General features: G+C 67.6%; 45 protein-coding genes and 1 tRNA gene (2 of these 46 running past the window's edge). 18 read left to right on the top strand and 28 right to left on the bottom strand.

What is annotated here, in order from left to right; all coding sequences use genetic code 11:
* Positions 1-2,398, top strand: the 3' portion of a protein-coding gene (locus ACOGXD_RS01525; RefSeq protein WP_419916171.1) for an ABC transporter substrate-binding protein. The gene continues 1,775 nt to the left of window position 1, outside the view; 2,398 of the gene's 4,173 nt are visible here — the last part of the coding sequence; the start codon falls outside the window, past its left edge; its stop codon occupies positions 2,396-2,398.
* Positions 2,399-2,420: 22 nt separating this feature from the next.
* On the opposite strand, the gene ACOGXD_RS01520 is transcribed toward ACOGXD_RS01525, so the two are convergent.
* Positions 2,421-3,212, bottom strand: coding sequence for a tyrosine-protein phosphatase (locus tag ACOGXD_RS01520; RefSeq protein ID WP_419916170.1), 792 nt, complete (start codon positions 3,210-3,212; stop codon positions 2,421-2,423).
* 41 nt (positions 3,213-3,253) lie between these two features.
* Between ACOGXD_RS01520 and ACOGXD_RS01515 the strand changes: the two genes are divergently transcribed.
* On the top strand, positions 3,254-4,237 hold the full coding sequence (locus ACOGXD_RS01515) for an NAD(P)H-quinone oxidoreductase (protein ID WP_419916169.1): 984 nt from the start codon (positions 3,254-3,256) through the stop codon (positions 4,235-4,237).
* 39 nt (positions 4,238-4,276) lie between these two features.
* Here ACOGXD_RS01515 and ACOGXD_RS01510 read toward each other — a convergent pair whose 3' ends face one another.
* The 4 genes from ACOGXD_RS01510 to ACOGXD_RS01495 form a co-directional block, all read right to left on the bottom strand.
* Positions 4,277-5,548, bottom strand: a complete 1,272-nt coding sequence (locus ACOGXD_RS01510; RefSeq protein WP_419916168.1) for a citrate synthase — start codon at positions 5,546-5,548, stop codon at positions 4,277-4,279.
* A gap of 63 nt (positions 5,549-5,611) precedes the next feature.
* Positions 5,612-6,949 (bottom strand): acyl-CoA carboxylase subunit beta, encoded by a 1,338-nt coding sequence (locus tag ACOGXD_RS01505; RefSeq protein ID WP_419916167.1) that lies wholly within the window; start codon positions 6,947-6,949, stop codon positions 5,612-5,614.
* 10 nt (positions 6,950-6,959) lie between these two features.
* Positions 6,960-7,877, bottom strand: a complete 918-nt coding sequence (locus ACOGXD_RS01500) for a LysR family transcriptional regulator (RefSeq protein WP_419916166.1) — start codon at positions 7,875-7,877, stop codon at positions 6,960-6,962.
* A 277-nt stretch (positions 7,878-8,154) separates the two neighbouring features.
* A complete protein-coding gene (locus ACOGXD_RS01495) occupies positions 8,155-10,434 on the bottom strand; it encodes an aconitate hydratase (protein ID WP_419916165.1) in 2,280 nt (759 codons plus the stop codon).
* 38 nt (positions 10,435-10,472) lie between these two features.
* Between ACOGXD_RS01495 and ACOGXD_RS01490 the strand changes: the two genes are divergently transcribed.
* A complete protein-coding gene (locus ACOGXD_RS01490) occupies positions 10,473-12,410 on the top strand; it encodes a solute carrier family 23 protein (protein ID WP_419916164.1) in 1,938 nt (645 codons plus the stop codon).
* Here the strand turns inward: ACOGXD_RS01490 and ACOGXD_RS01485 are convergent.
* The 13 genes from ACOGXD_RS01485 to ACOGXD_RS01425 all read right to left on the bottom strand — a co-directional run bounded on the left by ACOGXD_RS01485 (position 12,392) and on the right by ACOGXD_RS01425 (position 31,799).
* Positions 12,392-13,477, bottom strand: coding sequence for a class I SAM-dependent methyltransferase (locus tag ACOGXD_RS01485; RefSeq protein WP_419916163.1), 1,086 nt, complete (start codon positions 13,475-13,477; stop codon positions 12,392-12,394). The genes ACOGXD_RS01490 and ACOGXD_RS01485 overlap by 19 nt on opposite strands.
* A 10-nt stretch (positions 13,478-13,487) precedes the next feature.
* The gene (locus tag ACOGXD_RS01480; protein WP_419916162.1) at positions 13,488-14,423 is read right to left on the bottom strand and encodes a M15 family metallopeptidase; all 936 of its coding nucleotides are present in this window, start codon (positions 14,421-14,423) and stop codon (positions 13,488-13,490) included.
* Positions 14,401-16,320, bottom strand: a complete 1,920-nt coding sequence (locus ACOGXD_RS01475; protein ID WP_419916161.1) for an ABC transporter ATP-binding protein — start codon at positions 16,318-16,320, stop codon at positions 14,401-14,403. The genes ACOGXD_RS01480 and ACOGXD_RS01475 overlap by 23 nt, the downstream gene beginning before the upstream one ends.
* A gap of 56 nt (positions 16,321-16,376) precedes the next feature.
* On the bottom strand, positions 16,377-17,357 hold the full coding sequence (locus tag ACOGXD_RS01470) for a lysophospholipid acyltransferase family protein (RefSeq protein WP_419916160.1): 981 nt from the start codon (positions 17,355-17,357) through the stop codon (positions 16,377-16,379).
* Positions 17,347-18,936: a lactate racemase domain-containing protein gene (locus ACOGXD_RS01465; protein ID WP_419916159.1), complete on the bottom strand. Its 1,590-nt coding sequence runs from the start codon at positions 18,934-18,936 to the stop codon at positions 17,347-17,349. Before ACOGXD_RS01465 ends, ACOGXD_RS01470 begins: the two co-directional genes overlap by 11 nt.
* Complete coding sequence (locus tag ACOGXD_RS01460) at positions 18,933-21,311, bottom strand: HAD-IB family hydrolase (RefSeq protein ID WP_419916158.1); 2,379 nt, start codon at positions 21,309-21,311, stop codon at positions 18,933-18,935. Before ACOGXD_RS01460 ends, ACOGXD_RS01465 begins: the two co-directional genes overlap by 4 nt.
* A gap of 63 nt (positions 21,312-21,374) precedes the next feature.
* A complete protein-coding gene (locus ACOGXD_RS01455; protein ID WP_419916157.1) occupies positions 21,375-22,415 on the bottom strand; it encodes a hypothetical protein in 1,041 nt (346 codons plus the stop codon).
* A 10-nt stretch (positions 22,416-22,425) separates the two neighbouring features.
* Positions 22,426-23,550, bottom strand: coding sequence for a D-alanine--D-alanine ligase family protein (locus ACOGXD_RS01450; RefSeq protein ID WP_419917432.1), 1,125 nt, complete (start codon positions 23,548-23,550; stop codon positions 22,426-22,428).
* Between the two features lie 65 nt (positions 23,551-23,615).
* The gene (locus ACOGXD_RS01445; RefSeq protein WP_419916156.1) at positions 23,616-25,247 is read right to left on the bottom strand and encodes a Mur ligase family protein; all 1,632 of its coding nucleotides are present in this window, start codon (positions 25,245-25,247) and stop codon (positions 23,616-23,618) included.
* 50 nt (positions 25,248-25,297) lie between these two features.
* Positions 25,298-25,996 (bottom strand): alpha/beta fold hydrolase, encoded by a 699-nt coding sequence (locus tag ACOGXD_RS01440; protein ID WP_419916155.1) that lies wholly within the window; start codon positions 25,994-25,996, stop codon positions 25,298-25,300.
* 65 nt (positions 25,997-26,061) lie between these two features.
* Positions 26,062-27,789: a 2-isopropylmalate synthase gene (gene leuA / locus ACOGXD_RS01435; RefSeq protein WP_419916154.1), complete on the bottom strand. Its 1,728-nt coding sequence runs from the start codon at positions 27,787-27,789 to the stop codon at positions 26,062-26,064.
* Positions 27,790-28,020: 231 nt separating this feature from the next.
* A complete protein-coding gene (gene ppk1 / locus ACOGXD_RS01430) occupies positions 28,021-30,123 on the bottom strand; it encodes a polyphosphate kinase 1 (RefSeq protein WP_419916153.1) in 2,103 nt (700 codons plus the stop codon).
* Between the two features lie 197 nt (positions 30,124-30,320).
* Positions 30,321-31,799, bottom strand: coding sequence for a hypothetical protein (locus ACOGXD_RS01425; RefSeq protein ID WP_419916152.1), 1,479 nt, complete (start codon positions 31,797-31,799; stop codon positions 30,321-30,323).
* A gap of 158 nt (positions 31,800-31,957) precedes the next feature.
* Here ACOGXD_RS01425 and ACOGXD_RS01420 point away from each other — a divergent pair, with 158 nt between their 5' ends.
* Positions 31,958-32,692: a J domain-containing protein gene (locus tag ACOGXD_RS01420; RefSeq protein ID WP_419916151.1), complete on the top strand. Its 735-nt coding sequence runs from the start codon at positions 31,958-31,960 to the stop codon at positions 32,690-32,692.
* A 6-nt stretch (positions 32,693-32,698) separates the two neighbouring features.
* On the opposite strand, the gene ACOGXD_RS01415 is transcribed toward ACOGXD_RS01420, so the two are convergent.
* The 4 genes from ACOGXD_RS01415 to ACOGXD_RS01400 all read right to left on the bottom strand — a co-directional run bounded on the left by ACOGXD_RS01415 (position 32,699) and on the right by ACOGXD_RS01400 (position 37,110).
* Positions 32,699-33,544, bottom strand: coding sequence for a VOC family protein (locus tag ACOGXD_RS01415; protein ID WP_419916150.1), 846 nt, complete (start codon positions 33,542-33,544; stop codon positions 32,699-32,701).
* A gap of 11 nt (positions 33,545-33,555) precedes the next feature.
* Complete coding sequence (locus tag ACOGXD_RS01410; RefSeq protein WP_419916149.1) at positions 33,556-35,181, bottom strand: sulfatase; 1,626 nt, start codon at positions 35,179-35,181, stop codon at positions 33,556-33,558.
* Positions 35,182-35,236: 55 nt separating this feature from the next.
* Positions 35,237-35,995, bottom strand: coding sequence for an SDR family NAD(P)-dependent oxidoreductase (locus tag ACOGXD_RS01405; RefSeq protein ID WP_419916148.1), 759 nt, complete (start codon positions 35,993-35,995; stop codon positions 35,237-35,239).
* Positions 35,996-36,057: 62 nt separating this feature from the next.
* Complete coding sequence (locus tag ACOGXD_RS01400; protein WP_419916147.1) at positions 36,058-37,110, bottom strand: LLM class F420-dependent oxidoreductase; 1,053 nt, start codon at positions 37,108-37,110, stop codon at positions 36,058-36,060.
* Positions 37,111-37,241: 131 nt separating this feature from the next.
* Here ACOGXD_RS01400 and ACOGXD_RS01395 point away from each other — a divergent pair, with 131 nt between their 5' ends.
* The gene (locus tag ACOGXD_RS01395) at positions 37,242-38,618 is read left to right on the top strand and encodes a TrpB-like pyridoxal phosphate-dependent enzyme (protein ID WP_419916146.1); all 1,377 of its coding nucleotides are present in this window, start codon (positions 37,242-37,244) and stop codon (positions 38,616-38,618) included.
* A gap of 75 nt (positions 38,619-38,693) precedes the next feature.
* Positions 38,694-39,842, top strand: coding sequence for a 4-oxalomesaconate tautomerase (locus ACOGXD_RS01390; RefSeq protein ID WP_419916145.1), 1,149 nt, complete (start codon positions 38,694-38,696; stop codon positions 39,840-39,842).
* A gap of 34 nt (positions 39,843-39,876) precedes the next feature.
* Here the strand turns inward: ACOGXD_RS01390 and ACOGXD_RS01385 are convergent, their stop codons facing one another.
* A complete protein-coding gene (locus ACOGXD_RS01385; RefSeq protein WP_419916144.1) occupies positions 39,877-41,187 on the bottom strand; it encodes a cytochrome P450 in 1,311 nt (436 codons plus the stop codon).
* Between the two features lie 79 nt (positions 41,188-41,266).
* Here ACOGXD_RS01385 and ACOGXD_RS01380 point away from each other — a divergent pair.
* Positions 41,267-41,340: transfer RNA gene (locus tag ACOGXD_RS01380), tRNA-Val, on the top strand.
* Here the strand turns inward: ACOGXD_RS01380 and ACOGXD_RS01375 are convergent.
* Positions 41,314-42,234: an alpha/beta fold hydrolase gene (locus tag ACOGXD_RS01375; protein ID WP_419916143.1), complete on the bottom strand. Its 921-nt coding sequence runs from the start codon at positions 42,232-42,234 to the stop codon at positions 41,314-41,316. The two genes, ACOGXD_RS01380 and ACOGXD_RS01375, sit on opposite strands and share 27 nt — an antisense overlap.
* A 124-nt stretch (positions 42,235-42,358) precedes the next feature.
* Between ACOGXD_RS01375 and ACOGXD_RS01370 the strand changes: the two genes are divergently transcribed.
* The 5 genes from ACOGXD_RS01370 (at position 42,359) to pobA (ending at position 47,372) form a co-directional block, all read left to right on the top strand.
* Positions 42,359-43,426 (top strand): amidohydrolase family protein, encoded by a 1,068-nt coding sequence (locus ACOGXD_RS01370; RefSeq protein WP_419916142.1) that lies wholly within the window; start codon positions 42,359-42,361, stop codon positions 43,424-43,426.
* Entirely contained in the window at positions 43,426-44,109 is a 684-nt protein-coding gene (locus ACOGXD_RS01365) for a 4-carboxy-4-hydroxy-2-oxoadipate aldolase/oxaloacetate decarboxylase (RefSeq protein ID WP_419916141.1), read from the top strand. The genes ACOGXD_RS01370 and ACOGXD_RS01365 overlap by 1 nt, the downstream gene beginning before the upstream one ends.
* A 41-nt stretch (positions 44,110-44,150) precedes the next feature.
* On the top strand, positions 44,151-45,236 hold the full coding sequence (locus tag ACOGXD_RS01360; protein WP_419917431.1) for a 4-oxalomesaconate tautomerase: 1,086 nt from the start codon (positions 44,151-44,153) through the stop codon (positions 45,234-45,236).
* Positions 45,233-46,108, top strand: a complete 876-nt coding sequence (locus ACOGXD_RS01355) for an amidohydrolase family protein (protein WP_419916140.1) — start codon at positions 45,233-45,235, stop codon at positions 46,106-46,108. Before ACOGXD_RS01360 ends, ACOGXD_RS01355 begins: the two co-directional genes overlap by 4 nt.
* A gap of 91 nt (positions 46,109-46,199) precedes the next feature.
* Positions 46,200-47,372 (top strand): 4-hydroxybenzoate 3-monooxygenase, encoded by a 1,173-nt coding sequence (pobA, locus tag ACOGXD_RS01350; RefSeq protein WP_419916139.1) that lies wholly within the window; start codon positions 46,200-46,202, stop codon positions 47,370-47,372.
* 8 nt (positions 47,373-47,380) lie between these two features.
* Here the strand turns inward: pobA and ACOGXD_RS01345 are convergent, their stop codons facing one another.
* Positions 47,381-48,235 (bottom strand): class III extradiol dioxygenase subunit beta, encoded by an 855-nt coding sequence (locus ACOGXD_RS01345; protein ID WP_419916138.1) that lies wholly within the window; start codon positions 48,233-48,235, stop codon positions 47,381-47,383.
* Positions 48,232-48,681, bottom strand: a complete 450-nt coding sequence (gene ligA, locus ACOGXD_RS01340; RefSeq protein WP_419916137.1) for a protocatechuate 4,5-dioxygenase subunit alpha — start codon at positions 48,679-48,681, stop codon at positions 48,232-48,234. The genes ACOGXD_RS01345 and ligA overlap by 4 nt, the downstream gene beginning before the upstream one ends.
* Positions 48,682-48,741: 60 nt before the next feature.
* Between ligA and ACOGXD_RS01335 the strand changes: the two genes are divergently transcribed.
* The 4 genes from ACOGXD_RS01335 to ACOGXD_RS01320 are packed head-to-tail and all read left to right on the top strand — an operon-like array spanning position 48,742 to position 53,280.
* The gene (locus ACOGXD_RS01335) at positions 48,742-49,686 is read left to right on the top strand and encodes a Gfo/Idh/MocA family oxidoreductase (protein WP_419916136.1); all 945 of its coding nucleotides are present in this window, start codon (positions 48,742-48,744) and stop codon (positions 49,684-49,686) included.
* 59 nt (positions 49,687-49,745) lie between these two features.
* Positions 49,746-51,206, top strand: coding sequence for a circularly permuted type 2 ATP-grasp protein (locus tag ACOGXD_RS01330; RefSeq protein WP_419916135.1), 1,461 nt, complete (start codon positions 49,746-49,748; stop codon positions 51,204-51,206).
* The gene (locus ACOGXD_RS01325; RefSeq protein ID WP_419916134.1) at positions 51,203-52,195 is read left to right on the top strand and encodes an alpha-E domain-containing protein; all 993 of its coding nucleotides are present in this window, start codon (positions 51,203-51,205) and stop codon (positions 52,193-52,195) included. The genes ACOGXD_RS01330 and ACOGXD_RS01325 overlap by 4 nt, the downstream gene beginning before the upstream one ends.
* Complete coding sequence (locus ACOGXD_RS01320; RefSeq protein ID WP_419916133.1) at positions 52,192-53,280, top strand: transglutaminase family protein; 1,089 nt, start codon at positions 52,192-52,194, stop codon at positions 53,278-53,280. The genes ACOGXD_RS01325 and ACOGXD_RS01320 overlap by 4 nt, the downstream gene beginning before the upstream one ends.
* Before the next feature lie 17 nt (positions 53,281-53,297).
* Here ACOGXD_RS01320 and ACOGXD_RS01315 read toward each other — a convergent pair whose 3' ends face one another.
* Positions 53,298-54,833 carry an acyl-CoA carboxylase subunit beta gene (locus ACOGXD_RS01315; RefSeq protein WP_419916132.1) on the bottom strand — a complete coding sequence of 512 codons (1,536 nt, stop codon included), beginning with the start codon at positions 54,831-54,833 and terminating at the stop codon, positions 53,298-53,300.
* 58 nt (positions 54,834-54,891) lie between these two features.
* Here ACOGXD_RS01315 and ACOGXD_RS01310 point away from each other — a divergent pair, with 58 nt between their 5' ends.
* Together ACOGXD_RS01310 and ACOGXD_RS01305 are read left to right on the top strand one after the other, a co-directional pair.
* A complete protein-coding gene (locus ACOGXD_RS01310) occupies positions 54,892-56,244 on the top strand; it encodes an aminopeptidase P N-terminal domain-containing protein (RefSeq protein WP_419916131.1) in 1,353 nt (450 codons plus the stop codon).
* A 5-nt stretch (positions 56,245-56,249) separates the two neighbouring features.
* The gene (locus tag ACOGXD_RS01305; protein ID WP_419916130.1) at positions 56,250-57,560 is read left to right on the top strand and encodes an NAD(P)/FAD-dependent oxidoreductase; all 1,311 of its coding nucleotides are present in this window, start codon (positions 56,250-56,252) and stop codon (positions 57,558-57,560) included.
* A gap of 31 nt (positions 57,561-57,591) precedes the next feature.
* Here ACOGXD_RS01305 and ACOGXD_RS01300 read toward each other — a convergent pair whose 3' ends face one another.
* Positions 57,592-57,671 carry the end of an NUDIX hydrolase gene (locus ACOGXD_RS01300; protein WP_419917430.1) on the bottom strand. Its footprint extends 679 nt past the window's final position, so 80 of the gene's 759 nt are visible here — the last part of the coding sequence; its start codon lies beyond the right edge, outside the window — the gene reads right to left on this strand; it ends in the stop codon at positions 57,592-57,594.

The raw sequence follows: 57,671 nt of genomic DNA, 5'->3' as shown, positions 1-57,671 counted from the left end.
CCGGAACGCGCTGACCGGCCACATCCCGCCCGAACTCGGCGGCATGGACAATCTCGAGCGCATCTCGCTCAGCTTCAACGAGCTCGACGGCCCCATTCCCACCGAGTTCGGCGACTTGGCGAATCTGCGGATCCTCTTCCTCCGCTATAACGCGCTGAGCGGTGAGATCCCGGCCGAACTCGGCAACCTCAGCTCGCTCACGCGGCTCAACCTGTGGCACAACGAGCTGACCGGCCCCATCCCCGCCGAACTCGGCAACCTGGTTCACCTCGCCCGGCTCGATCTCGACGACAACCAGCTGTCCGGCGAGATCCCGGCCGAGATCGGCAACCTCGTCGAGCTGACCGAAGTGTGGCTGCGGGGCAACGAATTGACCGGCCCCATCCCGGTCGAACTCGGCAACCTCACCAAGCTGCGACGGCTCTACCTCGACGGCAACCAGCTCACCGGGGCTATCCCCGACGAGTTCGGCAATCTCAGCAGCCTCAGGCGACTGTGGCTCCAGGGCAACCAGCTCAGCGGCCCCATCCCTGCAGGTCTCGCGGCGCTGGCCGATCTCGAACAGATCATGCTCGGCGGTACCAACACGCTCAGCGGCTGCATCCCCGCCGACTGGCGCTACGCCGAGTTCTTGGCCGACGATCTCGACAGCCTCGGGCTGTCCTTCTGCCCGTCCGAACAAGACCTGGCGACCCAGGGGATTGTGGACGAGCTGCGCCGCAATGCCGCCGACTTCTCCTACGAGATCGGCACCCATGGCGGCGCGCTCACGCTGGCGACGATCTCCGAGCCGCTGACCTTCAACCTGGCGCTGTCCAACGACGCCGGCTCGTCGAATGTCTTGGGCTACCTGTTCGAAGGCCTCACCGAGACATCGTGGCTGGACGACACGATCGAACCGGAGCTCGCCGAGTCGTGGGAGAGCTCTGACGACGGGCTGCGCTGGGTGTTCCACTTGCGTGACGATGTGAGGTGGAACGACGGCACGCCCTTCACAGCACACGACGTGGACTTCACGTTCAACCAAGTCATCTACAACGACGACTTCAACGCGTCGAGCCGTGGCACCTTCGAATTCCGCTATCTCAACGATGACGGAGAGTGGGAAGCGTCGAAGATGACGGTGGCGGCGCTCGACGATCACACGGTCGAGTTTGTGCTGCCGCAGCCGTTCGCACCGTTCCTGCGTTCGATGGGCACGTCCATCTACCCCAAGCACATCTTCGAGGGGCCCATCGAGGCGGGCACGTTCACCGAGTTCTGGAACATCGACACCGACCCAACCGAGATCGTCGGCACCGGCCCGTTCACCATCGGCGAGTACACGCCCGAGGAGCGCGTCGTCTTCAAGCGCAATCCGCACTACTGGAAGACCGATGCCAACGGCCAGCAGCTCCCGTACTTGGACCAGGTGGTGCATATGGTAGTGCCGGATCTGGAGTCCGAGCTGGCGCTGTTCCGTGACGGCACCGCGGACTTCCACGGCGTGCTGGGCGAGGAGTATGCGCTGCTGGAACCGCTGCAGGAAAACGAGAACTTCGCCCTGCACCGCCGGGGCCCCGGCTTCGGCACCACGTTCCTGACCTTTAACCAGAATCCGGGCTCGAACGACGCAGGTGAACCGTTCGTCGACCCGGCCAAGCTGCACTGGTTCGGCAACGTCAACTTCCGTCAGGCGGTGGCCCACACGCTCGACAAGGCGGCCATGATCGACGGCATCCAGCACGGGCTGGGCTACGAGCAGTGGTCATCAGTGAGCCCAGCCGCCGGCGATTTCCACAACCCCGATGTGCGTCGCTACCCGTACGACATCGACAGGGCGAACGATCTCCTGGATGACCTGGGGTGGATCGACACCGACGGCGACGGCATCCGCGAGGACGACTTGGGCAACCCGATCTCGTTCACACTGGTGACCAACACGGGCAACGCCGTGCGCCAGGCAGCCACGGAGATCATCCGGGACGGGATGGCCGAAGCGGGTCTCGACGTCACCTACGAGGCGATCGAATTCAGAGACCTGGTGTCGCAGCTCACCGCCACCTACGACTGGGAAGCCATGGTCATCGGCTTCACCGGGGGCCCCGATCCCTACAGCGGCATCGGCTTGTGGCACAGCTCCCAGTCGCTGCACCTGTGGCGTCCGTTCCAAGACGAACCCGCGACCGACTGGGAAGCCGAGATCGACCGGCTCTATATCGAGGCCAGCCGGGAACTCGATCACGACAAGCGAGTCCGGCTCTATCGCGAGGCGCAGGCCATCATCGCAGCGAACGTGCCGTTGATCTACACGACGCTCGGCGAACGGCTGGGCGCCGTGCGCAACGTGTTCGGCAACACCACGCCGACGCTGTACGGCTACTGGGACATCCGCTACCTGTACCGCACCGATCGGTAGGAGGCGCTCGTCGGCAGCAGCCTCAGATCAGCAGGTTCGCCCGCAGCATCTCCAGCACGGCGGGATCGAGCCCGTGGTTCAGCAGGTAGCCCTCCACACCCGTGCCCGTGCCGTTGGACTGCTGAGGCCCGTAGCGGCTGTCCAACTCGTCGAGCACGCTGGCCATCACCGCCCGTGGGGCGCTCAGAATGGCTCCCACGTCGTCGATGCTGATGCCGATCTTCGCGAACTCGGGTGCCAGTTCAGCCATGCGCTGATGGGATCGCAGCTCGTTGGTGAGGCAGTAGTCGTCCAGCACGGTCTCGCGGGCGACGCCGAGCGCTTCCAGCAGGAGCGCTGACGCGATGCCGCTACGGTCCTTGCCGGCCGTGCAGTGGAACAGCATCGGCAGATGGTCGACGTCGGCGGCAATGGCCACGAGCTGAGCGAACCGCTCGCCGTAGGAGCCGATCATCTGCAGGTACAGCCCGGCCATGTCGCTCTCGCTGACCGACCGCAGCCGACCCTCGAAGATCTGGTCCACCATGCTGATGTCGCCGTCCACGGTGTCACCCACCGGCAGCGAGATGTGCGACGTCACGCCTGGCCACAGCCGCGAGCGGTCGCGCTCGATCTCGGGTCCGGCACGGAAATCGACCACCGTGCGGATGCCGCGGCTGCCCAGTTCTTCGAGATCGTCGAGGGACAGTGCGCTCAGGCGATCGGAGCGAAACAGCGCCCCCATCCGCACATGACGCCCGCCCCCTGCGAGATAGCCGCCGATGTCACGGCAGTTGTTCGCGCCCTCGAGGGTGATGACAGCATCCCGACGCACGGGCTCGCAGGGTAATCACTTCCGAAGTACCGTCGCCGCCCATGCGTGCAGTGGTGATACCCGAATACGGCGGCGTCGACGTGCTCCAGGTACGGGAAGTGCCCGACCCGGCACCTGGGCCCGAAGAAGTGCTGGTGAATGTGGCGTGTTCGGCGATGAATCGGGCAGACCTGCTCCAGCGGATGGGCCTGTACCCCGCGCCGGGCCCCAAGCCCGAGTTCGAGATCCCGGGTCTCGAATTCGCAGGCACCATCGCCTCGCTCGGCGAGCGAGTCGCTGGCTGGGCGGTGGGCGACGAGGTGATGGGCATCGTGTCGGGCGGCGCGAAGGCCGAGCAGGTCGTCACCCACGAGCGCATGCTGCAGCGCATCCCCGCTTCGGTGGAGCTGCGCGATGCCGCAGCGATCCCGGAGGTGTTCATGACCGCGCACGATGCGCTCGTGACCCAGGGGGGTCTGGCCTCAGGCGGCACGGCGCTGGTGCATGCAGGTGCCTCGGGCGTGGGCACCGCCGCGATTCAGATCGCCAAGGCCATCGGCGCCCGCATCGCCGTCACCTGCTCGACGTCGAAAGTGGCGGCCTGCACCGACCTCGGCGCCGACCTCGTCATTGACTACACCGAGACCGACTTTGCTGATGCGATCAAGGAGTGGACCGGCCGCCAAGGCGTCGACGTGGTGCTCGACGTGATCGGCGGCGATTACCTGGCCCGCAACATCGCCTCAGCACGCGTCCAGGGGCGCATCATCCAAGTTGGCGTCATGGGCGAGCCGACGGCCACGTTCCCGCTCGGGGCGCTGCTGCCGAAGCGAGCGGCGCTGATCGGCACCGTGCTGCGATCACGGCCCATCGAGCAGAAGATCGACGCTAACCAGCGCTTCTGCGCCGAACTGCTGCCGCGCTTCGACGACGGCGCGCTGCGACCGGTCATCGACTCGCGCTTCGCACTCGACGACATCGCCGAGGCGCACGAATACATGGCCACCAACGCCAACGTCGGCAAGATCCTGCTGGACGTGAGCTAGCGCCTGCGGGCCGGCCATCGCCGGGCGGCGCAAAGACAGCTAGCGGTTCTCGATGGCGACGTAGTCGCGCTGGCCGGGGCCGGTGTACTTCTGGCGGGGGCGGTAGATCTTCTGCTCGGGATCGCCGAGCATCTCCACCCAGTGAGCAAGCCAACCCGGCGTCCGGCCGATGGCGAACAGCACCGTGAACATGTCGAGCGGGAAGCCCATCGCCTCATAGATGAGCCCTGAGTAGAAGTCGACGTTGGGGTACAGGCGCCGGTCCTTGAAGTAGGAGTCGCTGAGCGCCACCTCTTCCAGCTTCATGGCGATGTCGAGCAGCGGGTTCAGGCCGGTCACCTTGAACACCGCATCGGCGGTCTCCTTGATGATCTTGGCCCGCGGGTCGTAGTTCTTGTACACCCGGTGCCCGAAGCCCTGCAGCAGCACATCGCCGGACTTGGCCCGCTCGACGTACGCGGCCACATTGTCGAAGCTGCCGATCTCGTGCAGCATCCGGATGACCTGCTCGTTGGCGCCCCCGTGCAGCGGCCCATACAGCCCGCAGGTGGCCGCTGCCACCGCCGAGTACGGATCGGCCCGGCTGGATCCGACCGTGCGCATCGTGGTGGTGGAGCAGTTCTGCTCGTGGTCGGCGTGCAGGATGAACAGCACGTCGAGGGCCCGTGTCAGCGTGGGGTCGGGCACGTAATCGGGGTCGGCCACGCTCCACATCATCCGAAGGAAGTTGCCGGTGTAAGTGAGGTGGTTGACCGGGTACTCGTACGGCAGACCCATCCGATTGCGGTACGTGAACGCCGCCATCGTGGGCATCTTGGCCATCAGCCGGATGATCTGGACCAACCGCGTGTAGGGATCGTCGATGTCCTTGGCTTCTGGGTAGAAGGTGGACAGCGCGGCGATGGTGGAGACCAGCGTGCCCATCGGGTGGGCGTCGTAGCGGAAGCCCTTGATGAATCGCGTGATGTCTTCGTGCACGTAGGTGTGGAACGTGATGTGGTGGATCCACTCGGCCGCCTCGGCCTCGGTGGGCAGCTCGCCGTGGATCAGCAGGTAGGCCACCTCGAGGAAGCTGGACTGCTCGGCGAGCTGCTCGATGGGGTAGCCGCGATACCGCAGGACGCCCTCGTCGCCGTCGATCTCGGTGATCTTCGAATCGCAGTTGGCTGTTGAGAGGTAGGCGGGGTCGTAGAACCACAGGCCTCGGTCCAGCTCGCGCAGTGCGGCCGCGGAGATCGTGCCGTCGACCACGGGAACGGTCACCGACTCTCCTGAGCGGTTGTCGGTGATCGTGAAGCTGTCCTGCGCCATCAGTCCCCCTTGTTCGCGCCGCCGAATGTACCCAATATGTCGCTCCGCCGCGAATCCCAGGGCCTAGAGGGGGGCGTTGTCGTGGCGGCGCTGGCGCAGCCGTTCGCGCTTGGTGGCAAGCATGTCGAGCGTGTCGATGAGCTCCCGGCGCGTGTCGGCGGGGTCGATGACGCAGTCGACGTAGCCGCGCTCGGCGGCGACGTAGGGATTCAGGTACGTGTCCTCGTAGTCGGTGACGTAGTCGGCGATCTCGTCCTCGCCGGCGCCACGACGGAGGATCTGGGCCGCCTGGGATGCGCCCATCACCGCCAGCTCGGCGCTCGGCCACGCCAGGTACACGTCGTTGCCCATCGTCTTGGAGTCCATGACGATGTAGGCGCCGCCGTACGACTTGCGCAGCACCACGGCCACCCGCGGCACCGTGGCGCGGGCATAGGCAAAGGCCAGCTGGGCGCCGTGGCGGATCATGCCGCGCCATTCGAGGTCCTTGCCGGGATAGAAGCCGGGCGTGTCCACCAAGGTGACCAGCGGCAGGCCGAAGGCGTCGCAGAAGTTGACAAAACGGGCGCCCTTCTGGCTGGCGGCGATGTCGAGCGTGCCGGCGATGCTCATCGGCTGGTTCGCGAGCACGCCAACCGAGTAGCCGCCCAGCGTGGCGAAGCCCGTGACGAGATTCGGCGCCCATCCCGCCCGCAGCTCGGTCAGGCAGCCCTCGTCGACGAGCTCCATGATGATGTCGCGCACGTCGTAGGCACCCGTCGGCACCGATGGCAGCATCTCGCCCGCAGCAGGGGTCGGGCGCTCACGCGGATCGTCGGTCTCGATGCGTGGCGGCAGCTCGTCGCAGTGCGGCGGCAGGTAGCTCAGGATCTCGGTGAGCATGTCGAGCACGCCCTCGGTGGATGTCACGGCAGACGCAGTTCCCGAGGCGGTGGCATGAATCGGGGCGCCGCCCAGCTCGTCTGGCCCGATGGCCACGCCGGTCATCTCGCGCACCGGAACGGGGCCGCTCACGAAGGCATAGGCATCGTCGGACATCACGACGACGTCGGACAGCCCGATCAGCAGGGCAATGCCCGAGATGGCCTGCCCTGTCACCCCGGCCAGGACCGGGACCACTCCCGAGCACCGCACGAGCACCCGCGCGGCTTCGCCCCAGCCGTGCAGCGCGGCGACGCCGTAGTGCGCGTCGGCGCCGCTGGACGACAGCATGAGCACCACAGGCAGGCGCTTGGCGAGCGCCGTCTGCAGGCCCGCGACGATGGTCTCGCTGTCGGCGGGCGACAGTGCGCCGCGCCGGTGGGGACTGTCGGCGGAGATGAGCATGGCCGTTCGCTCGCCGAGAGTGGCGATGCCGGCCGTGACATGTCCACTCGCACCGGCGCGCAGCTGCAGGTCCACTGCCGTGAGGTTATGTGGCGGTGACGCCGGGGATGCGACGGGACACGCTGCGGATCACCGAGCGCAGCATGTCACGGGCTGCGGCCGCCGGCGCCGACAGCATCCCGCGGCGACGGATGGCCAGCGCGACCTGGCGAGGAGGCAGGTCCGCAACGGTCAGCACGCTCCAGTCGCCCCGGTCGGTCCAGACGGGGATGGAGGTGATGGGCACGATGGCTGGACCGTAACCCTGGAACGCGAGGGTGGCGGTGAGCCGGATGCCGTCGAGCTGTGCCATCGTCCGCAACGCCACGCCGCGCCGTGCCGCAGCCGAATCGATGAGCATGCGCATCACCGAGCCAGGCGGTCCGAGCAGCAGCTCGTGCTGCTCGAGTTCGGCAAAGCTCACCTCACGATCGCCGAGCGCCGCGAGCGCGTGCCCCGTGGGGGCGATGACCACGAATTCTTCGGCGAACAGTGGCGTGGCCATCAGCTCCTCGTGATCGAGCGGGGCGTTCACCACCGCAAGATCGAGTTCGCCGCCCTCGAGCAAGCGGGTGAGCGCCAGAGTCGTGGCGTCGACCACTGTGGCGTCGACATCTGGGTGGTGCCGGCGCAGTTCGTCGAGGAAGGGCGGCAGCAGCCAGCGTCCGGGGGTGCCGATGATGCCCAGATGCACGTCGCCGGTGACATGCGACGTCATCGACGCCACGTCGGCCCGCATAGCTGCGATCTCGCCGTTGATGCGCTTGGTGCGGGCCAGCACGACCTCACCCTCGGGCGTCAACGACCCCGCAGCGCGATCCACGAGCACGGCGCCGAGCTCATCTTCCAGTTTTGCTACGTGGCTGGACACGTTCGACTGCACGGTGTGCAGCGCTCGCGCCGCTGCTGAGAACCGGCCGTGTGCAGCAACCGCAGCCAAGGCGTCGAGGTATTTCAGGTCCATGCGGCCACGTTAGCGCCCGGTCGCAAACCATCTCCAAAAGAGATTGAAACTATCTGCGCTAACTGCTGGCCCGATAGCGAGACCCGCGGTAATTTGCTCGTGAGCGGTTACCCCACACCGCTCCACATATCGCACCGCCGCACGGTGTCCCCCCACCCAGGCGGGCGAGTGCCGGATCGGAAGCCCCCGCTCCGACCGGCAATAGGTCGAAAGCGTCCCCCACGCCCAGCGACCTCAGCGAAGAAGCCGGCCCTCCCCCCGGGCCGGCTTCCTCGCGTCAGAGCGAGGCTCGGATGATGTTGAGCGCCGAGCCTGCCTTGAACCACTCGACCTGGTCGTCGCTGAACGTGTGGTTGGCCTGGAATGAGAACGTGTCACCCGACGGTTTGCGCACCTCGACGGTGACCGGGCGGCCCGGTGCCAGATCGGCGAGCCCCACCACCGAGATCCGGTCGTCCTCGTCGATGCGGTCGTAGTCGGCGGGGTCCGCAAACGTGAGCGGCAGCATGCCCTGCTTCTTCAGGTTGGTCTCGTGGATGCGGGCGAAGCTTCGGCACAGCGCCACGAGGCCGCCCCGGAAGCGCGGCTCCATTGCGGCGTGTTCGCGGCTCGATCCCTCGCCCATGTTCTGGTCGCCGATCACCACCCAGTTCACGCCGGCGGCGTGGTACGCCTTCGCGATCTCCGGGTATTGCTGCGTCTCGCCGGTCAACTGGTTCTTGCCGTGCCCTACGTCGTAGCCGTCGAAGGCATTCACCGCACCGAGGTACAGATTTCCCGAGATGTTCTCGAGGTGGCCCCGGTAACGAAGCCACGGCCCGGCCATGGAGATGTGGTCGGTGGTGAACTTGCCCTTGGCCTTGACCAGCACCGGGAGATCTGCGTAGTCGTTGCCGTCCCACGCTTCGAACGGTTCGAGCACCTGCAAGCGGTCCGACGTCGGTGAGACCCGCACCTCGACGCTGTCCCGGTCGGCCGGCGGGGGCACGAATCCGCTCTCGCCGGGATCGAAACCGGCCGGCGGCAGCTCGACACCCACCGGCGTCGGCAGCGTGACCGGCTCCCCGGCATCGGTGTGCAGCACGCCGTCCACGGGATCGAAGTCGAGCGTTCCCGCCAGCGCCAACGCCATGACGGTCTCGGGCGAAGTGACGAATGCCAGCGTGGCGGCATCGCCGTCGTTGCGCTTGGGGAAATTGCGGTTGTAGGAGGTGACGATCACGTTCGCCTGGCCGGGCACGTAGTTCGCGTCGCCGGAGCGGTCCCACTGGCCGATGCAGGGCCCGCACGCGTTGGCGAGCACGGTGGCGCCCAGCGCCTCGAAGTCGGCGAGCAGCCCGTCACGCTCGATGGTGGCCCGCACCTGCTCCGAGCCGGGGGTCACCAGCAGCTGTGTCCGGGCCCGCAGCCCCTTGGCGGCGGCGTCGCGGGCAATCGAGGCAGCCCGGGTGATGTCCTCGTAGCTGGAGTTCGTGCAGCTGCCGATGAGCGCGGCGCTGATCTGCAGCGGCCAGCCCTCGGCCCGGGCCTCCGCGCCCAGGGCGGACACCTCACGGGCGAGGTCGGGCGTGTGGGGACCATTGATGTGGGGCCGCAGCTGCGACAGGTCGATCTCGATGACCTGGTCGTAGTGGGCGCCAGGGTCGGCCATCGCATCGTTGTCAGGCCGCAGGTGCTCGGCGACCCCGTCGGCCGCCGCGGCCACTGCAGAGCGCCCGGTGGCCGACAGGTAACGGGCCATCGCGGCGTCGTAGCCGAACAGCGACGTGGTGGCACCGATCTCGGCGCCCATGTTGCAGATGGTGCCTTTGCCGGTAGCGCTGAGCGATTCGGCGCCCGGGCCGAAGTACTCCACGATCGCCCCAGTGCCGCCGGAGACCGTGAGGATCTCCGCCACCTTCAGGATCACGTCCTTCGGCGCACTCCAGCCGGACAGCTCGCCGGTGAGGTGCACGCCGATGACCTTGGGCCACCGCACGTTCCAGGCGAAACCGGTCATGACGTCGACGGCATCGGCGCCGCCCACGCCGACTGCCACCATGCCCAGCCCGCCGGCATTGGGCGTGTGGCTGTCAGTGCCGATCATCATCCCGCCCGGAAAGGCGTACTGCTCGAGCACGACCTGGTGGATGATGCCGCTGCCGGGCTTCCAGAAGCCTGCGCCGTAGCGGGCGCACACGCTCTCGAGAAAGTCGTAAACCTCCTCGTTGTTCTCTGAAGCGGCGAGCAGATCGCGCTTGCCGTCCTCGCGAGCTTGGATGAGATGGTCGCAGTGGGTCGTGGTGGGCACCGCCACCTCGTCCAGCCCGGCAGTCATGAACTGCAGCCACGCCATCTGTGCAGTGGCGTCCTGCATGGCGACGCGATCGGGCGCCAAGTCGACGTAGGAGATCCCCCGTTCGAGTTCCTGTTCGCGGTGGGACAGGTGCGCGATCAGGATCTTCTCCGACAGCGTGAGCGCGCGGCCCAAGCGCTCACGCCCGAACGCCACTGCGTCGGCCAACCCTGCGTACACCCCTTCGATCAACTCGATCGGCGTACTCGCGTGAACGGCCATGGACAACCCCCTGTTCGTGGGCGAAACGGCGGGCAGGTGTGCGCAACTGCAGCCGCGGTACAGCATCCGCCAGCCGGGGTTTCAATCTAGAGGCTCACCCCGGGTTCACTCCCGGAGCCGCGCTGCGCGCCGTCCCGCCGGATTCTCGGCCAAGCCTGCTGATAGTTGTGGTTACTAGGGTCATGGGCGTGACTGCGGGTGGTGCCCCGCTGGCACCGACCTACGAGCCTGACGAGGCTCCAACCCGAAGGATCGTCGCGGGCCTCGGCGGGCAGCTTGCGCTGCTGATGGTTGTGCCGCTGGCGATCCTTCCGGCGCTCGTGGTGCAGCTCGCCGGACAATCCGATGCGGTGGCCGCACGAGCCGTCGTGGCATCGATGGTGGTGTGCGGTCTCACGACGCTGGCACTGACCGTGCGCTTGGGACGGCTGCGCAGCGACAGCCTCTATGTCGCCACGGTCGATCTCGTCAGCCTGCCGTTCTGCATCCTGGCGCTGGCAAGCGGGGGCCCGGCCACACTGGCGGCTCTGGTGGTCGTCTCCGGGCTGTTCCAGGTGGTGATCGGCCTGCGGATGTCGTATCTGCGACGGTTGGTGACGCCGCAGGTGCGCGGCACGGTCCTGATCTTGGCCTTTGCGGCATTGGTGCCGGTGCTCGCCGACGCCGGCAGCGCTGTGGAGCAGGACCTCGACTGGTTTGTGCCGGTCAGCGTCGTGGGGACGGCAGTCACCATCGTGCTCATCTCGGTTCGGGGCCCGCGGCCGTGGCGGATCTGGGGACCTGCACTCGGACTGGCCGTGGGGCTGGGCGTTGCGGCCGGCCTGGGTGCCTACGACTTCGAACTTGTTGCTGATGCTGCGTGGATCGGCTTCGCGGATATCGGCAGCAGCCCGGGGTGGGGCATCGATTACGGCACGTTTGCCTCGATGCTGCCCTCCTTCCTGATCGTGTCGTTCGCCATCCTCGTTCGCATGCAGGGCATCTCGTCGAACACGCAGATGGTCTCGTGGCGCACATCTCGTGCTCTCGATTTCCGTGAAGTGCAACGCGCCAACTGGCGCATGGGTGTCGGAACGATGCTGTCGGGCGTCGCCGGGTCGCTGCCGGTCACGATTGCCGGCGTCGGCCCTGCCTTCATCAACCAGACTCGATGCGCGTCGCGTCGCATGGGCACCATTGCCGGCTGCTTCTTCCTGCTGGCGGCGTTTGTCCCGAAGCTGCGGGCGGTCGCCGTGGCGATCCCGCGTCCGATACTGGCCGCCTACGTCATCGTCGCCCTGATCCCGCTGGTACTGCGCGTCGTGATCAGCTCCGTGCAGCGCCTGCGAAGCACGCGCGATGCGCTGGTCATCCTGCTTCCGCTGGCAGTGGGGCTGTGTGTCGAATTCGGCGCGCTGTCGTTTCCGCCGGAGACCGTGTGGCACGCCGTGTCACAGAACGGGCTGACCGCCGGGAGCCTGGTGCTGGTGGTTGCGGCCGTCCTCAACAGCCTCATAGGGCGCCGGGCGAGCTTGGAGGTCGAGCTCAGCGCCCGCAGCACGACGGAGTTGAGGCGCTTCGTGACCGACTTCGCCGAGCGGCAGGGCTGTGACGAATACAGTGTCGAACGGTTGGAAGCTGCAGCCGAGGAGGCGCTCGCCGTCCTCAGCGAGCATGCATCGTCGAGATCGCTGAATGGCGCGCGGCGAGTGCGGGTGGCGCTGGGAAGGATCCGGTCAGGAATCGAGCTGGAGTTCGTGAGCGCGCCGAGCGACGGGCAGAACCTGGAAGAGCGCATCGCACTGCTCGCGGAGCCTGAGGCCGAGACCATGGAGACCACGATCGAGCGTGATGCCGCGCTGCGGCTGCTGCGGCACTACGCGAGCCACGTCAGCCATCGGCAGTACCTCGAAGCGGAGATCCTGACTGCGGTGGTCTCCGATGCCGGTGCCCGCCGACGATCGCGACGGCCGAGATGTCAGGGGCGGACTTCGTAGTAGAGGTTCGCGGCGTCGTTGAAGTCGTGCTCGGTGAATCGCGTGAATCCTGCGGCCGCAGTCATCTCGCGGGCCTTGTCGGGATAGAGACCGAGCGTGCCCAATCCCATGCCGCCCGGCTCGCTCAGCGCCGACTGCAGGCAGCTCGTGATGGAGAAGCCGTAGAACATGGCCAGCATCGGGTTGCGCTGGTCGAGTTTGAAGTCGCCCTTGGAGCGGATGTCCTTGATGAGCAGCGTGCCGTCGGCGTCGAGCGCAGCCCGGATGGCATCCAACGCGTCGTCGGGCCTGGGCATGTCGTGGAGGCAGTCGAACGTAAGCGCCAGATCGAAGTCGCCGGTGGCGGGAACGTCGGCGGCGCCGGCCTCGACGAACGTCGTGTTCTCCAGACCCGCGTCCTCAGCCCGTTCCTGTGCTTGCTGGACGGCGATGGCCGACGGATCGAATCCGACGACCTCGGTGTTGGGCCACTTCTGCGCGATCAAGCAGGCTGACACGCCCGCTCCGCAGCCCACGTCCAGCACCTTGGCCCCGCGTTCCAGCTTGGCCACGACACCGTCGAGGCCTCCCAGAATCACGGACGTGAGGTTCTGGCGGCTGAACGGCCCGGTGGTACGGGCCAGCCCCGCCGCCGCCCGGGGACCCTGCTGCTCGTAGGTCATGCCGATGCCGGTGCGGAACGAGTCGAGGATCAGGTCCAAGACCTGGTCGCCGAGCCCGCCGCGGAAGGCGCCCATGGCGAAGTGCAGCGAGCCCTCCTCATCGACGAGCAGCGCCTCGGCCTCGGGCGACAATGAGAAGGCACTGTCGTCGTGGGCGACGAGGCCGGCAGCTGCCACGCCGTACAGCCACTCGCGCACCAGCCGCTCGGCGAGGCCGGTCGCCTCCGCCACGTCGTGGCTCGACGCGGGCTGGGTCTCCGAGAGGGCTGCGAACAGCCCGAGCTGGTCGCCGATGTGCAGCATCGCCGACACCATCTCGCCCTTCTTGTACGTCCACACTTGGAAGGCGAGCTTCTTCAGGAGGTCAGGGTCGATCTCACGCCGCTCGGTTGCAGTCTCAGCCATCCGCGAGACGCTACTCGCCAACGTGCCGCAGCCCCCGAGCGGCCGCTGAGGCGGTGCAGAGGGGGTCGTCGCCGGCGGGGGGCTGGTGAAAGCACAGGATCGCCTCGACACCGACGTAGGTGAACTCCCAGGGCTCCGGTACCGGTCCCTGCCGGCCGCCGTCAGGGGGGTAGCTCGGGATCCAGCCGTGCTTCTTGGCGATTGCGAAGTTGTCGGCCGAGATCCACTCGTGGGCGGGCGAAGAGCCGAAGTGGGCGTGCCCCACTTGACCGATGTCGATCGCGTATCCCGTGTGGTGCTTGGAGTACCCAGGCGGCGCCGACATCTTCAGACGCTCGGCCAGGTCATCGAACTCATAGGGCACCTCGAACGGACGCAGGAACACCTCCCGCTGGTACCGGTGCCCGCGGTAAGCAGATTTCAACTCCAGCTCGAAGCCGTGCTCGGCAGCGTCCTGCTCCAGGGCCAGCCACGCCACGGCGGCGGGACGCTGCAGCGCCAGGCCATCGTCGATCAGGCGCATCAGTGCATAGTCGGCTGGCAGTGCTCGGCGCTGGTAACCGCGTTCGACGGCTTCGGCACGGACCTGCTCGTCCATCTCGGCCGAGTCGGTGATCGTCGGCGGGGCTGAGATCGACGACAAGTTCGGCAGCTCTGCCGTGGTGAACAGCTCGTTGAACTCCGGGCCGGTGAAGTGCGGGAAGGACAGCGAGTCGACGCCGGCGGGCACCGGCTCCTGCCAGCGCGACACGGGCTCGTCGAGGGCCGGCGGAGGCGCCCACGGCCCGATGATCGGCTCGCTGATCCAGGCGTTCGGCTCGGCGACTGCTGCCCCGAGCGGGCGAGGGAAGACAAGGGTCGTGAGACCGATTGCTAGGGCGGCAATTGCCCAGCGGCAGCGCCGCCAGCGTGAGGAGGGGATATCAGCTGACACCAGCAGGCTCATCAGCGCCTACCAGGGTGCGGTACAGGTCGGCGTAGAGACCGTCTGCGGCGAGCAGATCGAGATGGCGACCCTGCTCAACGAGCCGGCCGTGATCGAGCACCAGTATCTGGTCGGCGTCGGTGATGGTTGACAGACGGTGAGCGATGACCAGCGCGGTGCGACCGGCAAGCGCGGTCGCGAGCGCGCTCTGCACCAGCGCCTCGTTCTCGCTGTCGAGGTGACTTGTGGCCTCGTCGAGCACCACGATCGCCGGACGCTTCAGCAGCACGCGCGCAATCGCGAGACGCTGCTTCTCGCCGCCGGAGAGCCGGTAGCCGCGCTCGCCCACGACAGTGTCGGCGCCCTCGGGCAGGCTCTCGATCAGCTCGTCGATGTGCGCCGCCCGGCAGGCCGCGGCAAGTTCCCCATCGGTCGCGCCAGGGCGGGCATAGCGCAGGTTCGCGGCGATGGTGTCGTGGAACAGGTGCGGATCCTGGGAGACGACGCCGATGTGAGATCGCAGCGACTCAGACGTGACGTCACGGACATCGTGCCCGTCGATGGACACAGCACCGCCGTCGACGTCGTACAGCCGGGCAATGAGGGCGGCAAGGGTCGTCTTGCCGGCGCCCGACGGCCCGACGAGGGCAACCGTCTGACCCGGCTCGATAACTGCGGACACCCTGTCGAGCACCGGTCCCCCCGCAGTGTCGCTGTGCTGCTGGGGCGTCGCAGGTGCTCCGCTGTGCTGCTGGGGCGTCGCAGGTGCTCCGCCCAGTTCGAGCAGCATCTCACTGTCGGCAGCGGGGTAGGTGAAGGTCACCTCACGCAGTTCGATCCGCCCGTCCACGGTGTCGAGCTCGACGGCATCAGCGCGATCGGCAATCGGGTTCGGCAGGTCGAGCACCGCGAACACGCGCTCGAACGAGACCAGCGCTGTCATCACGTCGACCCGGGCGTTCGTGAGGCTGGTCAGCGGCATGTAGATCCGCACCACCATCAGCCCCATGGCCACGAGCGTCCCCACCGTGAGCGCGCCGGAAATCACCAGATGCGCGCCGACCCAGTACAGCATCGCGGCCCCGACGGCCCCCACCAGGCTGAGACCGATGAAGAACGCTCGCCCGTAGAGCGCGCTGCGCACACCGATGTCGCGCACGGTCCGCGCCGAGCGGCTGAACCCAGCCCGCTCGATGTCATGCCGTCCGAACAGCTTGACCAGCAGCGCGCCGGCCACGTTCATGCGCTCGGTCATCACGGTGTTCATCGCTGCGTTGTGCTCCATGCTCTGGCGCGTCAACGCTTGCAGCCGCCGGCCAACTCGTTTCGTCGGAGCGATGAACACCGGCAGCAGTGCCAGCGCGAGCAGTGTCAGGCGCCACTCCAGCGCCAGCATGGCCACGAGCGTCGTCGCAAGCACGATCGTGTTGGACACCACCGAGCTGAGCGTGCCGGTGAACGCCCGCTGGGCGCCGATGACGTCGTTGTTCATCCGGCTGATCAGCGAGCCAGTCTGCACATGGGTGAAGAACGCGATTGGCATCCGCTGCACGTGGTCGTACAGGCCCACTCGCAGGTCGAAGATCAGCCCTTCCCCGATGCGCGCCGACCACCAGCGCTCGATGAACGACAGGCCGGCCTCGCAGAACGCTGCGGCCACGATGATCGCTGCCAGCACGTTGAGCTGCCAACGGTCTCCCGCCGGGATGGCCTCGTCGATGATGCGCCCGAACAGGATCGGCGGCACCAGGAACGCCAGTGCTCCGAGCAGTTGTGCTGCGAGGAAGCCCGACAGCATCATCCGGTACGGCCGTGCCAGGGCCGCTGCCCGGCGGACGGTGCCTGGCGCTATGTGACGTCCTTCCACACCGGCTGGGTCGTGCCCCATCGCGCCGTGCGCGGACGCCATCGACTGCATGAATCGAACGATACGAGCCGAACTGGCTCAGACACCTGAACCTGTTGCGCAAATGCTCAGACGTAGGGCCAGCGGCGCTTTGAGGCCGCTGTGGTGGAAGAGGAACCATCGGGCGGCGCGGGTTCGGTGAGCGCCCAGCGGCGTCGCCACGCCGAAGCCGTGGGACCCTCGAGGCCCGGGCTGTCGGCGCTGTGCAGGCGTCGTCGGGCCGCAAACCAGTTGCCGGTGGCGGTCTCGTCGGCGAGCCCCTCTACAGCGGCTTGCAGCCGCCGCGTGAAGCGGCGATTGTTCTCGCCCTCGTCGAAGCTCAGCGGGCGGCCGAAATTGATCACCGAGCGGGCGCGCCTTGGCCACGCACGGCCCTTGCGCAAGATGTCGAAGGTGCCCCGGATGTGCACAGGCACCACGGGTACGCCGGCCTGCTTGGCCAGGAACGCTGCGCCGGGCCGGAATTGCTGACCCCAGCCGTCGCGGGAGCGACCTCCCTCCGGATAGATCACGAGGCTCCAGCCGCCGCGCAGCAGCGTCACTGCCTTGTCGATGGTGCGACGGTTGAGTGCAGTGCGCTCGATCGGGATGGCGCCGACGAACAGCGCAGAGATCGCCGAAGACGCCCGGTTCCCGAAGAAATAGTCGGCCGCAGCGCCGACCACGAGCCGGTTGCACCACGGCTCGGGAACGGAGGTGGCGATGACCGCGGTATCGACATGGCTCTGGTGGTTGGCAGCGAACACTGCCGGACCGTCCAGCTCGCTGAGCCGGTCCACGCCCTTGATCGTCGGCTGGGCGTAATAGCGCACGAGGGCGCGGACGATGGTGTCGCGTGCCACCCGTCGGGCAACCCGAGCCGGGAAGCGTCGAGCCCAGTCGGTGTCGTAGTTCGCGCCGGCGTTGACCGGCAGGGGCGTCTGTCCCCGAGGGGTTGCGGCCGCCCGCAGTGGGAAGTCGGCGCCGCGCATGATGCGTGTCACCGACGCCCTCGTGCGCTGGGCGCGCTTGGCCCCGAGATGGGAGATCCCCGGCTTCTCAGACGACATCGGCCATCAGCATGGGCGGATTGTGAAAATGAGTGATCGACGGGTCGCGCCCGACCACGTCGGTTGCCATCTCGAGCGCATCATTCATCGTCGACGCAGATCGGAAGCCCATGCGCTGGGTGGCGGCCTTGTCGCCGCCCACGATGATCACCCCGCCCAGATGCTCGAGCGCATGCGCGCACCAGTACCACATGTAGAACGGGTGCACGCCGTGGTAGGCGTACGAGGTGCGGTACAGGTGCCGGTACCACTCGTCCTCGGCGTAGCGCTTCTCGTACCGGTGCTCGATGACCTCCGGATCGGTGGTGTCGGCCAGCACCTCTTCGAAGAAGTCGATGTAGCTGGGATGGTGCACGGGGTGGAACTCCCACGGCGTGGGGTGCGTCATGATCACCACGCCGCCGTGGCGGACGAGCGGCTTGCCCCGGTACAGGTTGAAGAAGTAGCCGAGACCCAGGCACGCCACCAGGATCGGGTTCATGATCGAGTTGACGTTGTAGGGGCAGATGTAGGGCAGCCCCATCGTCAGTACGTCGGTCTGGCCTTCCACTCGCACCAAGTGCTGGCGGTAGACGTTCTCCAGCGTCTGGCGGTGCACGGCCTCGACCTCGCCGGCCTGCACGGATGTCAGCCCGTACGGCGCCCGGATGCCTTGGAAGATGCGCCGGGCCTGCCGGCGGGACATCAGGTCGAGCGCCGTCTTGGTGCCCATCAGCATCATGCGGTCTCGCGGCGTCATCTCCCACTCGCGCCGCTTCAGGAAGTCGTACGGCGAAGGGAATTCGTTGTTGTTGAGCGTCGTCTCGATCTGGAACACCTTCACGCCGGCTTCTGCCAGCAGGCGTCCCTGGCGCCAGTTGCGAGTGTGCAGCTCCGAGCTCTCGGGGTCCATGAACGATGTCGAGTGCAGCATCGTGTGCACGTTGTGGTGGTGGCGCAGCGCCGTGTAGGGCGACAGGCCCGTAGCGACGCTCTTGTGGCCGCCGTCCATCGACACCAGGTTGATGTTGACGTACACCAGCAGGTCCGACTCGGCGGCGCGCTTGGAGATCACCACCTCCTCGCCGGCGTCGGTAGTGCCCAGGTGGGTGAGGGCGTCAGGGTCCTCGGCGTCGAAGTTGTAGAGCTGGCCGTGGGGGGCAAAGGCGTCGTAGACGCGGTCGCCGACGGCGTGGCGCAGCTCTGCTTCGGTCATGCGGCGATGCAGCGCAAGTGCGGCGATGAGTTCGACGTCGTCGACGCCGGCGGCGGCGGCCATGTCGAGGACCTGCTCGATGATCCGGCCGCGGATGTCGGGGGCGGCCATCGGGGGCAGCGGCAGCGAGAGATCGTCGAAGGCAATGGTCAGCTTCATGCCTGGCTGCATGTATGCGGCCAGGGGATCACGATCGCCCAGCGGATTGGCCAGGGCTTCGGCGATGGCACGTTCGGGATCGCGCACCGGATCCAGCGGTTCGTTGGGGTAGACGACACGGCTTCCGACGGGCAGCTTCTCCAGGCGGAGCCCCTCGCCGTGGTGGAACAGGATCGGCGGGGTCGTGCGATCCACCTCGAGCACGAGGCCCTTGCGCGCGGTCACCGTACTGACCCTGCGACGCGGGCCCTGCGGGACCGGTGCGTGCGGTCGAGCCGGTCAGTGTTGGCGCGAACCCGGAACGGCGGCGCTATGGGCAGCAGGGGCCGGGGGCCGCCGGGGGAGCGCTCCCAGTTCTCGCACAGCCATCCCCGCTTGTCGGCGATGGTCACAAGCCGGGTCTCGGGATTGACCGCCACCGGATAGCCCACGGCCTCCAGCATGGGCATGTCCGAAGCTGCATCGGCATACGCCACGCCCTGTGCCAAGTCGAGTCCTTCCTCCGCTGCCCAGTCCACCATCATCTGGGCGCGCACCTCGCCGGTGGGCGGCACATCGATCATCTCGCCGGTATAGCGCCCTTCGCGGCTGTCGATGCGTGCAGCGATGATGTGGTCGAACAGCGGCGCCAGCGGCTGCACCGCCAGCTCGAGCGCACCGGTGATAAGCACCGTGCGATGCCCGGCGGCACGGTGGTCACGCACCCGTCGCAGCCCCGCCGGGAACGCCTTGGTCAAGAACAGGTGGCTGAGCATCTCTGCCGCGTCGGCGTCGAGCTGGCCCACCGGCGCACCCTTGTAACGCCGGTAGAAGTAGCGCAGGAAATCGGTGCGGTCGCGGCGATCGCGTCGCCACAGGCCGGGCGTCTCTGCGAGGGTGCGCAGGGCGAAGCGCACTCGCTGGGGCGTGTCGAGTCGCCGGGTTGCGAGCCATGCGTAGGTCTCGACCACGTTGCTGGCGATCAGGGTGTTCTCGAGGTCGAATGCGGCGAAGTGGCGTGCTGGGTCCAGCACGGCGGTGCGCAGGCGCTCGTTGCGGCTCGGTCCGGTGCGGGGTTGGGGCGTGGTCTTGACTCGTGCCTGAGCGATCACGGTCGGCAGGTGAACTTCGGCGATGTAGTCGGCCCAGTCGATGACCCGGGGGTCGAAGCCGAACCGTTCGCGGTCAGCCGCAGGCAGCGATTCCCACAGCTCGGTCGTGCGGTCGATCTCGTACAGCGCTTCGCACTTGCCGTAGGCGCCGTACAGCAGGACGTAGTCGCGGATCTGCTCGAGTCCGGCTCGCCGCTGCGCGAGCCGGATGGTGAAGTCGTTGCGGCCGCGCATCGGCAGGCGGTGCACCACCTTCTCTGCCGTGTTGAACAGCGACATGGCCCGATCGAGCTGCTCTTCCAGACCGCTCGCTCCGGCGTAGTTCCACTGGGTGCTGGCCGTGGGATGGCCCTTGGCGTCATATACGGGGTGGTCTTGGAACCACTGCATCGTCGTCTCGGTCAGCACCTTGAAGCGCAGCGGGTTCACCGCACCCGAGGCCACCTGGAAGATCTCTGGTTCGGGCACCGGGCCCCGCGCCGCCACGGCGATGATCGCTGCGGCAACCATGTCGACCGGGATGACGTCGATGATGCCTTCGGGGTAGCCCGGGAAGGTGTCGAGCTCGCCTTTGGCGAACGACACGAACAGCGGCTCGGCCATGCGGAAGCCACGGATCCAGCCCGGCGACGGCTCGGCGAAGGCCGATTCGATGATGGACGGGCGAACGATGGAGATGGGCACGTCGCCCTGCAGCTCCACCAGCGCCTGCTCGCCCAGCGCCTTCGAATACGTATAGACGTCGGGCCATCCCAGCGAGGTCGCGCGGCTGCGGCCGGCGGTGATCATCTCGGCGTCCACCCATTCCCGGCGCAACTGCTCGGTCTTGGCGGCCAGCAGCGGCAGGCCGGCAGGGCCGAGTTCCTCACGCGCGTCACGATGGAAGCGGCGCAGGCGCTCGGGGGAGCGGCTGGCGGCGTCGAGATCGGCGCGGGTGCGGCGCGCGGCCGACACCTCAGCGCGCCAGTCGACGTCCATCGAGAACGGCGTGTCGGCTAGGAACACCTCGGCCGCTGAACCCCGCCGATTCCCGGCGACATAGCACGTCGACACTGCGATGAAATGCGGCGTAGCGCCTTGGGACTGGCAGGCTTCGAGCAATCGGTTGGGACCGAGCAGATTGGTCTCGATCGATGCGTCCAGCGGGCTGTCGAAGCTGACGGTGGCAGCCGCGTGGATGATGACGTCGCAGCCGCAGAGCAGCTCGAGGTCGCCGGGGGAGAGGCTGAGCCCGTCGACACTCACATCGCCGGACACCGCCGTGATGCGCCGGCTGCAGATCTCATCGAAGTCGCTGCCCCACGCCGCACGGAGGCGTTCGAATGCGTCGTTGCGCAGAATCTCGCGCTGTACGCGCCGGTTCACGTCGGTGCGGCGGCCCGGCCGCACCAGCAGCACCAGCTCGCAATCGGGCACCGAGCGCAGCAGCCGCTCGACGAGCGCCGTGCCCAAGAAACCGGTTGACCCGGTGATGGCGATGCGCTTTGCGGACAACGCGTCGGCGATCACGACGTGTTGTTTAGCCCCAACGGGCGCCAGATACGCGCACGACCGCCCAATTCGCCCATCAGCTCAGTTTGTGGACAGCTCGGCGAATAGTCGGGCGCACGCTCGAACGGCTCGCCAGCCGCATGACAGGGCGTACCGCTCGTAATCGCTTCCGGGGGGTCCGAAGGTGGCCAGGTCGCGGCATGCAGGTGCGTCGGCGGCGCCGCAGCGCTGCCACAGCTGATCCAGGTACTCGTCGTCGCCGGGCGGTGGATCCTGGGGCGACCGGCCGGCGAGCGCCGGCGGAGCGCCGTCGTCGCCCACCAGCAAAATGCAGTCTCGTGTGGTGCGGCCACCGCAGGTCCAGCCAAAGCTGGCATAGGCCGATCCGCCTGGTGCCGACAGCACCAGCTGCGAGCAGGCACGGCTGCTGCCGTCGCCGCACGCAGCCCACCAGCCGTCCAGTTCGGGAATGTTCCCTGGCGCGGGAGACTCGGGATCGAATTCGATGCCCAGCAGGCCGGCGTCGGCGCCCGGATCGCCGAGCAGCACGCTGCAGTGCAGGTTCTCGCGCCCCCCGCAGCTGAAAGCGAAGGCCTCATAATCGCTGCCCTCGGGAGACTCGTACAGCAAGGCATTGCAGGCGCTGGCCGAGCCCTGCCCGCACACCACCCAGAGCTCGTCAAGCGCTGGATCGTCTCCTGGCGGGCTGTCGCCTGGATCGAAGAGCGCAGGCGCACGTACGAGCGCTGCGGGCAAGGCCGCGTCACGCTCCTGCGCAGGGGAGCGCACCCCGGTGTCCGGCGCTGTCACCGAGCTAGGAGTGCCGGAGTCGAGCGCGCAGATGTCGCGGGCGATGTCGGCGAGCGGCTCGTCGGCAGGGTCGAGCGGCAACGACAGCTCCACCGCATCGGCCAGGCCGAGGGCTGCGGCCAGACGTTCGCGCTCGCATGCCGTGAGGTCGTCAGGGCTGCTCGATTCACCGTCGCTGGGGGTCAGCCCCGAACTGCTGCAGGCCGCCGACAGCAGCACTGCCACAGCGCATCCGCCGAACGCCCGGCGCAGCGTCACGCCAGCTTCGCGACCGTGCTGCCGGGCCGCTGCGCTGACGGTGCGGCGACTCATTGGCAGAGAATCACGCCAGCTTCGCGGCGATAGACCCCACCGAGCGCAGGGCTGTGCCGTCGGCGCCTTGGGTAACGAAGCGGCGTGTGGGTCCGTCCAGCGCCTCGGCGATGAGGTCGTCGAGCAGTTCTATGAGACTGTCGCCCTCGTGCGACCAGAAGTACCAGCTCAGCGAGCCGGGAATCGGATTGATCTCGTTCACCCACAACCCGCTCGGGTCGTCACCGCCATCCCAGAGGAAATCGATGCGCATGACCGACCGGGCCATCACGAGGTGGCTCACCTCCACCGCCGCTGCGCGCAGCGATGACTCGATGGCTGCCGGCAGCACGGCGGGCAGCTCGCGCGGCGCCGTGGCCATGCCGCCCTCGCCTGTCAGGTATTTCTCGGCGTAGGTGTAGATCGTGCTGTCGCTGCGCAGCGGTCGTTCCACGGCGCTCAGCCGCAGCTCCGGCCAGGTGCGTACGGAGATGTTCAGGTCGGTGATGTCGCTGAGGTAGCGCTGCACGACAGCGCCGTCACGCAGCAGCGGCGACGAACGCGCCAGCGCCCGCGCCGTCGCTAGGTCGTCCACAATCTCGATGCCGATGGAAGACCCTCCGAAACGAGGCTTGACGATCAGCGGAACGCCGGCCAGATCTGCCGCGGCATCATCGCTCGGTGACTCTTCGGTGAGCAGCCAGAGCGGCAGCGTGGGCAGCCCGGCCGCTTCGGTAGCACCGCTGAACGCCAGCTTGTCCATGCAGATAGCGGCGCTGCGCTGCCCTGGACCGGTGTATGCCAAGCCGGCCAGGTCCAACAGGGCCGGCAAGCCGCCGTCCTCGCCCGGGCCGCCGTGACAGCAATTGACTACGACGTCCACCGGCACTGGCCGGCGACGCCGGTCTGCGCGCACAAACCCGCCGCCGGGGCGTGCGGCCAACTCGACCTCCGATGCCGAGCGCGGCAGGCCCTCGGCGAAGGCCGACGCCTCGATATCGGGCGGCACCTCGTGCCACGTGCCGACCGGCGACCAGTACAGCGCCACTGGGTTGCGCCCTGCATCGGCAAGCGCATGCACCGCCTGCAAACCCGTGAGAATCGAGATGTCGTGTTCAGGCGACGGTCCGCCGAAACACACGCCGGGACGGGTCATGGGCACACCAGCGAGGTTCTACGGCACTCCGCCATGTGCGCCATGTTCTCATGGACGGGAGGCGATCAGGGGTAGTGGTCGGGGAGGTCGTTCTCGTACAGAACGGCATCGCCGGCGCCGAGATGAGCGCGCACCCACTTCACTGCTTCCTCGCGGTCTGCCATGCAGCGAACCGTGGCGCGATCGTCGGTGCGGTCGTGGATCAAGCTGCGTGCGCTGCGTCCGCGCGTCGCTCGGCGCGCGGTGGCCCTGTCCCAGCCGGCAGCTCCGCCCAGCAGCGCAATCCGGTTGGTCCTGCCCACGATGATCACGTCGTCGGCAATCTCCGCGGCCTGCTCGCCGAGCTGACGGTTCTCGTGTGCCTGGCTGCGGCCGAGTTCGACCATGCCCGGCGTCACCACCACGCGCCGGCCGGCATCGGTGTTCGCCAGCATGGACAAGGCAGCGCGCGCCCCTGCCGGATTGGAGTTGTAGGTGTCGTCGATGACCATGACCCCCCCGGGGCTGCGGCCGGCGGTACGGCGGTGGTCGGGTGTCGGCAGGTCGCCCAAGCGGCTCGCGATGTCTGCGTCGGAGACTCCCAGCACCGATGCCGCAGCCACGGCGCAAGCGACGTTCGCCGGCGCTGCGCCGCCGAGAGGTCCGATGGCGATCTCCCTGCCGAACACGGTGATACGACGCGAGATGGCGGCCTCGTTCACAAACGCGCTGGCTGGCGCGTCGGCAGGTGCAGTGACGGGCAGCACGGTCACATCCGCGCTCGGATCCTGTGTCGAGCATCGGATGACCCGCAAGCCCGAGGCGGCCAACCGGTCGGCTTCTGCGCTCAATCCGTAGGCATCGATGTTGAGAATCGCCGTGCGACTCGTTGCGAAGATCTCCGCCTTGGCCGCCACGATGCGGTCGAGGCTGCCGAAGCGCTCGAGGTGAACGGGACCGATCGAGGCCAGTATCGAGACCGACGGGCGCACCCAGCGGGTCATGGCGGCAATCTCGCCTGCGCCGAACGTGCCCATCTCGGCAATGAACACCTCGGTGCCGGGCACCAAGTGCTCGTTGACGCTGCGACATATCCCTGCGGTGTTGTTGAAGCTGGCGGGCGTTGCCACCACCGCCCGGGATCCCTCCACGAGCTGGCGCAGGTAGCCCTTGATGGTGGTCTTGCCATACGAACCTGTCACCGCGACCCGCACCGGATCGACCTCGTCCAGGCGTTGTTGCGCGCGGTGCACCCAGCGGCGAGACAGCACGGCTTCGAGCGGTGTCAAGATCGCCAGCGAGAGGTCCACCCACAGCGGCATGCCGAAGAGCAGCACCGCCACCACCGGTTCAGCTAGTCCGGTCAGCAGTCCCGCACCCACCAGCACTGCCCACAACAGCGCCAGCGCGGTTGCCGCGGTGGCGAGTCGGCGGGTCCACGCCAGCGGGCTCGACCGTCCCCGAATATCGAGGCCTTGCGGACCGACCGCGACGGCGGCCGCAGTGATCGCCGGTGCCCACCAGAACGTGCCGCTCAGCACCACTCCGGCGGCGGCCGCGAGCGCCAGCACGCGATTGTTCCTGTCGAGCAGCCACCATCGCCGGGCGAATCGCGACGCTCGGCCGACGCCGTAGTGCTCACGCTGGGCCACCCGCAGCCAGCGGGCGGCCGAGATCATGCCGGCGACGACCGACGTCCACAGCACGATCTGGTTCATCTGATCCCGCTCGCAGGCAGTCGTTCGCTAGGCACGCGCCTCAGAGGTTGTCACAGCACGTCGAGGCGTCGTGAAATGGCATCGGTGAGCGACGGCGCAGCCTCGGTCGGCACGAAGTGACCCACGCCGTCGAGGACCGTCAGCCGGGCGTCGGCAAGGATCCCACACGCCCGCTGAGCTACCTCCACCGGTGCCGACTCGTCGCCATCGCCCCACACCAGCTCCACCGGCTGGGAGATCTCGCCGAGCTGAGCTTCATAGGTCTCGTTGACAACCGTCACGAGCACATCTCGCATGACTCCGGTAGCGCTGCGGTAGTCGGCGCTGCCGAAGCGCTGCCGCATGCGCTCCATCGCGTCGTCGCCGAGCAAGCCGCGCCGGTGCGCCGTGCGAGCGAGGCGATATCGCAGGGTTGGCCGCGCAGCGGGGCGGTCGGCTCGTCGAAGCAGCGGCACCCCGCACAGCACCAGCGCCGCGACAGCGTCCGGGAATCGCGTGGCCAGCTCGACGGCGACCCGCCCCCCGAAGCTGTGGCCGATCAGCACGACCCGCGGGCTGCATTCGTCGAGCACCGGACGGACCATCTCTGCATAGCCGGCGGCGCCGCACGGCGCTTCCGGCGCTGGGCTGGCGCCGAAACCGGGCAGGTCAACCGCGATGGCGCCGGTAGTTCCTCGCGACTCGACAAGACCGGTCAGGGCGGTGTCGAAGTCGGTGTGGCTGCGGCCCCAGCCATGCAGCGCCAGCACGTCGGCTGGCGGATCACCGACGCGGCTGCCGAACAGACTGCCGCCGGCGAAACTTGAGAGCGGGCTCAGCGGGCGAGGACCTCTGTGTCGGGCCCAGGATGCGAGCGGTTGATGGCCGACAGCAGCGCTCGGAAGCTGGCCGTGACGATGTTCGAGTGCAGCCCGACGCCCCAGTACACGTCGCGAGAGGGTGTCTCGATCTCGACATAGGCCGCGGCGGTGGCATCAGCGCCTGCGCCCACAGCGTGCTCGTGGTAGTCGACGAGGCTGACTTCGACGCCGAGCGCGTCGGCCAATGCGGTCTTGAACGCGGACAGCGGGCCGTTGCCGCGCCCCTTCGCACGCACCTCGCCGTCGGGGCCCTTGATGGTGGCCTCCACCTCTGACTCGTCGGATGACTCCGAGTCGAAGTAGCTGCGGTGGCCTAAGTAGGTGTACGGCGACTCGGCATGCAGGTAGGTCTCGTCGAAGGTCTTCTTGATGGCCTCCGGCAGGATCTCGCCGCCCTCGTCGGTGATCGCCTGGATCACGCTGCTGAACTCGATCTGCAGCCGGCGCGGCAGGTCGAGGCCGAAGCTGTTCTTCATCACGTAGGCCACGCCGCCCTTGCCCGACTGGCTGTTCACGCGAATGACGTCTTGGTACGTGCGGCCCACATGCGCCGGATCGATCGGCAGGTAGGGCACCTCCCAGAAGTCGTAGTCGTCGGCCAGCGCTTCGAAGCCCTTCTTGATGGCGTCCTGGTGGCTGCCGCTGAACGCCGTGTACACCAGGTCACCGCCGTAGGGATGGCGCGGATGCACCGGCAGCTGGTTGCAGTACTCGGCAATGCGGCGCAGGTGGTCGATGTGGCTGATGTCCAGCTCTGGGTCGACACCCTGGCTGAACAGGTTCATCGCCAGCGTGATGATGTCGACGTTGCCGGTGCGCTCGCCGTTGCCGAACAGGGTGCCTTCCACCCGGTCAGCTCCGGCCATCACGCCGAACTCTGCCGCCGCCACGCCGCAGCCGCGGTCGTTGTGAGGGTGCAGCGACAGCACGACGGCGTCGCGATTGTCCACGTTTCGATGGAAGTACTCGATGAGGTCGCCGTAGGTATTCGGCGTCGCCATCTCCACGGTGGCGGGCAGGTTCAGGATGATCGGATCCGCGGCGGTGGCGCCCCATTCCGCGCTGACGGAATTGCACACCTCCAGTGCGAAGTCGATCTCGGTGCCCGTGAACGACTCGGGCGAGTACTCGAAGCGGATCGCCCCGCCTTCATGGCGTTCGGCCAGCTCCCTGCAGAGCCGGGTGCCGGAGATGGCGATGTCGCGGATGCCCTCTTTGTCCAGCCGGTACACCACCCGGCGCTGCAGCTCCGACGTCGGGTTATACAGGTGCACGATCGCGTTCTTGGCCCCGGCGATCGACTCGTAGGTGCGCTCGATCAGCTCGGGCCGGCTCTGCGTGAGCACCTGGATCCAGACGTCGTCGGGTACCAGGTCCTCCTCCACGAGCATGCGGCAGAACTCGAAGTCGGGCGCGGAGGCTGACGGGAACCCCACCTCGATCTCCTTGAACCCCATCTCGACGAGCACCTCGAACATCTGGCGCTTGCGCGGCACGTCCATGGGGTCGATCAGGGCCTGGTTGCCGTCGCGCAGGTCCACCGAGCACCACAGCGGCGCCTCCGAGATGATCCTGTCGGGCCACGTGCGGTCCGGCAGATGCGCGGGGTAGGCGTAGGTGCCATAGAGGCGGTACGGCATCGAGCTCGGCTGCTGGGCGCTGATGCGCTTGACGTCTGCCATGGGAATCTCCTGCGGTTGGGGCGGTCGCTTCAGGGTTCTGGGAAATCGGATCGGTCGGTTTCGGGTGGATCGGTCGTGTTCGGGCCACGAAAAAACCCCCTGGCCCGGAGGCGCAGGAGGTTGGGCGAGGACCTGTGCGGTCCTCGCCTAGGTAAGAAGGAGCAGTCCGGTAGCGGAAAGCAGTTGGCTGTGAGTCGAGGCGCGAATCACGGAGAGCAGTCTACACGAGTGCTAGGGGCGGCGGTCGGCGTGCAGTCTCAGCATCAATTCGTGCAGATCGGTGCCGCAGTGCTTGGTCCACTCGCCGTCGCTGCCGAGTTCCCAGCGGGCGATGCCGTCGTCGAGGTACATGTCGGTGAGATCAACAAGCTCGCTGATGAGTGCAGGCGTCTCCACGGGCGCTAGCGCCTCCACGCGATAGCGCAGGTTGCGCGGCATGGCATCGGCCGAGCCCAGCAGGATCGTGTAGCCCCGGTCGCGGTTGCCGAACCGGTACACCCGGCTGTGCTCCAGGAAGCGGCCCACGATGCTGCGCACCGAGATGTTCTCGCTCATGCCTTCGACGCCGGGGACCAGGCAGCAGATGCCGCGCACGACGAGGTCGATGCGGCAGCCCTGCTGTGATGCCTCATAGAGGGCGTCGATCACCTCGCTGTCGACGATGGCGTTCATCTTCATGAAAATGTGGCCATCGGGCTCGGCGGCCTCGGCTGCAATGTGCTTGACCAGCGATTGACCGAGGCTGTGGGGTGCCACGGCCAGCTTGCGGTAGTCGGTCTTGCGGCTGTAGCCGGTGAGCGAGTTGAACAGTGCGGCCACGTCGGCTGCAAAGTCCCTGTCGGCAGTGAGCAGGCCGAAATCCTCGTAGATGCGGGCCGTGTCGGCGTTGAAGTTGCCGGTGCCGACGAAGCAGTAGTGGGCGATGCCCCGGGGCTCACGCCGCACCACCATGGCCAGCTTGCAGTGGGTCTTCAGACCCACGACGCCGTAGGCCACATGCACGCCCGCGCGCTCCAGGATGCGTGCCCACTCGATGTTGGCGTGCTCGTCGAAGCGGGCCTTCAGCTCCACGACCACCACGACCTGCTTGCCCCGCTCCGCAGCCCGGATGAGCGAATCGACGAGTCGGGTCCGCTCCGAAGTCCGGTACATGGTCAGCTTGATGGCGAGCACGTCTGGATCGTCAGCGGCTTGGCGGATGAACGCGTCGAGGCTGGTGGTGAACGACTCGTACGGCAGATGCACCAGGACGTCCTGGCGTTTGAGCACGTCGAAGAAGTCGGCGCCGGTCTCGGACTCCTCTGCGGTGCCTCGCCGGCTCGCGGTGCCGCTGACGAGCAGCGCACTGGCTTCAGTGGAGGCGCGCAGCGGCAGCGGTGTTCGCGGATTGTGGGGCGGCGTCTTGAGATCGTCGCGGTCGATGCCGTACAGCTCGAACAGATCTGACAGGCCAAGCAGTCCTTTCGAGGTGTAGACGTCATCGTGCGTCAGCTTCAGCTCGCGAGTCAGCATGTCCAGCGCGTCACTGCCCAGGTCGGGCGCGGCCTCGAGTCGCACTGCACCGCCGAAGCGCCGCTGGCGCAACTCGAGCTCCATGTGCTTGAGCAGGTCATCGGTTTCGGTGTCGTCGATGTCGAGATCAGCGTCGCGGGTGACCCGGAACGTGCTATGGCTCAGCAGCTTCACGCCCGGGAACAGATCGTCAAGATGCCAGGCGATGACCGATTCCAGAGTGATGAAGCGGTGCTCGTCGGGCAGAGCCAGAAATCGCGGCAGGATCGGCGGCACCTTCACACGGGCGAACGACGGACCGCTGCGGGAGTGCTCGACGAACACGGCCAGGTTCAGCGATAGGTCAGAGATGTACGGAAACGGGTGAGCCGGATCAACGGCAAGCGGGGTCAGCACTGGGAACACCTGCTCGCTGAAGAGCTCGGCTACCCAGGCGCGGCTGGTGGCGTCGAGATCGTCAGGTTCGACGAAGGAGATCCCCTCCGCAGCGAGTGCCGGTCGCAGCTCGTCCTCGAACAGCGACGAAGCGTCCTCGAGCTGTTCGGCCGCGGCCGCCTGGATCCCCTTGAGCTGTGCCCGCGGGGTCAGCCCGTCGGAGCCGGCTTGGCGCACTCCGGCCTCGATGGAGTCGAGCACCGTGGGCACCCGCACCTGGAAGAACTCGTCGAGATTCGATGCGTGGATAGCCACGAACCTGATGCGCTCGAGCAGCGGAAGCTCTCGATCATGCGCGAGTGCCAGGACGCGATGGTTGAAGTCCAGCCAAGACAACTCTCGATTGAGGTAGCGCTTGGGTGATCGGGCCCCGTTGGCGGCGGACATGACGGCTCAAGCCCCTGTGCGGTCAATGCAAGGCACAGCGGGGCGAAGCACCCTGCGCCCGTGAGAGTACGCAATCGGTGTCACTGTCCACAAGGGGGCGGCCAAGTCCCCTAGCTCGCCGCTTTCTGCGGGCGCGGCTTGTGGACAACATGTGAGCATCGGGCAAGCGTCTTGTGGACACCTGCCCCCGCCAGCGCTCAGGCCGGTGCGAACTCGAAGGAGGCGCTGACGACCACGTCGGTGCCGATGAACTCGGTCTGGGTCATCTCGTCCATGAGCGATGGGTCGCTGCAGCGGGCCCACTGCCGCCCGTTCGGCGTCCGCACCGCTGCCAAGGCCACTTCGGGCGCCTCCCGGCCGTGCATGACGGTGTAGGCCTCGATGGTGGCGTCGCCGCTGTAGTCGTCATCCAACTCGACCGACGGGAACTGGTCGATTTCGTGCTGGCAGTCTTCGTGGCGGAAGCCGTCGGAGGGCGGCGAGGTCGAGTAGATGCCGAACGCATGCTTGGTGAGGTAGCCGCCGTTCGCCGAGCAGAGCCCGATGCTGCCCGGGTTCTCGCGCAGCGTGTTGGCCATCGTGGCGATGGAGTGGGTGACGTAGTTGTTGAGCGGTCCGCCGGCGAAGGTGAGCCCGCCCGTGAGCGTCAGGTCGCGTTCGAGTCCGAGGCCCAGCTCGGTGGCAGAGATCTGCACCGCAGAGGGAAAGCACGAGTACAGGTCGACGTAGTCGATGTCGTCGACGTCCACGCCTGCCAGCTCCATCGCCCGCCGGCCCGCCACCCGGATGGCGGGGGAGCTGTGCAGATCGCCCCGGTTGGACACGAAATCGGTGTCGCGCCCGTCCGTGCCGGCATGGGGGAATACCCAGCGGTCGGTGGGCACCCCTGCGGCCGTCGCCGCCTCCGCGGAGCACATGATGAGCGCGGCGGCCAAGTCGAGATCCCAGTTGGAGTTCATCGACTTCGTGTAGGGGAAGCCGACAAGGCGGTTGCTGGGGCTCGGGTTGCGGATCTCCTCTGCCGTCATGGGCGTTCGCACCCATGAGTACGGGTTGGCCACTGCTGCCTGGTTGAACTTCTCCCACATCGCGGCAACGCGGTCGCGATGGCCGTCCATCGACTCGCCGCGCGACGCCCGAAAGGCCGACTCGAAGACCGGGTAGAGGCAGATCGGGTCCCTCAGGCCGCGTTCGGCTTCCACCTTGTTGTTCATCACGACGTCTTTGCCGAGATATTCGTCGGGCCGCACATCGGTCTGGTCGGTGTAGGGAATGCGCTGGTCTGCCCGACGCGCCCGGCGTCGGCTCCAAATGCCTTCCGCTCCGGCGATCAGCACGATGTCGGCGTCGCCGGCGCTGATGCGTTGGCAGGCTTCATTCACCAGCGATTGCGGTGTGTTGCCGCCATCGGTGGAGAGTCCGGTTTTACCTGTGGCCCCGAAGCGTTCGTTCAGCAGCGCAGCTGGGTCTGAATACGGCCAGGCGCCCTTCACGACCCAGGTGTGGGTGGCTCGGCTGGTCAGTGCCGGTGCGCCAGCATCTTGCGCAGCCGCGGCCAGTGCCTCGGCCATCATGGCAACCGGTTCGAGCGCGTCGACAGGAACCTCGGGGCGCTGCTTGAACTGTCCTGCTCCCACAAGAACGGGGGTGCGGGGATCGATCCGGCTGTTCGTCATGGCGATGCGACCTCGTGGTCGGGAACTGTGGGGTGAACGGGACGCGACGTTAGCGAACAGGGTTCTGGCGAGGCCGGGTCAACAGACGCGCACTGGGGTCCCGAGCAGCGGCGTCGCGCCCGACGGGCAGCAGTAGCGTCGCGAGCGGGAGGCCTCCGGTGGCCAAGTTGCCCGATCACTACGCAGCGCTCGGCGTGCGCCCCGACGCCGATGCGGCAGAGATCCGGCGCGCGTGGATCCGGGCGGCCCGTGCCAACCATCCCGACCAGCGCGGCGACGTCAACCGGGAGCAGACGGAGCGGTCTGATCGGCGCATGCGGGCCGTGAACGAGGCGTGGCGCGTGCTGGGACGTGCAGAGACGCGCCGTTCCTACGACGCAGAGCGCGCTGCCGCAGCGCCGCAACCGCCCGAGCCCTCGCCCCCTGCGAGCCCGGCCCCGCCTGCGGGTGGCGCAGCGGCCAGTCAGGGCGGACCCGATGACCCCTGGTTTGACGACGGCGCCACCACCGTTGAGCCTGGCGGCCCGGGCGGCTTCGTGGTCCGTCACCGCAGTGCGGCGCTGGTGGTGCGGGTGCTGCCGTGGCTGTCGATCGCTGTGGTGGGCCTGGTGATCTTCGTGGCCAGCGCCTATATGACCGCCAGCGACAACGTCGATCAATCCAGGGTCGCGGCGCTCGAGGTGGGCGAGTGCTTCTGGTTTGATCCCGACGGCACGCTGTTCACCGTCGGGTGCGAATGGCCGCAGACCGACGGCGTGCTTGATGAGATCATCACAACGTCCGCCAGCGACCGCTGCCGCCATCCTGATGCCGTCGCCCATCCAGCCCCCATCGCTGGCCGCCGCCTGTGCTTGGTGCCCGTGGACCGCTGGGAGCCGCCTGCAGCGGAGTAGCGGCGGTCAGCCGTGCTCGGTGAGCATGAGACGCACGCCCAGGTTGTGCTCGGGCGGCACGATGAACATCGCGTCTTGCGGCTCGCCTCCGCCGCACACGCCTACCCGTTGCGCGCCGGGGACGAGGCCGGGGTCGTCGAGCTGGAAGTGCAGGAGCTGCAGGCGGCCGGGGCGGTTGCCCATCCAGTGGGCCAGGTTGGGGTCGGCTGGCTGGATGAGCTTGAGGTTCCACGGGCCTGAGCGCAGGTCCACTCCGGTTCCGACGTTGGGGTCTTTCCACTCGTCGGTCTGCTCCATGCCCAGCGGTCCTCGGAACAGCGCGGCTGCGGCCTGTACATCGGACGTCAAGTGGACCACGGTCGCCAACGATGTGGACCGCCCGTGGCGAGTGGGCGGCAGGGGCGGGGCGTCGTCCCAGCCTTCGCCGCCCGCCCAAGCGATCTGGATGACCATGCCCCAGCTGTCCTTGGGGTGGAGGAACGCTTCCTTCCACAGCGGGTTCTCTTCGTTGACCCCGATGACGTTGTAGCCGGCGTCGCCGAGCGCACCGACGGTGTCGGCGAAGTCGGGCGTCTTGAAGGTGAAGTGGTGCGGCCCGGGGCCGTTGCGGGCCAGGAAGCGGTGCAGGAAATCGCTGCCGGGGTGCTCGAGCGGTTCGAGGATCTCGACCCTTGCGCCGCCGTCGAACGACACTTGGCAGAAGTAGAAATCGTCGCCTGCCTGCGACGCGGGGTCGTTGTCGGGGCCGCCGATCCAGCGACCGCCCAGGTCGCGGCTGTAGCGGATCACGTTGTCCCAGGCACGTTCGCTCACCACGGCGACGTGGTCCATGACGAGAGTGTCGGTCGGCATGGCGTCGCAGGCTATGCCCGAAAGGAGGATTCGCTCCCGTTGGGCGAGGCAGGGGGCGCGACCACGGGCATGCCGCGGGCGATGTCGTCGGCTTCGATCAAGGCAGCAGCCAGGCGTTCGTACATCTCGGCACGACGTGCCGGGTCGCTGTGGCCGAGCGGGGCCACCTCGTCGGGATCGGCCGCTGTGTCGAAGAGCTGCTCGGAGCCATCGCTGTGGCGGGTGAGGCGCAGATCCGCGGTGACGAGCGTGCGGGTCTTCACTGGGGTCAGGATGTCCAAGGTGAGCGCTCCGGGGAAATCGTCTTCGATGAGCACGTCGTCACGCACTGTCTCTCTGGGATCGTCCAGGATCGGCACCAGGCTCCTGCCGCCGATGCCGTCGTAGCCGGGCAGATCGGCAAGCTCCAGCAGCGTCGGCCCCAAGTCGATGCTGCCGGCCAGCGATTGGGTGCGGCCCGGCGAGCGCCGCGGGTCGACAATGACATAGGGCACTGCAAGGGTGCCGCGGTAGTGCATAAAGCCCTTCAGCATCAGCCCGTGGTCGCCCATCATGTCGCCGTGGTCGCTGGTGAACACGATGATGGTGTTGCCGGCCTGACCGAGCCGGTCGAGCGCAGCCAGGATCTGGCCGATGCCGTCGTCGATCATCTCGATCATGCCGTAGGTGGCCGCCAGCGCCTCCCGCAGCATCTGATGGTCGCCTGCCACGCCGCACGGCGTGACCCAGCCGCGCTGATCGCTCGGGTGCATCTGGCTGATGTGCTGTACGTATTGAGGGGCACCCGTCAAGTCGTCGTCGACCGAGACGGGAACTTCCATGTCCTCGGGACGGTGGCGGTCGAACCACTCGCCGGGCGGCGTCATCGGGTGGTGCGGATCGGGAAAGGAGGCCCACGCCAGCCACGGTCCGCCTTGATTGACTGCGTCTTCGATGAAGGCGATCGTGCGCTCGGTGACGAACGTCGTGGAGTGCAGCTCCGGCCCGTAGGGCGGTTCGTACACCTGCCACCAGCGTTCCGAGCGGCGGCGGGCCGGTGACTCCGCGGTCAACGGCACCATGAGGTCTTCAAGGCGGCCTCCGCGATCGAGTGCCCACAGCAGATGGTGACCGCTGACCCGTGCGCCGTGGTCGATGGCCAGCTCGACGTGTTCGAATCCGTAGAAGCTGTCGGGGAACTCGGGCGCTCCGTTCACGTAGCGCTCGGCATCTTCGAGCGTGTCCCAGCCCGCCGGCCAGTACTGGTCGACTGCGCCGGCGGGTGCACCTGTCGGCAACACCGCGTTACGAGACATTCCGTGCTGCAGGTGCGACTTGCCGATGAGCGCTGTGCGGTAGCCAGCCGCCCGGAACTGCCGGACGTGGGTGTTAGCGCCCGGCTCGAGGGACCGGTCGTTGAACACCACGCCGTGCGCGCTGGGCATGCGCCCGGTCATGATCGTGGAGCGGTTCGGCATGCAAATCGGATTGGCCACCCAGGCGTTGTCGAACACCATTCCCCGGGCCGCCAGCGCGTCGAGGTTGGGCGTGCGTACCACCTCGTTGCCGCCGAAGCCGGTGTGATCGGCGCGCTGCTGGTCGGTGATGATGAACAGCACATTCGGCTGCGCCGGAGCGCCGTTGGCGGCTGCGGTCATGGCGATCTCCCGTCGATGGTGTGGGCGGCGGAGCAGCCGGGGCGGCGCAGGCGGCTCAGCCGAAGTTCATGGCGGCTGGGTTGCCGCCGTCGACCACCACGGTCTGGCCGGTGATCGACTCGGCCTCGCACAGCATCACCGTGGCGTTGGCGATGTCGATCGGGCTGCCTACCTGGCCGAGCAGCGACGCACGCCGAGCCCCTTCGGAGATCTCGTCGGGCAGGCGGGCCGCCATGCGGGTGCCTTCCACCAGGCCGGGTGCAACGCAGTTCACCGTGACCGAAGGCGACATTGCCACGGCCAGGCAGTGGGTGAGATGGATGAGGGCCGCCTTGGAGCAGCTGTAGGCGATGCTGCTCGATCCTGGGAACAGTCCGCCCACCGAGGCGATGTTGACGACACGCCCGCCGCCGTCGGCAGCTAGTGGCTCGGCCAGTGCCCGCGTCAGCAGGTACGGGCCGCGCAGGTTGGTCTCCTGCACCCGGTCCCATGTCGCCGAGTCGAGCGTCTCAAGCTGTCTGAACGGGATGCCGATGTTCCAAGCCGCGTTGTTGACCAGCACATCGCAACGACCGCTCTCGGCGATGGCGGCGGCCGCGGCGTCGATTGAGGCCTCGTCGCGCTGGTCGAGCTGCACGATGCTGGCCTGCCGGCCGGCGTCGCGCACCAGCCCGGCGCTGGCTTCGGCACGTTCCTGATCGCCCACGTAGGTCACGATCACGTCGGCGCCGGCCGCGGCCAGCGCTTCGCAGATCGCGCGCCCGATATCGCCGGAACCCCCGGTGACGACGGCCAGCTTTCCTGTCAGGTCCATGTTCGGTTGCCTTTCGATCAGCGCCTGGTGCGCCGTTCAGTGTCGGGGACTGTGCCGCCCGCTCAGTTGGCGACCAGTTCGGCCATGGCTGCCAGCAGCGCTGGCGGGCCGGAGAGCTGCAGCACGGTCACCACGGTGTCGTCCCAGCGCCGCAGGTCTGCCGCGATCTTGTCCATCGGGCCGATCAGCGAGACCTCCTCGACCAGCTCGATCGGGATGGTCGCCGCTGCCTCCTGCTTGTGGCCGGTGAGGTACATGTCCTGCACCTCGTCGGCGACGTGCTGGTAGCCCATCCGGCAGAACACGTCGTAGTGGAAGTTGGCGTCGCGTGCGCCCATCCCGCCCATGTACAGCGCCAGCATGGGGCGGATCCGGTTGGCCGCACGCTCGATGTCATCGTCGGGCACCACGCTGATCGGGCACACCACCTCGAAGTCGGCATCGTCGGGGATCCGCCCGTCGTCGCCGATCAGCGGCTTGCCCGCCGCAGCGAAGCCGGCATTCAGCGCATCCGCATAGAACTGGTTGTCCTTGGGGGCGAAGAACAGCGGCAGCCAGCCCTCGCACAGCTCGGCTGCCAAGGCCACATTGCGGGGGCCTTCGGCGCCGAGATAGATCGGCACGTCGGCTCGCAGCGGGTGCACGGTGGACTTCAGAGGCTTGCCGAGGCCCATGCCTCCCGGGTAGGGCATCTGGTAGTGGTCGCCGGTGAAGCTCACCGGCTTGTCGCGTTCGAGGATCGCCCGGACGATCTCTATGTACTCCCGGGTGCGGGCGAGCGGGCGCGGGTACGGCTGGCCGTACCAGCCTTCGACGACCTGCGGACCGCTCACGCCGAGGCCTAGGATGAACCTGCCGCCGCTGAGGTGATCCATCGTGATCGCCGCCATGCCCACAGCGGCCGGAGTGCGTGCAGAGATCTGGATGATGCCGGTGCCCAGCCCGATGCGCTCGGTGTGGCTGCCCCACCATGCCAGCGGCGTCAGGGCATCGGAGCCGTAGGCCTCCGCTGTCCAGAAGGAATGAAAGCCGAGCTGCTCGGCGAGTTGCAGCGTCTCCAATGCATCAGGCGGCGGGCCAGCCGCCCAGTAGCCGACACCGGTTGCAAGCTTCATGTCACATCGCCTTGTCGTTGCGGGGAATCCAAGAGTGCCCAGTATGGGCGCTGGCGGCCAGCGGCACAGAAGTGGGCGGGTACAGTCCGCGCGCACCCAGCCACGCGGCAGCTTGCAGGAAGGAGCACGCAATGAGCACCGAACGCGATGACGGCCCGACCAAGGTGAATCTCGACGAATCCGAGATGCCGACCCAGTGGTACAACGTGATCCCTGACCTGCCGGCGCCGCCCCCGCCGCCGCTGCACCCGGGCACGCACGAGCCGATCGGCCCCGACGACCTCGCGCCGCTATTCCCGATGGGGCTGATCATGCAGGAGGTCACCGCCGAGTCCCACGTGGACATCCCCGGCGGTGTCCTCGACGTGTACCGGCTGTGGAGGCCGAGCCCGCTGTACCGGGCCCGCCGGCTCGAAGCCGCGCTCGACACGCCTGCCAAGATCTTCTTCAAGTACGAGGGCGTCAGCCCGGCAGGCTCGCACAAGCCCAACACCGCGGTGCCGCAGGCCTTCTACAACCACGCTGAGGGCGTCACCAAGCTCACAACTGAGACGGGAGCGGGGCAGTGGGGCTCCGCGCTGGCCTTCGCCACAGCCCAGTACGGCATCGAGTGCGAGGTGTGGCAGGTGGCGGCGTCGTACCGCCAGAAGCCGTACCGCAAGACGATGATGGAGATCTGGGGTGCGCGGGTGCATTCGAGCCCGTCGGAGGCAACCGAGTACGGCCGATCGCTGCTGGCCGCCGATCCCGACCACCCCGGTTCGCTCGGCGTTGCCATCTCTGAGGCGGTGGCGACGGCTGCTGGCGATCCCAACGCCCGTTACTCGCTGGGCAGCGTGCTGAACCACGTGCTCATGCACCAGACGATCATCGGCGAGGAAGCGCTGCTGCAGCTTGCGAAGATCGGCGAGACGCCCGACGTGATCGTGGGCTGCACCGGCGGCGGATCGAACTTCGCCGGGCTGTCGTTCCCATTCCTGCGCGAGAAGCTGGCGGGACGGATGGATCCCACGATCCGCTGCATCGAGCCGGCGGCGTGCCCCACGTTCACCCGGGGCGAGTACCGCTACGACTTCGGCGACCACGGCATGATGACGCCGCTGCTGAAGATGCACACGCTCGGCCACGACTTCATCCCGCAGCCGATCCACGCCGGCGGGCTGCGCTACCACGGCATGTCGCCGCTGCTGTCGCACATCTACGAGCTCGGCCTGGTCGAGGCACTGGCCATCCCGCAGGAGGAGTGCTTCGCAGCGGCGATCCAGTTCGCCCGCAGCGAGGGCATCGTGCCGGCGCCCGAGCCAACGCACGCCTTGGCCGCTGCCCTGCGCGAGGCCGAGGCGGCGAAGCAGGCGGGGGAGGAACGCACGATCCTGACCGCCATGTGCGGCCACGGTCACCTCGACCTGCCGGCCTACGAGGCATACCTGTCGGGCGCACTCGTCGATGTCGACCTGAGCGACGACGCCATCGCCGACGCCATGGCTGGCGTCCCCGCAGTGGGCTGATCGCAAAGGTTGGACCACCAGGGTCGGCGCACAGCGCCCGGCCTGCTGCACGGCTGCGGGTGGCAGGCTGAGGCTGTGACCGCCAGGCAGCGTTCGATCCCGTGTGTGCTGATGCGTGGCGGCACGTCGCGGGGGCCGTTCTTTGCTGCCGGGGATCTGCCTGGCGATCCGGCGTTGCGCGACGCAGTGCTGGCTGTGGTCATGGGCAGCCCGACCGGCCGCCAGATCGACGGGCTGGGCGGCGGGACAACGGTCACCAGCAAGGTGGCGGTGGTCGGACCGTCGGCCCATCCCGACGCCGACGTGGACTACCTGTTCGCGCAAGTCGACCCGGTGTGGGGCACGGTGGACACCAAGCCCACCTGCGGGAACATGCTGGTCGGCGTCGGCCCCTTCGCGATCGAGACGGGGCTAGTGCAGGCTGGCGACCCGACGACATCGCTGATCGTGCGCAACGTCAATACCGGCAGCTTCATCGATGTCGTCTGCTGTACGCCCAGCGGCGAGCTGACCTACGACGGCGACTGCGCCATTGACGGGGTAGACGGCACGGCCGCACCCGTTGACTTGCGGTTCCGGGGCATCGAGGGATCAGTGACCGGTTCAATGCTGCCGACCGGCAGCGTCATCGAGACGATCACGGCCGGTGGCGTCGAGGTCGAGGCCACGCTGATCGACGTGGCCATGCCCATGGTGATGGTGCGTGCTGCCGACTTGGACCGAACCGGCCACGAGGCGCCGACGGAGCTCGACGGCGACGCCGAGTTCATGGCCACGATGGAGGCCATCCGCCGGGAGGCAGGTCGGCGCATGGGCCTCGGCGATGTCTCTCGCAGCGTCGTGCCCAAGTTCGGTCTGCTGTCGGCCGCTAGCGAGGGCGGCACGATCACGTCTCGCTATTTCACGCCCACCCAGTGCCACCCCGCCCACGCGGTCTCAGGCGGCATCTGCGTGGCAGCGGCCATCGCAGTGCCAGGCACGGTGGCCGCATCGCTGGCCGGCCCGCAGCCCTCGTGCGCTGACGGTGGCCACGGGGACGAGGATGTCGGCGATGCCGAACTGATCGACGTGCGGATCGAGCATCCGAGTGGTTCGCTGGAAGTCGCGCTGCGGACGGCATCGCATGACGGCAGCGTGCGAATCCTCTCAGGCGGCGTGACACGCACGGCCCGCAAGATCATGTCCGGAACTGTCTACGTGCTCGCCGAGGTGTGGTCGGGCTGAGCTGATTCTGCGCTCTGGCCGCTGCCGGCCAGATTCAGTCCCAGTCGAGCCAGAGCTCCTCGGGGCCTCTGAACGTGATGTTCGGGAACGTCTGGTAGTCCTGCGGCGGCAGCCGCAGCGACGGCACCCGCTGGGTCAGGATCTCCAGCGCAATGCGGGCCTCCATGCGGGCGAGATTCGCTCCGAGGCAGAAGTGAATGCCCTTGCCGAAGCTGATGTGGCCGTGGGGATCGGGCCGCGCGATGTCGTAGGAGTCGACGTCGAACCGGTCGGTCTCGGCGAACGCGCACGGTTCGCGGTTCGCTGCTGCGAAGTTCAGGAACACCCGTGTTCCTTCCGGAAGCTGCACCCCGCCGAGCTCGGTGTCGCGGGTGGTCACCCGGCGCCAAGCCACCTGGCTGGAGTCGAACCGCAGCGTCTCCTCGACTGCCGTGGGGATCAGCGACGGGTCGGCGCACAGGGCCTCCCACTGGTCGCGGCGCGGCAGCAGGCAGCGAAGCGTGTTGCACAGCAGGTTCGTGACCGGATCGTGTCCGGCGAAGGAGATCCCGTAGATGACCGACTCGACCTCCCGGTAGCTGAGCCCGGTGCCGCCCTCGGGGTCGGGGTCGGCATCGTGTGCGTCGAGCAGCTCCGAGCAGAAGTCGTCGGTGCGATTTCGATGTCGCTCGGCCACGAACTCACGGCAGTAGCGCCAGTAGGCCAGCATTCCCTCGGCCATGTGCGCCTGCTCGGCCGGCGTCGGCTTGCCCCAGGCGAATGCCTTGCGGTTCACGCACCACGACTTGAGCATGAGGTCGTCTTCGGGCGGGAAGCCGATGAAACGGAACACGATCTCCGCTGGCAGCGGGAACGCCACCGCCTTGACGTAGTCGGCGGGCTTGGGGCCGGCGAGCATCTCTTCGATCAGCTCGGTGGCCCGTGAGCGCATGTAGTCCTCGAGCGTCCGCAGCCGCCGCACCGAGAACCCGCCGCGTGTGTGCACGCGGATGCGACCGTGGTCGGGCTCGGCCCGGTTCGACATGACTGCCTGGGGGTCGTAGTCGGACGCGGAGAGCACCTCAGCCGCCTCGGGCGCGAGGGGGAAGATAGGGTCCTGCACGTTGGACGAGGCATATGTATCCGGGTCCATAAAGACCCGCTCGATGTCGTCCATGCGGGTCACCACGACGTGGCCCATCTCGGCGGCGTAGAACACCGGGTGGTCCTCGCGCAGCTTGGCGGCGATCGGGTAGGGATCGGCCAGGTATTCCTCGTTGAGCGGCGACCAGCTGTCGTGCACCGGGCAGCCCGGCGGCGGCGGCGAGAGCTGATCCGGTGCGGTGTGGTAATCGTCAGCGCTCACTGGACCTCCAGTCTGGGCCCTGCCGTCGGGACCGGCGTGCGCTCGGCGGCGCCGGCAGGCCCTATCATCGTCGCCCCGCGGGCGATTGGCTCAGATGGTTAGAGCGCTGCCTTCACACGGCAGAGGTCACTGGTTCGAGTCCAGTATCGCCCACCCCTTCGACGCAGGATGCCGTGCCGTGGCGCCACCGTGCTCGGCGAGGTGGGCCAGCAGCAAACCGGTGAACGCCCCAGGCACCTCGTCGGTGACGAAGTGATTGATGCCCCCGAGCTCGGCGAAGCGATACGGGCCGGTCACGAAATCAGCAGTGTTCTCGGCTGCCATGCGGCCCACCGTGGCGTCCTGATTCCCCCACACGTACATCGTCGGCACGCTCACCGGGGGCGTCTCGGCCGGCTGATACTGCGAGCTCCCTATGGCCCGGTACCAGTTCACGGCTGCATCGAGGGCGTCGCGTTCGCCCAGCGTGGCCAGGTAGGCGTCGATGTCGGCGTCGGGCACCCCGCCGTGAGCCATGGCCCGTCGCAAGGGCGCTGCATTGTCGGCGAGCAGGTTGTCGGTTGCCTCGGGCTTCTGGAAGGCGGGATGGTGCCGCGAGCGGTGCGGCTGATCGGGGTCGTCGCGCATCGCCGCAACGAAGGCCGCAGCGTGCGGCCGCGAGATGACGCTCAGCGAGTAGACGCGCTCGGCGTGGTGCGCGGCGATGAACCACGCCAGTGCGCCGCCCCAGTCATGCCCGACGATGTGGAATCGCTCCGCGCCGAAGCTGTCGGCCATCACGAGCGCATCGGCCACCAGCAGCTCGGTGCGGTAGCTGTCGATGCCGTCGGGCCGTGCACCAGCCGAGTAGCCGCGCTGGTCGGGAGCACAGGTCCGGAACCCGGCCGCCGCCAGTGCCGGCAGCTCGGCACGCCAGGTGTGTCGGGTCTGCGGGAACCCATGCAACAGCAGCACCAGCTCGCCGTCAGCTGGCCCCGCCACGTCGGCAGTGAAGCGAAGCCCATTCGCTTCGATCGTGATGGTGTCAGCCGTTGTTGAGCCCGCCATGGTGTCGTTCCAATCCTGCCGCCGAAGGGCACACAGCTAGCACCCGGAGGCTACGGTCGCCGCTTGGAGGCCGAAGTGCCGCTTGCAACCCAGGGGGACTCGAAATCGTTCGAGGGGAGGCCCCATGAGTACTCCGGCGATCATCGACTGTCACGGGCATTACACGACGGCCCCGCCCCAGCTCGGTGCGTACCGCGACGCGCAGCGGTCGGCGCTTGAGGCCGATCCGGACCACGTCGGCGCGAAGGGTGCGCTTGACATCAGCGACGACGAGATCCGCCACAGCATCGAGGGCAACCAGCTGCGACTGCAGCGTGAGCGCGGCTCGGACCTCACGATCTTCTCGCCGCGGGCGTCTTGGATGGGTCACCACGAAGGCAACGAGCACACGTCGCGCTTCTGGTCTGAGCACTGCAACGACCTCGTCCGACGTGTGTGCGATCTGTTCCCGGAGAACTTCGTGCCGGTCTGCCAGCTCCCCCAATCGCCCGGCGTGGCGATTGACAGCTCGGTTCGCGAGCTGCGCCGCTGCGTGGAAGAGATGGGCTTCGTCGGCTGCAACGTCAGCCCCGACCCCTCCGGCGGGTTCTGGACCGGCCCGCCGCTGGACGACCGCTACTGGTGGCCGCTGTGGGAGGCCATGGCCGAGCTGGATGTGCCCGGGATGATCCATGTCAGCGGCACCTGCAACCCGAACTTCCATGCGACCAGCTCGCATTACTTGGGCGCCGATACCACGGCATTCGTCCAGATGATGATGAGCGACCTGTTCGCCGACCATCCCGGGCTGCGTTTCGTCATTCCCCACGGCGGGGGAGCAGTGCCGTACCACTGGGGCCGGTTCCGGGGCATGGCCCAGGACATGGGCCTGCGGCCGCTCGACGAACTGCTGCTGGGCAACGTGTACTTCGACACCTGCGTGTACCACCAGCCCGGCATCGACGTGTTGGTCAGGGTGATACCCGCCAGGAACATCTTGTTCGCGTCGGAAATGGTCGGCGCGGTGCGCGGCATCGACCCCACCACGGGCTTCAACTACGACGACACCAAGCGCTACATCGACGCGGCAGACCTCAGCGACGACGCCCGCCGCATGATCTTCAGCGAGAATGCCCTGCGGGTGTACCCGCGGCTGACTGGCGCCTTGGACGCGCAGCGCAGCACCGCTGCGGCGGCAAACCGGGAGGGATGATGGCAGCCCGACACATCGTGAAGCGCACCATTGAGCGGGCCGAGCCCGACGTCATCGCGGGACTGGGCGATGCCGGCACCGCCACCGTGCACGAGGCAATCGGCCGCCGTGGCTATCTCGGCCCCGATCTGCGGCCCATCCAGCAGGGCACACGGGTTGCTGGCTCAGCGGTGACAGTGCTGTCGCATCCCGGCGACAACATCATGATTCACGCCGCCGTGGAGGTCTGCGAGCCGGGCGACTTCCTCGTGGTCACCAACACGGCGCCGTCCACTCACGGCATGTTCGGTGATCTGCTGGCGTCGTCGCTCATGGCTCACGGCGTCGTGGGCCTGGTGATGGACGCTGGCGTCCGAGACACCCTGGACCTGCGGGCCATGGGCTTCGCGGTGTGGACCCGGCACATCTCGTGCGAGGGCACGGTCAAGAACACGCCAGGTTCGGTGAACGTGCCCATCAGCATCAACGGCGTGATCATCGAACCGGGCGACGTGATCTGCGGTGACGACGACGGCGTGGTGACTGTGCCCCGCGCTGAGGCTGCGTGGGCATTGGAGCAGTCCAACGCCCGGCTCGACAGCGAGGCCGGCACTCGGGCACGCCTGCAAGCCGGCGAGCTGGGGCTCGACATGTATGGGCTGCGCCAGAAGCTGATCGACCTCGGCGTGGAGTGGATCGAGTGAGCGCAGGCCCTCATGATCCGGCAGCCTCGGGCATTCGCTGCATGGTCATGCGGGGCGGCACCTCCAAGGGCGCCTACTTCGTGGCCGACGAGCTGCCCGACGACCCCGACGAGCGTGACTCGCTGCTGGCGCGGGTGATGGGCTCGCCCGACCCGCGCCAGATCGACGGCATCGGCGGCGCGCACCCGCTGACCTCCAAGGTTGCTGTGGTGTCACGGTCGGCAGAGCCCGAGATCGATGTGGACTACCTGTTCCTGCAAGTCGGTGTCGACGACGGCTCGGTGGGTGATCAGCAGAACTGCGGCAACCTGCTGGCCGGAGTCGGGCAGTTCGCGATGGAGCGCGGGCTCATTGAGGTCGCTGGCGGCGAGGCGCGAGTGCGGATACGCATGGTGAACAGCGACTCGGTGGCGATGGCCACGTTCCCGCTGGAGGCGGGCGTTCCCGCCTATGACGGCGACACGGCGATCTCGGGGGTTCCCGGAACGGCGGCCGAGGTCCGGCTCGACTTCGAGGCCACGGCGGGTTCGACATGTGGGGCGCTGCTGCCCACCGGTGCCGTCGCCGATGCGATCGACGGCATCGAAGCAACCTGCATCGACAACGGCATGCCCACGGTTGTGCTCCGGGCGGCTGCTCTGGGCATCGCCGGCGACGAATCGCCAGCCGCACTTGAGGCCAACGAGCTGTTCCGGCGACGCTTGGAGAACATCCGCCTGAGGGCCGGCGAGCTGATGAACCTGGGCAACGTGAGCACCATGACCGTGCCGAAGATGACGCTGGTGTCCGCGCCCCGCGCCGGCGGGAGCATTTGCACCCGCACCTTCATCCCGCACCGGTGCCACGACGCCATCGGCGTGCTGGGTGCGGTCAGCGTGGCCACCGCGTTGCGTCTCCCGGGGAGCGTCGGATCGGATCTGCTCGAACCCGGCGACGACCCCGACCTGGTGCAGATCGAGCACCCGACGGGCACCTTTGCCGCCCGAGTCGAGCTTGCCGATGGCCCTGCGGACCCGGTCTTGGGGCGGTCCGGCATCGTTCGCACTGCCCGCAAGCTGTTCGACGGCCTGGTATTCCCCAAGAGCCCAGCGTTTCCGACGAGCGCGTCACCCCAAGGGCGCGCGTGACAGCTCCCACGATCCTGCCGCCTCACCCCTCGCCGCACTCGCCGACGGCATTCACGCCGCCGCCGGGGGCAACCGATGCGCACTGTCACGTGTTCGGCCCCGCGCACCGGTTCCCCTTCGCCCCCGAAGCCACCTACACACCGCCCGATGCTGGCATCGACGACTTCGAGGTGCTGCAGGAGCGCTTAGGGCTGTCGCGAGCCGTCTTCGTGCAAGCCAGCTGCCATGGCACCGACAACGCCGCCATGGTGGATGCGCTCGTGCGGGGAAGCGGCCGCTATGCCGGTGTCGCGATGATCGATGAGTCGTTCGGCGATGCCGACATCGGTGCCCTGCACGACGCCGGGGTGCGCGGCACCCGCTTCAACTTCGTCGCCCACCTCGGCGGCGCACCCGACCTTGAGGTGTTCTGGCGGCTGGTCGACCGGGTGCAGCCCTTCGGCTGGCACATCGTGCTGCACTTCGACGCGAAAGACCTGCCGCACTACGCCGATCTGCTCGACCGGATGCCGTGCCCGTACGTGATCGACCACATGGCCAGAGTCGACGCCGACGCAGGGCTCGGCCAGGAGCCGTTCGAGGCCCTGCTCGAGCTGATGCGCGACGAGCGGGCATGGGTGAAGGTGTCGGGCGCCGAGCGGCTCACTGCCGAGGGGACCCTGCCGTACGACGATGTCGTGCCCTATGCCCAGGCGCTGATCGCGGCCGCGCCCGAGCGCATCCTGTGGGGCACCGACTGGCCGCATCCGAATGTGCGCCACATGCCCGACGACGGCGATCTCGTGGACGTCCTGGCAGCGTTCGCGCCCGACGAGTCAGCTCGCAATCGGATCTTGGTGAGCAATCCCGAAACGCTCTACGACTTCGGCTAGCGGCTGAGCCCGCGAGCGAGCAGCACTATTCTCCGCCCGACTGACCGATCCAGCGGGACGAGCGACGCAGGCCCGCGACGAGGATGCAGTGATGAACACCCAGGTCGTCATCGTGGGCGCCGGGCCGGCAGGAACGCTGCTGTCACACCTGCTGGGCCGGGCAGGCGTCGAACACGTCGTGCTCGAGCAGCAGTCGCGTGCCTATGTGCTGGGCCGCATCCGTGCCGGCGTCCTGGAGTGGGGCTCGGTGGAGATCCTGCGCGACGCCGGGCTGGGCGACCGCATGGACCGCGAGGGACAGGTCCACGACACGATCAACATCGCCTGGCGCGGCTCGGAGATGCTGTCGATCGACTCGCAGGAGCTGATCGGGCGCCGCATGATGGCCTACGGCCAGACGAACATCCAGGAGGACCTCTACGAGGCTGCGGACGCAGCCAGCAACACGATCATCTTCGAGGCCCACGACGTACAGATCAGCGACCCCGCCCGCCGGCCGTCGGTGACCTTCGTGGCCAACGGTGTCAGCGAGCGCATCGACTGCGACTTCGTGGCCGGCTGCGACGGCTCTCACGGCGTGAGCCGCACCGCCATCCCGGCCGGCGTCCGCACCGAGTTCGTGAAGGACTATCCCTTCGGCTGGCTCGGCATCCTCTCGGAGACCCCGCCTTTGCCGCACTTGCTGTATGTCAACCATCAGCGGGGCTTCGCGCTGTGCAGCATGCGCAACCCGATGCTGAGCCGGTACTACGTGCAGTGCCCGCTCACCGACACGGTCGACGACTGGCCCGATGATCGTTTCTGGACCGAGCTGCTGGCTCGCATCCCGGCCGACAAGGCAGCGCAGATCCAGACGGGCCCCTCGATCGAGAAGTCGATCGCGCCGCTGCGCAGCTTCGCCTCCGAGCCGATGCGCTACGGCAATCTGTTCTTTGCCGGCGATGCGGCGCACATCGTGCCCCCGACCGGCGCCAAGGGCCTGAACCTGGCGATCTCCGATGTGCACTACCTGGCTCGGGCCTTCGCCGATCACTACCAGCGGGGCGACGACGGCTACCTCGACAGCTACTCAGCAATGGCGCTGCGGCGCGTGTGGGGGGCCATGCGGTTCAGCTGGTCGCTCACCATGCTGCTGCACCGGTTCCCCGACATGAGCGACTTCGACCAGCGCGCACAGGAGCAGGAGCTGTACCACCTGTCCACGTCGCCATCGGCGCAGATCGCCTTCGCCGAGCAGTACGTCGGCCTGCCGTTGGAGAGTTAGAGCTACGGCTATGGGGCGTTCTGCAGGATCAGCAGGCCGTTGCTGGTGTTGGAGGTGGGCACGTGGTTCATGCGGAACACCTCGTCGACCCGGTCGTCGAGCACGCCGCGCATCACGAACCACATCACCAGTTCGATGCCCTCTGAGCCCGCCTCGCGGATGTACTCGGTGCGCGGGCGCAGGCAGCCGGCGTCGGGCTCGGCGATCAGCTCGTCCATGAACGCTGTGTCGAACGCGGGGTTGACGAGGCCGGCTCGTTCCCCCTGGAGCTGGTGCGACATGCCGCCCGTGCCGAAGACGGCCACCCGCAGCCCTTCCGCATCCGATCCCTCGTAGCTGTCGAGCGCTCGCCGGATGGCCCGCCCGAGACTGAGGCATCGCTTGCCCGACGGGGGCGGGTACTGGATCACGTTGACGCAGATCGGGACGACCCGGCACGGCCAGATCTCGGGCTCGCCGTACATCACCGACAGCGGCACGGTCAGGCCGTGGTCGACGTCCATCTCGTTGACGATGGTGATGTCGAACTCGTCGTCGATCAGCGATTCGGCGAGATGCCACGCCAGTTCGGGATGGCCCTGCACGGCCGGCACCTGGCGGGGGCCGTAGCCCTCGTCGGCAGGCTGGTACTCGGCCGCCACGCCGAGAGCGAACGTCGGGATGAGCCGGAGCGAGAAGGCCGAGGCGTGATCGTTGTAGACGATGATGCAGACGTCGGGCTGCGCGGCGGCCATCCACTCGCGGGCAGGCTGGATCTTGTCGAAGTACGGCCGCCAGTAGGGCTCGTGCTGCTTGCCGTTGTCGATGGCAGCCCCAACAGCGGGGACATGCGAGGTGCCGATGCCGCCGACGATCGTGGTCATGAGCTGTGCCCCGCTGTGCTTGGTGCTTCGGGGCTCTGGGGTGCGTGGCTCTGACCCACGGGTGCCTCGCCGGTGCGGCGGTTGCCGTCGACCGGGCGACCGCCGTCGATCATCATCTGGTTGAACTCCCCGCCGCTGACGCCCGACATGGCGCCGCCGACATCCTGCATGGACAGGCCGTCAAGCGCAGCCAGCTTGAACGTGTAGTAGATGTTCCCGCCGAGCTGGAGCAGCCCCAGCCAGTCCCGCTCGAGCACCGCTCGGCGCTGTTGCGATGTCAGGTCGAAGCCGTCCAGGTAGGCACGTTCGTCTGCCCGAAATCGCTCCCGGTTGGCTTCGGCGTTCAGGCTCATGCAGAACATGTTCAGGTGGTAACCCTGCTGCGATCTGCGACCGTCGAAGACGTAGGTGCCCGGGATGTCGTCGTAGTCACGTGCCCGTGCCATGGCACCCCCTTGCGCATCCGAGACTATTGATAGAGCACGGGAGCCGAAGAGGGGAGCGTCGTGAAGATCATCCTGGCCGGAGAGGGCGCTATCGGGCGCAAGCACATGGCAGCGCTGCGGCGCATCGACGATGTCGAGGTGGTCGCCCTCGCTGGTGGCATCGCCGACGACACCGAGGCCTTCGCCAGCGAATTCGGCATCGAGCGGTGGACGACCGACCTGAGTGAGGCGCTGACGCTCGACGCTGACGCGGCCATCCTGGCCACGCCCACGCAGCTGCACGCCGCGCAGGCCATCGAGACCATGCGGGCGGGCAAGCACGTGCTGGTCGAGATCCCGATGGCCGACAACTTTGCCGACAGCGAGGCCGTGGTGCGTGTGCAGCAGGAAACAGGCGTGACCGCGATGGTGTGCCACACCCGCCGCTTCAATCCGAGCCATCAGTGGATTCACGAACGCATCCAACGCGGCAAGCTGACGTTGCAGCACTTGGTCGTCGAGACTTTCTTCTTCCGGCGCGAGAACCGCAATGCGCTCGGCAAGCCCCGCACCTGGACCGACCACCTGCTGTGGCATCACTCGTGCCACACGGTCGACCTGTTCGGCTACCAGACAGGCCAACGCATCACCGCAGGCTGGGCGCAGCAAGGGCCCACCCATCCCGAGCTGGGCATCGCCATGGACATGACCATCGGCATGAGCGTGTCGTCGGGGGCGCTGTGCACGCTGTCGCTGTCGTTCAACAACGACGGTCCGCTCGGCACGTTCTTCCGCTACATCTGCGACAACGGCACCTACATCGCCCGTTACGACGACCTGGTGGACGGCTACGACAATCCGGTGGATCTGTCGGGTGTGGCGATCTCCGACGACGGCATCGAGCTGCAGGACCGCGAGTTCATCTCGGCCATCGGCGAGGGCCGTGAGCCCAACGCATCCGTCGCTCAGTGCCTCGGCGCCATGGAGACCATCGACATGCTGGAGAAATCCATGAGCGAGCGTTGATTTCGATGTTCGGCCGACAATGGCACCGCCATATCCCGTGACGCGCTATCAAATGGGCCATGGCGGAGCTACGAAGGTCTGACGCCGACCAGCTCGCCTACGACGAAGCGTTCGACCGTGACGGCAACGTCCGCCCGCTCTATGCCGCCATTGTGGAGCGCTTCTCCAACTTCGACTCGGCTGAGCTGCGGCGCCGCGAAGGCATCATCGAAGAGGAGTTCCGCCGCCAGGGCATCACGTTCACGGTGTACGGCGATTCGCAGGGCACCGAGCGCACGTGGCCGATGGACCTGTTCCCCCGGCTGATCGCCGCAACCGAGTGGCAGGAGATCGAGCGCGGTTTGGCCCAGCGCGTCACCGCCCTGAACCGGTTCCTGGCCGACATCTACACCGGCGAGGGGGCGGCCATGGCCGACGGCGTCGTGCCCGCATGGCTGGTGCAGTCGTCGGACGGCTTCGAGCGCAACGCGTTCGGCGTCAGCGTGCCCCATGACGCCCACTGCGTCATCGCCGGCATCGACTTGGTGCGCGATGCCGAGGGCCAGTACCGGGTGCTCGAAGACAACCTGCGCAACCCCAGCGGCATCAGTTACGTCATCGAGAACCGGGCGGCGATGACCCGGGCGTTCCCCCGTGTCTGGGAAGACCACACCGTGGAACCTGTCAGCCAGTACGGCCGGATGCTGCGCACCGCGCTCGAGTCGGTGGCGCCCACGGGGGCGGGCGACAAGCCGCTCATCGTGATCCTGACGCCGGGCATCTACAACTCGGCGTATTTCGAGCACGCGTTCTTGGCCCGGGAGATGGGCGTGGAGCTCGTGGAAGGGCCCGACCTGGTGGTGGACGAGCATGTCGTGTACCTGCGCACCATCGAGGGCCTCGTTCCGGTTGATGTGATCTACCGGCGCATCGACGACTCGTTCTTGGACCCAGTGTCGTTCCGGCCCGACTCCACGCTCGGCGTGCCGGGGTTGCTTGGCGCCATGCGCGCCGGCACGGTCACCGTCTGCAATGCCGTCGGCAACGGCGTGGCCGACGACAAGGCCATCCACCCCTACGTGACCGACCTGATCCGCTACTACCTCGGCGAGGCGCCGATCCTGCCCAACGTCGAGACCTACGTGATGTGGGAGCCCGATCAGCGTGAGGCGGCCTTCGAACGGCTCGACGAGCTGGTCATCAAGCCAGTGGGCGAGTCGGGTGGCTACGGCATCGTCATCGGGCGCAATGCCACCGACGAGGAGTTGGCGAATGCGCGTGCCGAAATCGAGGCCGATCCGCGCAACTGGGTGGTCCAAGAGGTCGTGGAGCTATCGACGCTGGCATCCATGTGCGACGACGTGCTCGAGCCGCGCCATCTCGACCTGCGGCCGTTTGTGATCACCGGGGAGCGCACGCAGGTGTTTCCCGGCGGCCTGACGCGGGTGGCCATGCGCAAGGGCTCGCTGATCGTGAATTCCTCACAAGGCGGCGGCTCCAAGGACACCTGGGTGCTCGCCCCGCAGGGATCGCAGACATGATCCTCGCCCGGCACGCCGATTCCCTGCTGTGGGCCGGCCGCTACCTGGAGCGGGCCGACACCATCGCTCGGTGCGTGTCGGTCGAGACCAATGCAGTCATGCACCGTCAAGCTACTGAGGCGCGTCTGGCATCCCGCCGGCTGGTGCAGGCGCTCGGGCTGCAGGACGAGTTCGTGGCGGCCCAGGTCGGCACCGGCCCGTATGCCGTCATGGACTTCCTGGTCTCCGACGACTCGCACCCTGGATCAGTGGTGTCGGCTGTGCAGGCGGTGAGGGAGAACTTGCGCATCGTGCGCGACCGCATCCCGGTAGAGCTCTGGGAGGAGGCCAACAGCCTGCACATCCTCATGCAGAGCGCCAAATCCGTCGGCGCTGCGGCTCGGGAGCAGACCGGCGGCGAGGTGTCACGCATGTCGGTGATCACGGCCCGGCGCGGGTGTCGCTCGCTCAGCGGCGTCATGACCGAGTCGATGAGCCGCGACGAGGGGTACGCCTTCATGGAGGCGGGCCGGCTGCTCGAACGATCGATTCTGACGGTGGAACTGCTGAAGTCTGGTTTGGGCACCGGAAGCGATGTGTTCGACGGGAATCGCCTGCTGGCGTTCACGCATTCGCTGCAGGCTGCACGTCGCGAGCTGGGGCACTCGCCGCAGTGGCATGCAGTCGCGAAGTTCCTCTTGCAGCACGAGCAAATGCCCCGCTCGGTGCTGTGGTGCCTCGGACGGGTGGAGCTGCGCCTGGAAGATCTCGCCGCGGCCGCGGGGGCCGTCGCCACACCCCGTCGGCGCGCCGGAGCACTGAGGGCGCACTTGGAGTACGGCGAGCTCGACGAGCTGCTGGCCCAACCCGAAACTGAGCTGGCGTACCTGGGCTCGGCGCTGGCCGAGTTAGCTGCCGATGTGCACGCCAGCACGGTGGCGAGATCGAGCTTCGCCGAAGTGCATGCGCAGTTCGTGCGACCTGGAGACGGGAACGGCAGGCTGCAATGAGACTCGACATCGCCTACCGGTTGCACTTCACCTACGCCGAGCCCGTCTCGGAGTCGCAGAACGAGATCCGCGTACGACCTCGCGACGACTTGCGCCAGCAGGTGCTGTCGTACCGGCTGACGACCACCCCGGCGACCCGCGTGCTGCAGACACGCGACTACTTCGGCACGACCGTCGACCATCTGGGCATGCGCGCACTGCATGACGATCTGTTGGTGGTGGCCGAGGCTTCCGTGGAGACCACACCGACCGACGGTGCCCCGGCACCGGTGAGCTGTGAGCGGCTGGGTGATCAGCAGTTCGTCAACGAGCACGTCGAATACCTGGCGCCATCCCAGCATGTGCAATGGGGCGAGCTGGTCAACGAGGTGGCCTCATGGGCCGTACGCGGCGCCGCCGACGACGTCAGCGAGTGCGTGCAGGCCGTGGCCCAGGCGGTGCCCACGGTGCTCACCTACGAGCGCGGCTCCACCTCCATCGGCGTGACACTCGAAGAGCTGATCGACGGCGGCCGGGGGGTCTGCCAAGACTTCGCCCATCTGGCCGTGGGCATGCTTCGCTGCATCGGCATCCCCGCTCGCTACGTCTCCGGCTACCTGTTCGCGCTGGATGAGACACGGCTCGACGAGGGTCCCGGTGACAGTGCACCTGCAGCCGGCGACGGAGCATCCGGCAGCGGCGCCGGTGCTGACGGGAACAGCCACGGGCTCGTCGGCGAGGACGTATTCGCTCCCGAGCGCGCGCCGGCTGCCAGCCCGACGGCAATCTCGGTGCAGACGCACGCATGGATCGAAGCTGCGGTGCCCGGCTACGGCTGGCATGCGCTCGATCCCACCAACGGCGGATCAGTGAGCGAGCGGCATGTGGTGATCGGTTACGGCCGCGACTACAACGACGTCCCACCCGTGCGCGGCGTGTTCAACGGATCAGCCGATGCCAAGGTGGACGCCGAGGTGATCATCGCCCAGCCCACGGCGCCGGTGTCGATGGTCACCGAGCCGATCCGCCGCCAGGCCCGCGTGGCGGTCAGCCCGTCCACAGATACGTCTGCCCAGCAACAGGCAGCGCAGCAACAGCAGCAATAGTCAAGGCCGGGGCGCCGCTACCAGGGATCGATGGGGTGCTTGCGCCCCTCGCGCCGTGCCGGTGTCGGGAACGTCGCGAGCAATCGGGCGATCAGGTCTCGCGTCTCGGCCGGATCGATGATGTCGTCCAGCAGGAACGACCGAGCGTATTCCAGGCCGGTGTTGCGCTCCTTCCACTCTGCGACGCGCCGGTCTCGGATCTGACGCTCCGTAGCCTCGTCGGGCGCAGCTTCGAGCTCGTCGCGGAACACGATGTTGACCGCGCCTTCGAGGCCCATGCCGCCGAATTCGGCGGTCGGCCAGCCGACATACAAGTCGGGATCCAGCGCGTCGCAGCCCATTGCGTAGTAGCCGAGGCCGTAGGCCTTGCGCAGAATCACGGTGAGGATCGGCACGTCGGCGGTGCTCAGCGCCACCAGGGTGCGGGCGCTGTGACGCACGATTGCTGATTTCTCGGCCGCGGTCCCGATCATGAAGCCGGGTGTGTCGCACAGGAACAGCAGCGGCAGGTCGTAGGCGTTGCACAGCTCGACGAAGCGCGAGAACTTGGCCGAGCCTTCGGCATCGATGGCGCCCGCCCCGAACATCGGGTTGTTCGCGAGCACGCCGACAGGGTGTCCTGCGATGCGGCACAGCGAGGTTGACAGGCATCGGCCGAAGAGCGGGCGAAGCTCCATCACAGAGTCCTCGTCGGCCAGCGTCGCCACAATCTTGCGCACGTCGTAGGCGCGGCGCGGGTTCTCCGGGACTATGGACCTCAGCGGCGTCTGATCGTGCGCGACCGGCGGCGGGGGAGCTGCCACGTCGGTGAAATACGACAGGTACCTGCGCGCTGTCTGCAGGGCCTCCGCTTCGTCCTCAACTACCAATTCGACGGTGCCGGTCCGCTCATGCAACGACATGGGGCCCAGTTCCTCGGGGGTCAAGTCCTCGCCGGTGGCGGACCTCACCAGCGGGGGTCCCGACAGCCCCATCGTCGAGTCCCTCGTCGCAATCACCACGTCGGAGGTTCCGGCGATGTTCGCCTGCCCCGCGAAGCTCGGTCCCGACAGGATCGTGACGATCGGCACCAGTCCCGACATCTTTGCCAGCTGTATGAAGGTCGTCACCGTGCCGCTCGCGTAGTACAGCTCGGTGGCGCGCGCTCCGGCACCTTCGGACCAGAAAATGACCGGCCAGCGGTTTCGCTCGGCCACCTCCATCATCCGGTCCACCTTGCGATGGTTGTGCGGGCTCTGGCTGCCGCCCATCACCGTGTAGTCGTAGGTGAAGGCGCACACCGCAACGCCGTCCACTCGCCCGACGCCCATGACCAGGCCGTCGGCTGGTGCATCGCCCAGCGAGCGGATCTGGGGCTGCGCGAGCTGGCCGTATTCCACGAATGTGCCGGGATCGAACAGGGCGGCGATGCGCTCCCGAGCGGTCCATCGGCCGCGGGCGTGCTGGCGCTCGACCGCTGCGGGCCGCGCCTCGTCCAGCGTGGCTTCTTTGGCTGCCATGGCCTTGGCCAGCAGCGGCGGCACATCTGATTCCGGGGAAGCTTCGTCACTCACGCAGCAAGAACTTAGAGGCTGAGCCGGTAGGCGAACCCGTGGCGTTAGGGTGCGCGGCGTGAAGCCGACCGACGAGGTGTTGGCCGAGCGCCGGGCGCGAGTGGCCAAGCGCTGGGAGCTCACTGACGAGGTGGTGGTATTGCGCGCTGGCGAGCCGGCGGGCTGGTCGGGGACCGATCAGCACTTTGCGTTTCTGCCCCATCCCGATGTCGCCTACCTGACAGCGGTGGGTTCCCCAGGCACCACGCTCGCCTTCGATGCTGCCGTCGGCGAGTGGGAACTGTTCGGGCCCCGCTTCACGCCCGAACGGCTCGTCTGGGAGCAGCCGCCGAGGCCAGTCGGTCAACCGCTGGATGACTTGGAGGCCTGGCTGGAACAGCGCAGCGAGCGCAAGCTCATCGAGCTGGGCGCCGGCGCGGCCATGCCCCAGGCGCTGCCCGTGCCGACAGCGTCGGACGACAGCGAAGCGCAAGACCCTGCCAACGCGGTGCTGAGGCTGAGTGCAGCGATCGCGCTGGAGCGCATGAGCAAGGACGATGCCGAGCTCGACGACATCCGCCAGGCTGCTGCGGCCAGCACCGCAGGGTTCGAGTGGGTGTACCAGCACGCAGCGCCGGGCATGACCGAGCGCGAGATTCAGGTGGGCATGGAGGCGCAGTTCTACGCCGCAGGAGCACCCCGTGTGGCCTACGACAGCATCGTTGCCTCCGGGCCGCACGGCGCCTACCTGCACTACGTCTACGCGGGCGACGACCCGCTGCGCCCCGCTACCCGCACGGTCGAAGCTGGCGACCTGCTGCTCATCGACGCCGGCGCGCAGTTCGGTGGTTACGCCAGCGACGTCACCCGCACGATGGTCGTGGGTGCTGATCCCACCGACGAGCAGGAGTTCCTGTGGAAGCTGGTGCTCAGCGCCCAGCAGCAGACCATCGACATGTGCCGTCCCGGCATCGTCTGGAAGGAGGTGCACCTGGCTGCCGCCCGCATCCTGGCTGCCGGCCTCGTCGAGTTGGGCGTGCTCCGGGGCGACCCTGCAGAACTCGTCTCAGCCGGCGCGGTGGCGCTGTTCTTCCCCCACGGGCTCGGCCACCTGCTGGGCCTGTCGGTGCACGACATCACGAGCATCCCGTACAGCCGGGAACCGAGCGACGATCCATTGCTGTCCAAGCTGGGACCGGGTCGAGTACTCGGACCCGGCATGGTGACCACCGTCGAACCCGGCGTCTACTTCATCGACGCCCTGCTGTGCGACCCGGCTCGGCGGGAGAAGTTCGCCGAGAGCGTCGTGTGGGAGCGCGTCGACGAGCTGCGGGGCTTCGGCGGCATCCGCATCGAGGACGATGTGCTGGTGACCGACGGCGACCCCGAGGTGCTGACCGCGGCGATCGACAAGCCGATCCGCATCGGCTGAAGCGGATGAGCGAGCAGGGCTACGACGCCGTCGTCATCGGGGCGGGTGTCATCGGCAACGCCGTCACTTGTGAGCTGGCCCGGCGTGGCTGGCGGGTGGTGGGTGTCGATCGCAACCCAGGCGCCGGCCAGGGTTCCACCAGCTCGTCCTCGGCCATCGTGCGATTCACGTATTCCACCCGGGCGGGGGTGGCGATGTCGTACGAGGGTCTGCAGTACTGGCTGAACTGGCCTGCGCACATCGGCGACTGCGACGAGGCCGGCTACTCCTCGTTCACCAAGTGCGGGATGCTCACGCTGATCAGCGGCGACGGTCCGCACCTGTTGCCCGTTCCGCACTTTGACGCGCTCGGCGTGCCCTACGAGATCTGGGATCGTGACGAGGCGGCAGCCCGGCTCGGATTCTTCGACCTGTCGCGCTTCGGCCCGCCCCGGCAGATCAGCGATCCCGACTTCTGGGCCGAGTCCACCTCGCAGCTGGAAGGTGCGCTGTGGACGCCCGATGCTGGCTACGTCGGCGACCCCCAGCTCGCGGCCCACAATCTCCGGCTGGCGGCCGAATCCGCAGGGGCAGAGTTTCGCTTCGGCGAAACCGTCGTGGGGATCGCCGGATCGGGACGAGCCGAAGGAGTCGTGCTGGCGGGTGGCGAAGTGCTGGCTGCGCCTGTGGTTGTGAATGTCGCCGGTCCGCACAGCAGTGCCATCAACGAACTGGCGGGCGTGCTCGACGACATGACGGTCAGCAACCGGCCGCAGCGCAAGGAGGTGTACCACGTGCCCTCACCGGCTGGGGTCGACTTCGAGCACGTCGGCGCGGCGATGGCCGACGACGACTGCGGCTGCTACGTGCGGCCCGAGGTGGGCAACAACATCCTGATTGGCTCGCTCGAACTAGACATGGCCGACCTGGAATGGCTTACCGCCGACGAGATCGACGATTGCTCGCAGGATCTCACCCGCGAGCAGTGGGAGACCCACGTGCTGCGGTTCGCAAGGCGCATGCCCGAACTGGGATTGCCGCACCAGCCAAGGGGCGTCGTAGGCGTGTACGACGTGACCGACGACTGGATCCCGATCTACGACCGCACGTCGCTCGACGGCTTCTATGTGGCCATCGGCACCAGCGGAAACCAGTTCAAGAATGCTGCGGTGGCCGGGCACTGCATGGCGGAGCTGATCGGTGCGGTCGAAGGTGGCCACGACCATGATGCCGAACCTGTCGTGGTGACCGGCAAGCACACCGGCTTCGACATCGACATGGGCACGTTCTCACGCAACCGTGATCTCCACGGTTCGTCGATGTCCGTGCTCGGCTAGCGCCAGGCGCTGTGTCTGATGGTTCGCATGGTCAAGACCATGCGAACACGGGCTGCTCCAGCTCGTCGACGCGGGTGTTGAGGCCGTCGTAGGCGACGGCGCGGAATTGGT

This window comes from Candidatus Poriferisodalis sp. (genome assembly GCF_965204125.1).
Classification (GTDB): domain Bacteria; phylum Actinomycetota; class Acidimicrobiia; order Acidimicrobiales; family Poriferisodalaceae; genus Poriferisodalis.
Note: the sequence above shows the minus strand (reverse complement) of the source record. Positions and strands in the feature narration are given on the sequence as shown.

Excerpts from the sequence above, each read along its gene's own strand:
- ACOGXD_RS01375 (WP_419916143.1), bottom strand. The coding sequence starts at position 42,234 with ATGGCGGGCTCAACAACGGCTGACACCATCACGATCGAAGCGAATGGG.
- ACOGXD_RS01395 (WP_419916146.1), top strand. The coding sequence starts at position 37,242 with ATGAGCACCGAACGCGATGACGGCCCGACCAAGGTGAATCTCGACGAA.
- ppk1 (WP_419916153.1), bottom strand. The coding sequence starts at position 30,123 with ATGTCCGCCGCCAACGGGGCCCGATCACCCAAGCGCTACCTCAATCGA.
- ACOGXD_RS01345 (WP_419916138.1), bottom strand. The coding sequence starts at position 48,235 with ATGACCACGATCGTCGGCGGCATCGGCACCTCGCATGTCCCCGCTGTT.
- ACOGXD_RS01495 (WP_419916165.1), bottom strand. The coding sequence starts at position 10,434 with ATGGCCGTTCACGCGAGTACGCCGATCGAGTTGATCGAAGGGGTGTAC.
- ACOGXD_RS01330 (WP_419916135.1), top strand. The coding sequence starts at position 49,746 with ATGGCGGAGCTACGAAGGTCTGACGCCGACCAGCTCGCCTACGACGAA.
- ACOGXD_RS01515 (WP_419916169.1), top strand. The coding sequence starts at position 3,254 with ATGCGTGCAGTGGTGATACCCGAATACGGCGGCGTCGACGTGCTCCAG.
- ACOGXD_RS01480 (WP_419916162.1), bottom strand. The coding sequence starts at position 14,423 with ATGAGCCTGCTGGTGTCAGCTGATATCCCCTCCTCACGCTGGCGGCGC.
- ligA (WP_419916137.1), bottom strand. The coding sequence starts at position 48,681 with ATGGCACGGGCACGTGACTACGACGACATCCCGGGCACCTACGTCTTC.
- ACOGXD_RS01360 (WP_419917431.1), top strand. The coding sequence starts at position 44,151 with ATGGTCATGCGGGGCGGCACCTCCAAGGGCGCCTACTTCGTGGCCGAC.
- ACOGXD_RS01325 (WP_419916134.1), top strand. The coding sequence starts at position 51,203 with ATGATCCTCGCCCGGCACGCCGATTCCCTGCTGTGGGCCGGCCGCTAC.
- ACOGXD_RS01305 (WP_419916130.1), top strand. The coding sequence starts at position 56,250 with ATGAGCGAGCAGGGCTACGACGCCGTCGTCATCGGGGCGGGTGTCATC.
- ACOGXD_RS01425 (WP_419916152.1), bottom strand. The coding sequence starts at position 31,799 with ATGACGAACAGCCGGATCGATCCCCGCACCCCCGTTCTTGTGGGAGCA.
- ACOGXD_RS01365 (WP_419916141.1), top strand. The coding sequence starts at position 43,426 with ATGGCAGCCCGACACATCGTGAAGCGCACCATTGAGCGGGCCGAGCCC.
- ACOGXD_RS01455 (WP_419916157.1), bottom strand. The coding sequence starts at position 22,415 with ATGAGTCGCCGCACCGTCAGCGCAGCGGCCCGGCAGCACGGTCGCGAA.
- ACOGXD_RS01405 (WP_419916148.1), bottom strand. The coding sequence starts at position 35,995 with ATGGACCTGACAGGAAAGCTGGCCGTCGTCACCGGGGGTTCCGGCGAT.
- ACOGXD_RS01445 (WP_419916156.1), bottom strand. The coding sequence starts at position 25,247 with ATGAACCAGATCGTGCTGTGGACGTCGGTCGTCGCCGGCATGATCTCG.
- ACOGXD_RS01485 (WP_419916163.1), bottom strand. The coding sequence starts at position 13,477 with ATGGCTGAGACTGCAACCGAGCGGCGTGAGATCGACCCTGACCTCCTG.
- ACOGXD_RS01320 (WP_419916133.1), top strand. The coding sequence starts at position 52,192 with ATGAGACTCGACATCGCCTACCGGTTGCACTTCACCTACGCCGAGCCC.
- ACOGXD_RS01470 (WP_419916160.1), bottom strand. The coding sequence starts at position 17,357 with ATGTCGTCTGAGAAGCCGGGGATCTCCCATCTCGGGGCCAAGCGCGCC.
- ACOGXD_RS01400 (WP_419916147.1), bottom strand. The coding sequence starts at position 37,110 with ATGAAGCTTGCAACCGGTGTCGGCTACTGGGCGGCTGGCCCGCCGCCT.
- ACOGXD_RS01450 (WP_419917432.1), bottom strand. The coding sequence starts at position 23,550 with ATGACCCGTCCCGGCGTGTGTTTCGGCGGACCGTCGCCTGAACACGAC.
- pobA (WP_419916139.1), top strand. The coding sequence starts at position 46,200 with ATGAACACCCAGGTCGTCATCGTGGGCGCCGGGCCGGCAGGAACGCTG.
- ACOGXD_RS01510 (WP_419916168.1), bottom strand. The coding sequence starts at position 5,548 with ATGGCGCAGGACAGCTTCACGATCACCGACAACCGCTCAGGAGAGTCG.
- leuA (WP_419916154.1), bottom strand. The coding sequence starts at position 27,789 with ATGGCAGACGTCAAGCGCATCAGCGCCCAGCAGCCGAGCTCGATGCCG.
- ACOGXD_RS01475 (WP_419916161.1), bottom strand. The coding sequence starts at position 16,320 with ATGCAGTCGATGGCGTCCGCGCACGGCGCGATGGGGCACGACCCAGCC.
- ACOGXD_RS01410 (WP_419916149.1), bottom strand. The coding sequence starts at position 35,181 with ATGACCGCAGCCGCCAACGGCGCTCCGGCGCAGCCGAATGTGCTGTTC.
- ACOGXD_RS01500 (WP_419916166.1), bottom strand. The coding sequence starts at position 7,877 with ATGGACCTGAAATACCTCGACGCCTTGGCTGCGGTTGCTGCACACGGC.
- ACOGXD_RS01370 (WP_419916142.1), top strand. The coding sequence starts at position 42,359 with ATGAGTACTCCGGCGATCATCGACTGTCACGGGCATTACACGACGGCC.
- ACOGXD_RS01415 (WP_419916150.1), bottom strand. The coding sequence starts at position 33,544 with ATGCCGACCGACACTCTCGTCATGGACCACGTCGCCGTGGTGAGCGAA.